Here is a 54475-nt window from a genome sequence, read left to right on the forward strand (position 1 = left end):
GGCATCTCGGGCGCCATCCAGCACTTGGCTGGTATGAAAGACTCGAAGATCATCGTTGCGATCAACAAAGACGAAGAGGCGCCGATCTTCCAGGTTGCCGACTTCGGTCTGGTTGCCGACCTGTTCGACGCCGTGCCGGCCCTGACCGACGCCGTCTGATCGGACATCGCAAAAGACACGAAAGGCCCGCCCACCCGGCGGGCCTTTTCCGTTTCAGACCCTGTGAGTCGACAAGCTGGCCAGAAGTTTGTTGGCAAGCCGTTCATGCGCCAGCGTTCCCAGCATCATCTGGGCTGCGGCGGCGTCCATCTCGGAATGTACAAGCCCTTGTTGTCCGGCTTCAATTTCGTCAGGCGTCGGCACGACCTTGACCAGATCACGCGCATAGGGGCGGACATCGTCGATCATGGCTTGATCCACGAACAGAGGATCCGACCCCATTGCATCGCCCGCAAGGCGCCCAATCTGGTGGTCTGCCATCCAGACCAGCGTCGCGCGCTTGTCCAGCCGTGACATCAACCCTTTCAGCCGCCCGACCCACGCCTGCTGCAGCTCTTTTCGCACCACTTCGAACCGTTGCGGACACGTGGATTGTAGTGCCCCAATCAAGTGCCCCGTGAAGTGGTAGTCGGTAAAGTCCAACTCGGGATACAGATATTTCAGCATGCTGGATGCCCGCAAGAACCGATCGTTCCGGCGCGGATGGACCGCGTAGAACCGATTGGACAAGTTCTGCGCCCCCGGTAGCTGGATCACGATGTCCGTAGCGTTGTTGCACAATTTCAGAAGAACCGGGTCATGCAGAAACACGTCCAAACCGGCATTCGGACAGCCGAAGTTCACCACAGCGCGTCCCAGCTGCGCCTCTAACAATTCCGGATAGGGATGGGCCATAAACCGGCCATAGGTTTCCGTTCCGCCCAGAACGGCCACATACGGCCCGCTGAGATCGCGTTTCGGCCCCCGGAACAGAATTTTCGACGTTTTGTACCGACACGGGAAATAGTCCAGCGCCCCTTTGCCAAGGATATCATAGGCCATGCCACCCACCCTTTCATTTTCACCCAAGACACAGTGTCGGCCGTAACCCTTTTCAAATTGCTAATCTTAAAATGCGCGATGTTTCTTTCAGGCCCGCTTAACCCTTGCGCCAGCAACCGCCCGCCGCATAGTCTGTGCATAACCAAACGTAACGCAGGTCCATGCCTGTGCGGCGTGACCAAAAGGAAATACATATGAGCATCGAGACAGTGGGCGTGATTGGCGCCGGGCAAATGGGCAACGGCATCGCACACGTTCTGGCCCTTGCCGGATACGAAGTTCGTCTGAACGACATTAGCCAAGACAGTCTGGATGCCGCCATTGCTCGCATCACCAAGAACATGGACCGTCAGGTCTCGCGCGATTTGATTTCAGCGCAGGACATGAGCGACGCAATGGGGCGGATTAGCACCACATTGAAGCTGCCCGATCTTGGCCCGACCGATCTGGTCATCGAAGCGGCCACCGAGAACGAAGCGCTTAAAAAGCAGATCTTCGATACGCTTTTGCCGCATCTGTCGCCTGACACCATCCTGACCTCGAACACCTCGTCGATCTCGATCACCCGTCTGGCCAGCGGCACCGACCGCCCCGAGCGTTTCATGGGCTTCCACTTTATGAACCCGGTGCCCCTGATGAAACTGGTTGAGCTGATCCGCGGTATTGCCACGGACGAGCCGACCTATCAGGCCTGTCTGGGCGTGGTGGAAAAGCTGGGCAAGACCGCCGCCAGTGCCGAGGATTATCCCGCCTTCATCGTGAACCGCATCCTGATCCCAATGATCAACGAGGCCTGCTATGCGCTGTATGAGGGCGTCGGATCCGTTGCCTCGATCGACGCATCCATGAAGCTCGGGGCCAACCACCCGATGGGTCCGCTGGAGCTGGGCGACTTCATCGGTCTGGACACCTGTCTGGCCATCATGAACGTGCTGCATGACGGGTTGGCGGACACCAAGTACCGCCCCTGCCCGCTGTTGGTGAAATATGTGGAAGCAGGCTGGGTCGGACGTAAAGCCGGGCGCGGTTTCTATGACTATCGCGGAGAGGTTCCGGTTCCCACGCGCTAAGCCGCAAGCCAGCCCCCAGAAACACAAAAGGCCCCGCTGGGGCCTTTTTCATGTCACTTGCCAGCCAGCGCCAGCGTGTGCGACCGAAGCCACGCCATGAACCCGCGCGGGTCCGAGTGCAGCTTCTCCATCTCTTCGTCGGTCAGAACCTCGCCAACAACGGGCGCGATCGGGCGGTTGCAGCTTTTGACGATCTCGTGCAGCAAAAGCCCCTGACGCATCGTGGCCGACAGGCGGTTAGCAATCTGATACCAGCGCGTATTGGCGCCAGGGAAGAAGATCGGCACAACGCGTGCCCCGGAACGGCGGATCATCTGCGCCGTGAACACGTTCCACTCGCGTTCGATAGCTGGGCCCATCAGCGTATCGGACGAGGCCACGACGCCCGACGGAAACAGCGTGATCAGCCCGCCTTGCTTCAGAAATGCCATCGCCTCGGCACGCATCTCGACCATTTTTTTCTGCGCTTCGGGGTCGTGCGGAAACGGCACCGGAATCATGTAGGACGAGGCAACCTCGTCCAGCCCATCCAGAACCGAGCGTGACAGGATGCGATAGTCATTGCGGCGGCGCCCGATCAGCTCGGCCAGCACCATCCCGTCGGTCAGCCCGTGCGGATGGTTGGCGACGACCACGACGGGCCCCTCGGCGGGAATATTGGCAAGCTGGTCGTCCGGGGTCTGCACTTGCACACCCATCACATCCAGACAGGCACCCCAGAACGCCTGCCCCTTGGGCGCGCCACGGCGCTCTAGTTTACGCACCATGCGCAGGATGGGCAGCTTGCCAGTCATCCACTCCATGGTACGGATAATCAACGCCTGCCCGGGATTGTTGAACGAGTTGGCATAGGTCAGGGTGCGCCGGTCGTACTGCTGCTGGACCGGAGCCGTCGAGTTGGCCTCTGCCATAGGAGTTTCCGCGTCATGCGTCACGTTCGTTCACCTTTGCCCTTTGTCAGAGCTTACATGCCTTCGCCGAACTTGTCGGCGACCAATGCTTCCAGCGCGTCCATCAGCTCGGACGCTTGGGGGCCCGAGGTTTCGACCTGAATGCTTGTTCCTTGCGAGGCCGCCAGCATCAACAGACCCATGATCGAATCGCCATCCGCATCCAGCCCATCCTTGGACACACGCGCACGGGCATCATGGTTTTCAACTGTGTCGACAAACTTCGCCGAGGCCCGTGCATGCAGACCTTTCACATTGATAATCTCAAGCTCTCGGTTCGTACTCATTAGGCGTCAATCCTCGCTTACATCAATGCAGTCAATATACTTTCGACCCGCCGCCAGCGCTTTCTGTGTTGAGGCCTCGACCGACAGATGGCGGGTTTTTGCCAGTTTCAGCAACATGGGAAGGTTCGCGCCGTACAGGATTTTGCGGTCGGATTTGCAGCAGGCGGGCAGCGACAGATTGGCCGGAGATCCGCCAAACATATCCACAACAATCACCACACCATCGCCCTGATCCACGGCGTCAGCAGCGGCCGCGATCTCGGCCCGTTTGTCGTCGCGATCACATTCGGCGGCTGTCGAAATAGCACGCATACCCGGCTGCTTGCCGACCACGTGTTCGACCGCTGCCAGATATTCGTTTGCAAGCCCGCCATGCGCGACGATCACGATACCGATCACGCTAAATCCTCGATGTTGATGCCGCTGCTGTCCCGGCGCGGCGTTCCATTTCCCGATGTCTAATTGACACCTGCCATCCCTTGGTTGCAAGCGACTTTGCCAAGTTTTCCGCCAAGGCAACCGAACGATGTTGGCCACCGGTGCAGCCAAACCCAATCGAAAGGTGCGCTTTGCCCTCTTCTCCGAAGGCCGGGATCAGAAATTCGACAAGGTTTTGCACCTGCTGAAAGAACTGCGCAAAGCGTGGATCCTGCGCGACATAGTCCGCGACATCACTGCTGCGCCCATCCAGCGCGCGCAAGGCGGGCTCCCAATGCGGATTGCGCAGGAACCGAGCGTCGAACACCATGTCCAACCCCTGCGGCACCCCGCGTTTATAGGAAAACGAGTGCACAGATACGGCCAGTTCTTCCGCGCCCGACACCGACAGCCAGCGCATGATTTCATCTTTCAGATCGTGGGGCGACAGGTCAGAGGTATCAATCAACACATCTGCACGGCCTCGGATCGGCACCAGAAGCTCGATCTCGCGGGTGATGCCCAGCTCGGGCGTTTCATCGGGGGCCAGCGGGTGGCGACGACGGGTTTCCGAGTAGCGGCGCAGCAGCACCTCCTGCGAGCAATCCATATACAGGACCTCGACCTCAAAGCCGTCATCCTCGCGCAGGTCTTCGATCACCTGCAGCAGCATCTCGGTCGAGAAATCACGGTTGCGGACATCCACGCCCAGCGCCAAGGGCTGGGTCAACGCGGGGCCAGACAAGACGCGGTCGATCAGGGACATCGGAAGGTTGTCGATCACCTCGTACCCGATGTCTTCCAGCACACGGATCGCGGTGGTGCGCCCAGCCCCGGACGGGCCGGTCACCAGCACGATCTTCTGCCCAGATTTCGTTTTACTATCCGTCATTGCCATTCCCTTAGAACCGGCGTCCCGCAGCGCGTGCGAGGCATATAACGCAATTCGAGCACGGACCAAAGTCCGGCCATCCTAATCTGCAACGGCGTGGCGTCCGTGACGCAGCACGTTGAAGACCGCTATTGCGAAATAAGGTGCGTCGACGCAAAATAGGCATTCAATCGCGCAACCGTTAACTTCTGTGAACGCGGGTGAAGCAGGCAGGCGCGCCATCTCGATCTGCCCCATATCGACCACCAACTTCAGCTGCGCTTTCGAACAATGCGGCACGTTGATCAGGCCAACGCCGCGCGCTTCAATGACGCCGGGCATTTCGGGTGGGGCGATCACGAAAGGGGTGTCGCCTTCCATCACAATCTGGCTAAGGTCATCAGCCACCAGTTGCGCGCCCAACCCGATCAGTTCCAACGCCAAGGAGGATTTTCCCGATCCGGACGGGCCGGTAATCATCACCGCCGCATCCCCAACGGCCACTGTCGTGGCGTGATAGCGGGCGGTGACGTCTGTGTCGCTCATACGGGCAGCCCGACCACGAACCGTGCGCCCAGCGGTTCCGAGGTCAGATCCGCGTCGGTGGGCCGGATGTTTTCGGCCCAGATCACCCCGCCATGTGCCTCGACGATCTGTTTCGAGATCGCCAGACCAAGACCCGAGTTGTTGCCGAATTGGTTCTGCGGTCGTTCGGAATAGAAACGTTCAAAAATCTTGCCCAGCGCCTGATCGGGAATGCCGGGGCCGGTGTCTTCGACCACCACCAGCACACGATTTTCGCGGCGACGAGTCCAAACGCGGATCGCATCCCCGCTTTCGCAGAAGCTGAGTGCGTTGGTGATGAGGTTTACGAACACCTGCGCCAGACGTGCTTCTAGCCCGCTGATCATGATCGGATTCTTGGGCAGATCAGTAATGAAATCGACGCCCTTGTTCTGGGCCTCGCCCCCCAGATAATCCGAGAGGCTGCGCAGCATGCGCAGCAGATCGAACTCTTCTTCGTCCTCGCGCACCAGTTCGCTATCCAGACGCGAGGCGTTCGAGATGTCACTGACCAGACGGTCCAAGCGGCGGGTGTCGTGTTCAATCACATCCAGCAACCGCTCGCGCTGCTCGTCCTTGTTGGCAAGGCGCAGCGTACCCACGGCAGACCGTAGACTGGCCAACGGGTTCTTGATTTCGTGCGCCACGTCGGCAGCGAATTGTTCGTTGGCATCAATGCGATCATAAAGCGCGGTGACCATGCCGCGCAGCGCCCCGGACAGGCGCCCGATTTCATCCGGTCGGCCGGTCATATCAGGAATGCGCACCCGGCGGGTTTTGACGTTGCGCGGATCGTTCTCGCCGCTCAGCTCGGCCGCCCGTGCCAGATCCGACAGGGGGTTCGCGATGGTTGACGCCAACACAAGGCTTAGGCCGATCGAGACCAGAATGGCGATGACGAACATTTGCAGCAGTTGTTCGCGCTCGGCACGGACCAACAGATCCAGCTCGCCCGCTGCACTGGTGATCGCCACCACCCCTTTGGGCGCACCATCCACCAAGATCGGCGTCGCCACCGAAAAGACCGTGCCGCTGTTCTTATCAACCCCGTTCGCCACCTGCGTGGCCCCCAGCATCGCGCGGAAATACAGGCTGCGCGCCATGCTTTCCGTGTCCAACGGCTGATCCAGCCCGCGCCCGGTGTCTGCGAAGCCCGAGGTCGCCTCCCACACCGAGTTGAGCAGATCCGTAATCACGGTCGAGCCGATATCGCGTTGCAGCCCGTTGACCGGGGTCTTCTCTCCGCGATCCCGCCCTACGGTGGTGGCGACAAGGTTTTCGGCATCGTCAAACACGAACACTTCCAGACCGACTGGCAGGTGCAGGTTGGACAGGGTCTTGGCGAAATCGGACGGCGCGGTCTCGGCCAGATCGGTTTCCAACGTGTCGATCGTTTCCTGCTCGACCTCGACGTCTCCGGTGACGCTGTCCGTGGCTTCCGACAGGGTTTCTTCGACAATGCGCGCGGCTTCCTCGCCCTGCGAAAGCTGCGCCTCGAACACATCGGCGATCAGCTCGGCTTCGACCACCAGACCACGTTCGCGTTGAAACAGAAGGCTGTCACGAAACGGGTTCAGGTACAGAACACCTGCCACAAGGATCACCAGACCCAGCAAGTTGAACGTGATGATCTTGCGTGCCAGTGGCGAGCGGTTGATCGAAATCAGCCGGCGCTCAGCCTTGGCATCTGGAAACAGGTCATCATAGTCGTCCTGAGACGACATCCAGTCTTCGCTCAGGTCTACGTCACCTTCAGGTGGGGTGCTTTGGGCCTTCTCGCGCTTTTGCTTCCGGCTTGATGCAAACAGCATGCGCGTCATTCTTCGTTGTAGCGGTATCCGATGCCGTAAAGCGTTTCGATAGCCGAGAAGTCCGAATCCGCAGTGCGCATTTTCTTCCGAAGCCGTTTGATATGACTGTCGATGGTCCGGTCATCCACATAGACCTGATCATCATAGGCCACGTCCATCAACTGATCGCGGCTTTTCACGAAGCCGGGGCGTTGGGCCAAGGCTTGCAGCAACAAAAACTCGGTGACGGTCAGCGAGACGTCCTGACCTTTCCACGTCACAGCATGGCGCAGCGGGTCCATGCGCAGCTCGCCGCGTTCCATCACGCGCCCGTCTTCGACTTCGCCCGCATCGTCGCTTGCGATCACCTCTTGCCGGCGCAGCAGCGCGCGGATGCGTTCGACCAGCAGACGCTGGCTGAAGGGCTTGGTGACATAGTCGTCGGCGCCCATACGCAGGCCAAGCACCTCGTCAATCTCATCGTCTTTCGAGGTCAGGAAAATCACCGGCAGGGTCGAGGTTTTCTGGCGCACACGTTGCAGCAGATCCATCCCGTCCATGCGCGGCATCTTGATGTCAAAGACCGCAAGGTCCGGCAGGCGTTTGGCAAATGCGTCCAGCGCGCTTTGACCGTCATTATAGGTTTCGACTTCGAACCCTTCAGCTTCAAGTGTAATAGACACTGACGTCAGAATGTTTCTGTCATCATCAACCAAGGCAATCCTAGACATTGGGTTTCCTCGCACTGCTCGAGCCACGTTCATTCATGAACTCTTCTTAACATATTCTCGCGTTCTCAGTGGCGAATCAACTGAGAATTGCGATTCGGGCCTGAGGCGCGCAGCTTTCTTACGTCGTCGCCCGGAAATCAACGCGAATGTATCTGCCGTTTATTTCGCATACGAAACTTATTGGTTGCGCAAACACAGTGTTGCTTGCGCTAACGCGACAATGCGTGCTGTTCCATCAGAAAGCAGTCGTGCTATAGGCCGGTCACCGGCCCTCGTTCACATGAGGGTTGGCGTGCGGGTGTTTTGCCTGCGCTCTCATGTGAAACAGATACGCCGGGGAGTTACAGACGGACCGGCGACAGGAGCAAATAAATGACCACTGGACGGGTAAACCCAGCACGCCGCTTGGAAGATCAAGGCATCACCGGGCTGGGCAATGTCTATTACAACCTGATGGAGCCAGCTCTGATCGAAGCCGCACTGGGCCGCGGCGAGGGCAAGCTTGGACAAGGCGGGACCTTCCTGGTCGAGACCGGCAAGCACACGGGCCGTTCTCCCAAGGATAAATTCGTCGTCAAAACCCCCAGCGTCGAGCCGCACATCTGGTGGGAAAACAACCCGCCGATGGATCCGGCCAAGTTCGATGTCCTGTACGAGGACATGCTGGAGCACATGAAGGGCAACGACTATTACGTTCAGGATCTGTATGGCGGCGCCGACCCGGCCCACCGCCTGGATGTGCGCGTGGTTTCGGAACTGGCCTGGCACAACCTGTTCATCCGTCACCTGCTGCGTCGCCCCGACCGCGACGAGCTGGACGAGTTCGAACCCGAGTTCACCATCATCAACTGCCCGACCTTCAACGCTGACGCCGAGCGTCACGGCTGTCGTTCGGAAACGGTGATCGCGCTGAACTTCGACCGCAAACTGATCCTGATCGGCGGCACTGAATACGCTGGTGAGAACAAGAAGTCGGTCTTCACCCTGCTGAACTACATGCTGCCCGAAAAAGGCATCATGCCGATGCACTGCTCGGCCAACCACGCCACCGGCAACCCGGTCGACACCGCCGTCTTCTTCGGCCTGTCGGGCACCGGCAAAACCACCCTGTCGGCAGATCCCGAGCGCACACTGATCGGTGATGACGAGCACGGCTGGTCGGACACCGGCACCTTCAACTTCGAAGGTGGCTGCTACGCCAAGACCATCAACCTGTCGGCCGAAGCCGAGCCGGAAATCTACGCCACGACCCAGAAGTTCGCGACCGTGATCGAGAACATGGTCTATGACGAAGAGACCAAGGAACTGGATTTCGAAGATGACAGCCTGACGGCCAACATGCGTTGCGCCTATCCGCTGCACTATATCTCGAACGCGTCGAAAACGGCGATTGGCGGTCACCCCAAGAACATCATCATGCTGACCTGTGATGCATTTGGTGTTCTGCCTCCGATCGCGCGCCTGACGCCGGCACAGGCCATGTATCACTTCCTGTCGGGCTTCACCTCGAAGGTTGCAGGTACCGAAAAAGGTGTGACCGAGCCCGAGCCGACCTTCTCGACCTGCTTTGGTGCGCCCTTCATGCCGCGCCGCCCGGCCGAGTACGGCGCGCTGCTGCGTGACAAGATCGCCAAGCACGGTGCAACCTGCTGGCTGGTGAACACCGGCTGGACCGGTGGTGCCTACGGCACCGGCTCGCGTATGCCGATCCGCGCCACCCGCGCGCTGCTGACCGCTGCTCTGGACGGGTCGCTGGCCGATGCCAAGTTCCGCAAAGACGACAACTTCGGCTTCGAGGTTCCGGTCAAGGTGGAAGGCGTTGCCGACCTGCTTCTGGATCCGCGCCGCACTTGGCAGGATGCTGCAGCCTATGACGCGCAGGCTGCCAAGCTGGTCAAAATGTTCGCGGACAACTTCGTTCAGTACGAAGGCGACATTGATGACGACGTGAAAGCCGTCGCCATCGGCTAAGCCGCAAAACAGACTAAGACAAACGCCCCGGTTCATCGCCGGGGCGTTTTCTTTTGGGGTGACGCGCCATGACATTAAGCATGCGACCTTACGCGCAGTCATGCTTTACGCGAACGTAAGCTTTGCGCTTGCATGCGCCTATGACCCAGACTGTCACCATAGATGGCCCCGCCCCGCTGACTGGCACATTCTTCGAGGCCGCCACCCCGCGAGCCGTCGCGGTTCTGAACGGCGCGACCGGGGTGCCCCACCGGTTCTATCGCCACTTCGCCGCGTGGCTGGCCGAGACGCAGGACGTTTCGTGCCTGATCTATGACTACCGCGACTTCGCGACCTCGGCCCGGGGGCACGTCAAGAATGTCACCGCCAACATGTTGGACTGGGGCCTGCACGACACCCAAGCCGCGCGTGATTGGGTCTCGGCACGCGCAGACGGCTTGCCGATCTGGGTGATGGGGCATTCACTGGGTGGGCTTCTTCTGGCCCGCCAATCTCGCACGGACGAGATTTCCCGCGTGATCACCGTCTGCTCGGGCCCCGTGCACACTTGCGATCACCCGTGGCCCTATCAGGCCATGGTGAGGGCACTCTGGTTTGGGGTCGGACCGAGCTCGGTCGCAACCTTCGGCTATGTCTCTGCGCAACTGTCGGGCCTAGGCACAGACATCCCCGGCCCGGTTTTTAAACAATGGAAACGCTGGTGCACGACGCCCGGCTTCTTTGCCTCGGATAGCTCGGTTCCAGCCGCGCCCGAGGCTGCGTTGACCTGTCCGGTGCGCATGGTGTCGCTGTCGGATGATCAATCCGTGCCGCCCAACGCTGTGGCGCGTCTGGCCGATCTCTACCCCGGAAGCCCGACCGACCACGTCACCCTTCACCCGAAAGACTTCGGTCTGCGGAAAGTGGGCCATACCGATGCGTTCCGTCGCCAGAATGCAGCCCTCTGGCCCGCGCTGATCGCTTAACCCATTAGCCCGCGCCGGATCAGGTTCAGCCCAGCCACCGTCAGCACGATCAGCGTTGCCCGCTTAAAGGTCTTCTGCGGCATCCGGTCGTGCAGACGATAGCCCAGCCCCATTCCCAGAAACGCCGGAATCAACATGGCCGCAGATAGAGGCGCCGTATGCGCATTAAAGACACCCGACTGCATATGCGCGCCCACCAGAACCATCGCACCGAATCCATAGACTACGCCCTGCGCCAACATCTGCTCGGTCTTCGAAGTATTCGTCGCGGTCAGATAGGCCACGAAGGGCGGCCCCCACACGCCCGAAATCCCTCCGACCAGTCCAGAAATCGCCGAGATGATGCTTTCATCCCGCACACGGTTTTCCGGGCGAAGCGCTGGCACCCAGCCACGCAACTGCATCAGACAGAACAGCACAATCGGAACACCGATCAGGATGAAGAACACACGTTGCGGCAGGAACAGCACCATCTGTGCGCTGATGATCAGGGTTACGAACAGTCCGAACAGGTAGACGCGAAACTTCTTTATAACCTCCCACGCAGCGCCGGCCCCTTGGCGCAGCGCCTGCCGGACATTGGTGGTGGCAGTGGGGATAATAAGCGCGGCCAAGGCGATTTCGGCAGGCATGACCGTGGCCAGCCCGGAAATCATGATCAGCGGCAACCCAAAGCCAACCGCACCCTTCACAAATCCCGCAAACAACGTGATGGCGACGGCAAAACCAAGCGTCGACAAACTTAATTCAGCCAGAATTCCCATGCGCGTTCTCCACTTCACATCCCTTCTAGCGGAATAAAATACCGGCAGCACGCAAAACCCTGCTGCGTTATATATGTTCGCAATTCAGGTTTCTGGCGTATTTTTATTGCGCTGCACCTGCAAAAGGATTATCTCTCTGCAGACGCAAAATGAGCAGCCGAATCCCGGCCGCATGTGACAGGAGTTTCTTATGACCAGCGCCCTGATCGACAACCTTCTTGACCTGACCGGTGCGGCCCTTGCCCCGGTTGAAGCAACGTTTGACGCCGCCAAGGAAAATGTCCGCGCGCGGGTCGTGGATGGCGACCGCGTATCGGGCGCGAAATTGGAAGAACACCAAGCCGCCGCCCACGCCCTGTCGTGGCTGGCCACCTATGCCGAAAGCCTGCGCCAGATGAACGCGTGGGCCGGTCGCCTTTCTGACAACGGCCAGTTGGGCGAGATGGAAAAGCTGATCCTGCAGATCGCATTTGGCGAATACCTCGCCCAGATGAAGGGCGGCATGATGATGAGCCAGAACGAAATGGCGCGTCTGGCTGACATGGGCGTCGATGGCGCCGCGTTGGACACGGATGCGATCAACACTCTGATCGCCAACGGCAACAGCCAAGCCGCCCGCACCCGTCTGGTCGAGCTGATGCAAGACAATGCAGGCCACGCCACTTTCGGCGCCACCGGTCTGGACGAAGAGCTGGAGATGATCCGCGAGCAGTTCCGCCGCTATGCGGACGAACGCGTCGTCCCGAACGCCCATGAATGGCACCTGAAGGATGACTATATCCCGCTGGAAATTCTGGAAGAGCTGGCGGAAATGGGCGTCTTCGGCCTGACCATCCCCGAGGAATACGGCGGGCTGGGCCTGTCGAAAGCCTCGATGGTTGTGGTCTCGGAAGAACTGTCGCGCGGCTATATCGGTGTTGGCTCGCTGGGTACCCGCTCGGAAATCGCAGCCGAACTGGTCGAAGCCGGCGGCACCGAGGAACAAAAGCAACACTGGCTGCCCAAGCTGGCCAGCGCAGAGATCCTGCCGACCGCTGTGTTCACCGAACCCAACACCGGCTCGGACCTTGGCTCGCTGCGCACCCGTGCGGTGAAGAACGCTGACGGCGACTATGAAGTGACCGGCAACAAAACCTGGATCACCCACGCTGCGCGGACCCACGTGATGACGCTGCTGGCACGCACCGACCCGAACAGCACAGACCACCGCGGCCTGTCGATGTTCCTGGCCGAGAAGACCCCCGGCGACGACGAGAACCCGTTCCCGACCGAAGGCATGACCGGCGGCGAGATCGAGGTGCTGGGCTATCGCGGTATGAAGGAATTCGAGCTGGGCTTTGACGGTTTCAAAGTGAAGGGCGAGAACCTGCTGGGTGGCGTTGAAGGTCAAGGCTTCAAGCAGCTGATGAAAACCTTCGAGGCAGCCCGCATTCAGACCGCAGCCCGCGCCATCGGTGTGGCCCAGAACGCGCTGGAAATCGGCATGCAATACGCCGAAGACCGCAAGCAGTTCGGCAAGTCGCTGATCAACTTCCCCCGCGTTGCCAACAAGCTGGCCATGATGGCGGTCGAGATCATGATCGCGCGTCAGTTGACCTATTTCTCGGCTTGGGAAAAGGACCACGGCCATCGCTGTGACCTTGAAGCTGGCATGGCTAAGCTGCTGGGTGCACGTATCGCATGGGCCTGTGCCGACAACGCTTTGCAGATCCACGGCGGCAACGGCTTCGCGCTGGAATACCAGATCAGCCGCGTGCTGTGCGACGCCCGCATCCTGAACATCTTCGAAGGTGCTGCCGAAATTCAGGCACAGGTCATCGCGCGCCGCCTGCTGGGCTAAAGCGCCGACCAAAACCCCGCTGCCAAGATCAGGCAGAGCGGGCCATAGAACATCAGGTTGAGCCGTGCGAACGGCTCTTCCATCCTCACGCTGAACAGCGGCAGAACATAGCTGGCAAGCCCGCGCAGACCAAACACTGCGACCAAGGCCCAGCCTGCCCAGACCAGCAAACGGTCGGGAATGACAGCCATGCCCTGCGTAAGTCCAAACAGCACGATCCCAGATACGCCCAAGGCAGCGGCCACCAGCGCCGAGGCCCAGCCGGGCGGCATCTTGGTGATCCCAGGCGCGCCGACCACTGTGCGCGCCAAGCGTTGCTCGTCCCAGATGGGCCACCAGACGCCCAAGGCCCACAACACGTGTGCCAAGCCAGCCCCCAACAAGATTAGATACGTAAGTCCCAAAATGAATACCTGCATAGCGCCCTCCGTCGCATCAATACGCTTGCGTATGGTGCACGCGGCGGGTAGCTTATCAATACGCTAGCGTATGGAGCGCTGAAACTATGGCTGAAACCAAAGAGAGACTAAGCACGGAAAGCTGGCTAATGGCAGGGTTTCGCGCCCTTGCACGGTCTGGCCCGCAAGCGCTGAAAGCTGAACCTTTGGCGCGCGAGCTTGGCACGACCAAGGGATCATTCTACTGGCATTTCAATGATGTAGCGAGCTTCCAGTCCCAGATGCTAGAGCTATGGGAAACCCGCGCCGTCGACGACATCTCCCGCTTTCTGGACGAAGAAGCGGATCCCGTGCGCAAGTTGTATATGCTGGGCGAGATCTCGACCTCGGCAGCCCCGGAACACGGGGGTGATGCCGTAGAACCTGCGATCCGGGCGTGGGCGCAAAGCAACCATACCGCTGCGTATGTTGTCGAGCGTGTAGATCAAAAACGCTTGGACTACCTTCAGGGCATTCTGGCCGACCTTGACCTCAGCAATCCCGATTTCGCCCGTCTGATCTACGGCGCGTATATCGGTATGGGAACGCTATCGGCCAAGGACGGAACCGATAACAAAGACGCCATGAGCACGCTTTTAGCCGCCCTTCTGGCCCTGCGCGACGCCTAATACTGGCAATCGCGGGCCAGCATCCCCATCTTTCTGCTATGAAAGCTTTGTTCCTGATCCCCGCCGCCGCCCTTCTTCTGTCCGCCTGCAAGGACGAAACGATCTCGGGCTATGCAGATGCAGGTGCAATCTGGTCGCTGGTCGAGCTTGATGGCACCGCCTTTCAGGCCAGTGCCACGCTCACTTTTCCCGAAAAAGGTCGAATCGCGGGCCAAGCGCCGTGCAACAGCTATTCCGGCACCCAAACCGCGCCCTATCCGTGGTTCGAAACCGGGCTCATCCTGTCAACCAAACGCGCCTGTGCAGATTTGAACGCCGAATCCGCTTTTTTTGCGGCCCTTTCTGACATGAGCATCGCCGAGGTATCCGGCGGAACCCTGATCCTGTCCAACCAAGCCGGGCGCGAGATGGTGTTTACAAGCGCGCCGCGTTGACCGCATCACGCCGCAGCCGATCCAAAAGCCGCGCCCGCGCTTCTGGCAGGGGCTTGTCGCCAAGCGCATGGGCAATGCCGTGGGTTAGGAAATGCCCGGTGGTCACCAGCCCGTCCAGCACGTTCGACAGTGCCCCATCGCCCACGCCCAATAGCTCGGGCGGCAAAGGCAGCAAACGGTCCGCCCAGTCCCCCGCCCCTTCGGCAGACACCGCCCGCCCCGTTTTGGGCGAGACATAGGCCAAATCATCGCGCGCCCCGGTGACAGCACATTCAGTCAGATCGAGGCCAAAGCCCAACTCCTCCAGCAGCGCCAGCTCCCACTTCAAATAGGCCGTGGGCCACGCTTCGTTGACCCCCAGTAGGTCTAGCATGGATTGGGTGCGGTCATAGAGCACAGGATGCGGCTCACGCTCGGGTAGCGCATAGGCCAACAGAGCCGTAATCGCATTCAAGCCGGCCAGCGCAGTGCGATCTGACAGAACCAGCGCGCGACTGCGTAGAGGCTCGACCGTATAGCTGCCAATATGCTCTTCCAGCCTTGCGCGCCACGTAACGTCCAGCTGCGCGCCGGGCTGCAGGGTTGGGGCAATCTTGCGGCTAACGCCTCCGCGCACCACGCCCGCGTGACGACCGTGTTCGGCGGTGAAAACATCAATGATGACAGAGGTTTCTCCATGCTTGCGCACGGACAGCAACGCCCCTTGATCTCGCCAATCCATCGCGACCCTCCTGCACGCAGCCTAGCGGGGTCTGTGTCAGTCGGAAAGCCCCGGTTCGTCCAGAAGATGGCGGCCTTGCTTGTCCTCGACTTCAATGATCCAGAGATCCGGGTCAAAGCCTTTTTGGCGCGTCAGGGCCGCGTCCACATCTGCTTCAATGCCCTCGGACAGAACCATCCAGCACCGCTCGCCCGTCATCAGATCGAAGCTGCGTTGATAGGCGACGGCTTGCCCGTCCAAAGTGTTCATCTTGACCAGAACAGCCCCTGCGGTCGCGTCACCCTTTTGGGTCACGAAGGCCGGAATGTCAGACAGGCGCAGCCGCGTCAGATAGGCCGAGACCCAGACATCCGCCGTCAGGCGCATCACTTATTCCCGTCGCGGAAATCGAGCCCCATTTCCGAATAGCGCTCTTTTTCCTCAAGCCAGTTCGGGCGCACTTTTACCTGCAGGAACAGGTGGATTTTGCGGCCCATGAACTCTTCCAGCTCGGCGCGGGCCGATTGGCTGACGGCTTTGATCGTTTCGCCGCGCTTACCAAGAATGATGCCTTTGTGGCCGTCACGCGCGACATAGATGATCTGGTCCACGCGGGCGGACCCATCTTTGCGCTCTTCCCAATTCTCGGTCTCGACCGTCAGCTGATAGGGCAGTTCCTGATGCAGGCGCAGGGTCAGCTTTTCACGGGTCATTTCGGCTGCGATCATTCGCATCGGAAGATCGGCGATCTGATCTTCCGGATACAGCCACGGACCTTCGGGCAGTCGCTCGGCCAGCCACTTGCGCAGGTCTTTCACACCATGGCCTTTCTCGGCCGAGATCATGAAGGTTTCTGCGAAGTTGTAGCGGTCGTTCAGGTCTTTGGTCAGAGCCAGCAGAACGGGCGCCTCTACCTTATCGATCTTGTTGATCGCCAGAGCGACGGTGCGGCCCTGTCCGATCTCTTCCAGACCTTCCAGAATGCGTTCGACGCCTTCAGTGACACCGCGATGTGCCTCGACCAACAGAACGATCACGTCTGCGTCCGAGGCGCCGCCCCAAGCCGCGGCAACCATCGCGCGGTCCAGTCGGCGGCGGGGTTGGAACAGGCCGGGCGTATCCACAAAGACGATCTGTGCGTCGCCCTCGATCGCCACGCCACGAATACGCGCGCGGGTGGTCTGAACCTTATGCGTCACGATCGAGACCTTGGCCCCGACCATATAGTTCGTCAGCGTCGACTTGCCCGCATTGGGTTCGCCAATAAGGGCGACAAAGCCCGCGCGTGTGTTCGCATCCGACATCTTTTATCCTTCAACCTGCGCCAGAAGCGCTTTGGCCGCAGCTTGTTCGGCGGCCCGTTTTGAGTTGGCTTTCGCCTGTGCCGTCCGGCCATCGGGCAACTGTGCCTCGATGGTGAAGACCGGTGCATGATCCGGGCCTTCGCGGCATGTCTCGACATATTTCGGCACGGCCATCTTACGCGCCTGCGCCCATTCTTGCAGGGCTGTTTTCGCGTCGCGGGCGTCGGCCTCGACCTTGTGGATACGGTCGCCCCACAGACGCAGAATCATGTCCCGCGCCGGGTCCAACCCGCCATCCAGATAGACGGCAGCAATGACGGCTTCCATCGCGTCGCCCAGCAGCGCCAGCTTGCGGCGCCCGCCGGTCTTCATCTCGGACCGCCCCAGTTTCAGGACGGCGCCCACATCAATCTGCTTGGCGACATCTGCGCAAGTTTCCTTGCGCACCAACGCGTTATAGCGCGGGGCCAGCGTGCCTTCGGGCGCGTTGGGATCGTCGGCCAGAAGCTTTTCGGACATGACCAACCCAAGCACCCGGTCGCCCAGAAACTCAAGCCGTTGGTTGTCAGGGCGTGTCGTCGACGAGATCGACCCATGCGTCAGGGCGCGGATCAGCAGATCGGGTTGCGAGAACTCGTACCCGATACGTGCCGTGAAGGCTTGGAGGTCAGAGGACAGCTTCACTCGATTTCCTTGAAGAAGCGATCGGACCGCCAGGTCCAGAAATAGAACAGGCGTTTGCCCGCCGCCGAGAACATGATGCGGTCGGCGCGACCCAGCAGGTATTCGGCGGGCACGAAGCCCACGCCGCCTGCGTTCGGGCTAACGCGGCTATCGATCGAGTTGTCGCGGTTGTCACCCATGAAGAAGTAATGACCTTCGGGTACGGTGAACACGTTGGTGTTGTCGACGCTGCGATTGGCGAAGTTCAGGATCGAGTGCGATACACCACCGGGCAGGGTCTCGATGAATTTCTCTTTCAGGCACTCGCCGCCTTCACCAACCGGACGGTTGATACATTGCGGAATGGTGCGGAAGCGGCCCTGCGGCAGCTTGGTTTCCGAGAACATGCCATCAGGCACCTGCTTGGCCTCTTCCCCATTGATCCACAGCACGCTGTTCTTCACCTGAATCTTGTCGCCCGGCAGGCCGACCAGACGTTTCACATAGTCGGTGCCAAGGGTCGGATGGCGGAAGACGACGACGTCACCGCGTTCAGGTTCCGAGCCAAGGATACGGCCCGAAATCGGGCAGCTTGAGAACGGGCAGGAGTGTTTGGAATAGCCATAGGCCATCTTGTTCACGAACAGAAAATCACCGATCAGGAGCGTGTCTTTCATCGAACCCGTGGGGATCCAGAAGGGCTGAAAGAACAGGGTGCGGAAGATCCCGGCGATGATCAGCGCCCAGAAGATCGTTTTGACGTTCTCCCACAGGCCATCTTTCTGCTTTTCGGTCATGTAACTGCCTTTTATTTGTCAGGCCGTGATGGCCGAAATCTGTAGTGGGCGATATGGGCGGATGGGGGGGCAGAGTCAAGTTTTGCGCCGGGTTTCGGCGGGTTTGACCGGGGATTTAGACGGGGCGCGCCTTATTCACCGCACTCACCTCCAGAAAAGAGCCGTGATCTCGCCCGTCGCCTGATTCAGCGTGATCGACAGCGGGTGCCAAATGCTGCCGCCCGTGTCCGGGTCGTACCGCCCGGCTGGCAGCGTGAACAGCAGCCCGCGCGCGGGATCATAGCTGGCCTCGATCTTCGACAGATAAATCCCCGAGAACCCAATCGTGTCGTTCTTCGAGATAATGCGACACTGGCGATCTCCGACTTCGGAATAGGGCGGCGATAGGATCAGAAGGTGAAAGGCACCGGCGGCGGGCTCGATGGTGTCGATGACGGCAAGACGCACCTTTCCATTGCTATAGGTACGCGTGTTTTCATCCCAAGGCTCGGCAAGATTAGCGGCCGAAACCCGCCAATCGCATTCCGAGATAGACTGTGCAAACGCGGGCGCGGCAATAAAAAGAGCGGTAAGAAAATACGTGATCAGACGTTTCATGTTTGGACTTTCTTCATCGGGCAATACATCTTAGCAATACCATCAGGCATAGCACGGAAAACCGGTTCATCGACCAGAAATGGCCAATTTGCAGCCCACCCTACCGGTGGCTAGACGGCGCGCGCCTCGATCACCACAAATGCCTGCGCCCAAGGGTGATCGTCGGTCAGCGTGACGTGGATCACGGCCTGATGTCCGGCGGGGGTCATTTCGTCCAAACGGTCCTTGGCCCAGCCCGTGACCTCCATCACTGGCTGGCCGGTGCGCAGGTTCGACACAGCCATGTCCCGCCAGCTGATGCCCATGGTCAGTCCGGTGCCCAGCGCCTTGGAACATGCCTCTTTCGCGGCCCAGCGTTTGGCCAGCGTACCCGCTTCATCCTTGCGCCGCGCGGCCTTGGCCAGCTCGCGTTCGGTGAAGACGCGGTTTCGGAAGCGGTCGCCAAACCGATCCAACGTACCCTGAATACGCTCGATATTCGCAAGGTCCGTGCCGATGCCTAGAATCATTTAGAGGCTTTCTTGTCCAAGGCTTTGCGCTGGTTCTTGTATCCCAGTGTCAGGAAGAACCGATTGACCAAAAGCGTAACGCCCATGATCGCGGCAAACACCAACACCAAGGTCATCATCGAGATCGACGAGAACATCTGCCGCATAGGAGGCATCAGGATCAGCAGTCCGGCCAGCACGGCCACGGTGATGACACCGACGACCATTGTGGCCGAAGACGCGGCGGACCACGCCTCGACGTTTTCATACTGTGCCAACCCGGCATCGGCGCGTTTCTGGCCTTCGATCATCGCGGCCATCATCGGGGGCAAAACGGTGGACAGTCCCGACGGCAGCGAAAAGCCAAGCAGCCGCTCAAGCAGCAGACCCAAGATCATCAGGCCGATCATGCTGAGAATATAAACGCCTGCATAGCGCTTCCAGTTCAGTGTTCCGTTCATCCTCGGGCCTCATCCATTAGGCGACGCATTTCGGCGATGGCGTCGGGCATGCCACGGAAGATCGATTCACCGATCAGGAAGTGGCCGATGTTCAACTCGACCACCTCGGGCATAGCGGCGATGGGGGCGACGGTGTCATAGGTCAGACCGTGACCCGCGTGCACCTCAAGCCCCAGCGAATGGGCAAACGCCGCACCCTCGCGCAGGCGCTCCAGTTCGGCGTCACGCTTGTCGAATTCGCCTTCCGCATGGAAATCGCAATAGGCGCCAGTGTGGAGTTCGACCACAGCCGCACCAATCCGGGCCGAGGCCTTGATCTGCTCGGCATCCGCATCAATGAACATCGACACGCGGCAGCCGGCATCGCGCAAGGGCAGGATGTAATCGCCCAAACGGTTGTCATTGCGGGCGACGTCCAAACCGCCTTCGGTCGTCAGCTCTTCGCGCTTTTCGGGCACCAGGCATACCGCGTGGGGTTTGTGGCGCAGGGCAATCGCCTGCATTTCCTCGGTCGCGGCACATTCGAAGTTCAACGGCGTCGTCAAAGCGGCCATCAGCCCGTCAATGTCTTCGTCCCGGATATGGCGGCGATCTTCCCGCAAATGCGCGGTGATGCCATCGGCCCCGGACTCTTCCGCCAGCTTCGCGGCGCGCACCGGATCAGGATAGGCCGAGCCACGTGCGTTGCGCACGGTCGCCACGTGGTCAATGTTCACGCCAAGCCGAAGCTTGCCTGCGGTCTGGGTCATGTTCGCGCTCCTACACCGGTTCCGTTTGGGGAAGTGTTACTTGTTTTTGTCGGGGCCGCCACCCTCGGAAAACCGTTCGGCCATCCGTTTTTCATAGCGTGACTTCAGCTTGTTGATCCGGCGGCGCTGATAGGCGTGGATTACCGGGTTCGCCAACACATAGGCAGCAATGCCCGCAATGATGCCGGGAATAAGACAGCCCACCAGATAGGGCCAAAATACGCGATCATAGAAGCGGTTTAACTTCGACCAATCCGCCACGTCATCGGTAAAGATCGCCTTCAGGTTCGACCAGATGTCATTGGTGGCCGAGGCAAAACTGGCAACGATTTCAGGCAGGTGGACCGTCACCTCGTGCCCCAGCATCGCATGCCCCAGATTGACCGACAGCTCGGCGATCAGGGGGAAGGTCAGCGGGTTCCCCACAAAGGTCGCCAGAAGCGAGGCCAGAACGTTCCCGCGTATCAGCCACGACAGAATGGCGGCGGTCAGGAAGTGCAGACCATAGAATGGCGTGAAGGACGCAAATACGCCCACCGCAATCCCGCGCGATATCCGATGCGCTGGATCCGGCAGGCGCCGCAAACGATGGCCCACGTACTGTGCCGCGCGGTACCAGCCGCCACGCGGATAAAAGAATTCCGCTACGATTCGCAGATACGATCGCGGATTTCGTTTAAACACGTGTGCTTCCTTCCGCCTGCCCGGCCGGGTGGGTTATGGTTTGCGGCTCAGATCCCGATGCCGATGCACGGCCGCCACGTCGCTGTCGGCTTCAAGCGCCAGCATAATGGTGTGCAGATGTTCGACATCGCGTAGCTGAACATCAACAATCAATCGGTAAAAATCCGGTTTCCGATCCACGAATTTCAGATCCGAGATATTGGCCTTCTGCTCCCCAATCAAGGTGCAGATGCGGCCCAATACGCCCGCGTCATTCGCGATCGTCAATTCAATGCTAACCACGTGGATGGCCGGGTGCTTGCCCGAATGCCAGTGCAGATCCACCCAGCGCGAGCTATCGTCGTCCAGCTCTGCCAAAGCGTCGCAGTCGATTGTGTGCACCATCACGCCCTTGCCGCGATAGGAAATACCCACAATCCGTTCGCCGGGCACCGGCTGGCAACACTGGGCCGGGGCGAAATCCTGCCCGGCTTCCAGACCGATCACCGAGGCATCAAGATCGACCTCATCGCCGGATTGCTCAGCCTCGGGATAGAGGATGCCCACCACGTCACGCGCCTGAAGCTCGGCCGATCCCAGACGCGCCAGCAGTTCGTCCGTGTCCTTCAGCCGCAATTGCTTGGCGGCGGTCGCCAGCGCCTTATCCGTGACCTTGCGCCCGACATGTTCAAAGGCAAGACGGGCCAGTTCACGGCCCAAACGGACATAGCGTTCGCGGTCATCGTTGCGCAGCTTCTTGCGAATGGCGGCCTTGGCGCGGCCCGTCACAACGATGTCGATCCAGGTGGCCTGCGGGCTTTGGCCCTCGGCGGTCATGATCTCGACCGACTGGCCGTTTTTCACGCGCGTCCACAGGGGCACACGGATGCCGTCGACCTTGGCGCCCACACAGCTGTCGCCAATCCTTGTGTGGATCGCATAGGCGAAATCCAAGGGCGTCGCGCCGCGTGGCAGTTTGACGACCTCGCCCTTGGGGGTGAAGCAGAACACTTGGTCCTGATACATCTCAAGCTTCACATGCTCGAGGAATTCGTCGTGGTCATCAGCCGTTTCGAACCGTTCCGTCAGCGAGGCAATCCACTTGGCAGGGTCCACCGCAAACGGGTTCTCCACCCGGATCCCATCGCGATACGACCAGTGCGCGGCCACGCCGGTTTCTGCCACCTCGTGCATCTCGCGCGAGCGGATCTGGACCTCGACCCGTTTGCCATCGCGTCCCGACACCGTGGTGTGGATCGAGCGATAGCCGTTTGATTTGGGTTGGCTGATGTAATCCTTGAAACGTCCGGGCACAGCACGCCAGCGCCGGTGAATTGCGCCCAACACGCGATAGCAATCCGTGTCGCTTTCGGTAATCACCCGGAAGCCATAGGTGTCGGACAGACGCGAGAAGCTTTGCCCTTTCTCTTCCATCTTACGCCAGATCGAGTACGGCTTCTTCGCGCGGCCCAGCACGATGGCCTCGATCCCTGCCTTATCCAGTTCCAGCCGGATATCGCCGGTGATCTTTTCGATCACATCGCCGCTTTCCTTCTGAAGCCGCAGGAACCGTCGCATGATCGAGCTGCGCCCCTCGGGGTTCAGCACGTGGAAGGCCAGATCCTCCAGCTCTTCCCGCATCCACTGCATGCCCATGCGGCCAGCAAGCGGCGCGTAGATGTCCATCGTCTCGCGCGATTTCTGGATCTGCTTGTCCGGGCGCATCGCCTTGATCGTGCGCATGTTGTGCAGACGGTCGGCGAGCTTCACCAGAATGACGCGCATGTCCTTGGACATAGCCATAAAGAGCTTGCGGAAGTTTTCCGCCTGCTTGGTCTCGGACGAGGAGAGCTGCAGGTTGGTCAGCTTGGTGACGCCGTCCACCAGTTCGGCGATTTCTTTGCCGAACAGCTCGGATACCTCGCCATAGGTCGACCCGGTGTCTTCAATCGTGTCGTGCAGAAACGCGGTAACGATGGTCGCATCGTCCAGCTGCATATCCGCCAGGATCTCGGCCACGGCGAAGGGATGCATGTAATAGGGGTCGCCCGAATGGCGATACTGCCCGAAATGCATTTGGCCGCCATATTCATAGGCGGCCATAAGCAGGTCCGAGTTGGACTTGGGATTGTACGTCGAAATGCGTTCGATCAGACCGTCGATATCGAGATCAACAAGCTCGTCTTTCCAGCTCGTCACTCGTGACGCCTCCGTTCGCTTCCGATCAGCCTTGGCCTTGCGCTTCCATCAGCGCGCGCAGCAGCTTTTCTTCCGACATATCGTCGTCAGCAGGCTTGTCTGCGGCTTCAGCACCCATCAACAGCGCCATGCTGTCTTCTTCGGGCTCGTCCACCTCGATCTGAGTCTGGTGGTCTTCGATCATGCGCTCGCGCAGTTCGTCCGCTGTCTGGGTTTCGTCCGCAATCTCGCGCAGAGCCACAACGGGGTTCTTGTCGTTGTCGCGATCCACAGTAATCTCGGCACCTGCCGAAATTTCACGCGCGCGATGCGATGCCAGCATTACCAGATCAAACCGGTTCGGCACTTTATCTACGCAATCTTCAACCGTCACACGGGCCATATCAGTCCATTCCTTGCAAGGGGATGTGAAACGCCTGTCTATGCCTCTGAACGGGTAATGACAAGCTAAAACGCCGTTTATCAGCCCATTTCAAAGGGCGAAACCTCGTTTTTTGCATCCTCAGACAGGGCGTCCGCCATCTCTTTGATGGTTTTACCTAAAATGGGATGGCACCAGTCCGGCGCGACATCCGCCAGAGGAATCAACGCAAACCCGCGATCCTGCACCCGCGGATGGGGTAAAATCAGTTGATCAGGCGCCTGCTTCATCTGTTCTTCCAGCGGCAGGTTCATCCAGTGTTCAAAGGTCTCGCGGTCGGGCAGGACGCAATCCCCATAGGCGATCAGGTCAATGTCCAGCGTGCGCTGCGCCCAGCGCGAGGGCCGCTCGCGGCCAAATTCGTCTTCCACATCATGCAATTTCTGCAACAGGACCTCGGCTGGCTCATCCACCTCCAACGCCGCGGCAACATTGATAAAATCCGGTCCAGCACCCGCCGGAAAGCAAGCTGTGCTATAATAGCGACTTAAGGAGGTGATTCTAACTCCACGCTCAGAAAGACAATTCAGCGCATCGCGCACCAGCTTCGCCGAATCTTCGAGCGCGAATGTAATGTTACTTCCTAACAGTACTAATGCTTTAGTATGGGCATTTTGATGATTTTTAGCTTGCGGCACCGCGTGTGTTCCCTAGATTACGACACATGTTTCTTCGTTAAGTGATTTTTATCCTACCACTCACGGAATTGCTCGGCGAAGTTAATTGGAAAGGAATAATTAATGTTCTACCGCGACGAGCGACTCGCACTCTTTATCGATGGCTCTAACCTTTATGCGGCGGCTAAGTCGCTGGGGTTTGACATCGATTACAAGCTGCTCAGACAAGAATTCATGCGCCGTGGCAAACTGCTGCGCGCGTTCTACTACACTGCCCTTCTGGAAAACGACGAATACTCGCCCATTCGTCCGCTGGTGGACTGGCTGCACTATAACGGCTTCTCGATGGTGACGAAGCCGGCCAAGGAATACACCGATTCCATGGGCCGCCGGAAAGTCAAAGGCAACATGGACATCGAACTGACCGTCGATGCGCTTGAGTTGTCCGACCATATCGACCACGCGGTTCTGTTCTCGGGCGACGGCGATTTCCGCCCGCTGGTGGCCGCGCTGCAACGCAAAGGCGTGCGCGTATCGGTGGTTTCGACCATCCGCAGCCAACCGCCGATGATTGCCGATGAACTGCGCCGCCAGGCCGACAACTTCATCGAGCTGGAAGAGCTCAAAGATGTGATTGGCCGCCCACCGCGCGAATTTGACGGTCCCGAAGACCGCGAGTGATTGAAACAGACAGGCCGGGGTACACGCTCCGGCCTGTTTCCTTTTGGGGTGCGGCTCTGGACGACCCGCGTGAAAACCCTTACCTCTGACCCAGATCGGAGGACGCCATGACCAAACCCGCCCTGACCTTATATCTTGCAGCCCCCAACGGCTTTTGCGCAGGCGTGGATCGCGCCATCAAGATCGTCGAAATGGCGATCGAGAAATGGGGGGCGCCGATCTATGTCCGCCATGAAATCGTGCATAACAAATTCGTTGTGGACGGGCTGCGGGCCAAGGGTGCCGTGTTTGTCGAAGAACTGGACGAATGCCCCGATGACCGCCCGGTGATCTTTTCGGCGCACGGTGTTGCGAAATCCGTCCCGGCCGAGGCCTCGCGCCGCGAGATGGTCTATGTCGACGCCACCTGCCCGCTGGTCTCGAAAGTCCATATCGAGGCCGAACGTCACCACGAGAACGGTCTTCAGATGGTGATGATTGGCCATGAAGGCCACCCGGAAACCGTCGGCACGATGGGCCAATTGCCCGAGGGCGAAGTGCTGCTGGTCGAAACCGCCGAGGATGTCGCCACGCTGACCCCCCGCGACCCCGAACAACTGGCGTATATCACCCAGACCACCCTGTCCGTGGACGACACCGCCGGGATCGTCGCCGCGCTACGCGACCGCTTCCCCGCCATCGTCGGCCCGCACAAGGAAGACATCTGCTATGCCACCACCAACCGCCAACACGCGGTCAAAGCGGTGGCGCCGCAATCCGACGCGCTTTTGGTGATCGGCGCGCCCAACAGCTCGAATTCCCGCCGTCTGGTCGAGGTCGCCCGCGCAAATGGCTGCGACTATTCCATGCTGGTCCAGCGCGCGTCCGAGATCGACTGGCGGTCGCTTGAAGGCATCCGCACCGTTGGCCTGACCGCGGGGGCCTCCGCCCCGCAGGTGCTGGTGGACGAGGTGATAGACGCCTTCCGCGACCGCTATGACGTGACCGTCGAATTGGTCGAAACCGCGCAAGAAAACATCGAGTTCAAAGTCCCGCGCGTGCTGCGCGTACCTGCCTGACACGGCATGTCCGAAGATCGCCAGACCCTTGACGTTTATGACGCCCAAGCCGCTGAATACGAGGCGCGGGTAGCGGTCAAGGACACGCCGGGGCTGGACGATTTCATCGCGGAACTACCCCAGAAAGCGCACGTTCTCGACCTTGGCTGCGGTCCCGGCCTGACCGCCAAGCAGATGATCAATCGCGGCCTAACGGTGGATGCGACGGATGGCTCCGACGCGATGGTGAAACGCGCGCGCGATCATGGCGTTCCTGCGCGACAGGCGCTGTTTCACCAGATCGACGGGCAAGCACTCTATGACGGGATCTTCGCCAATTTCAGCCTGCTCCACCTGCCCCGCGCCCAGATGCCCGGAATGCTGGGCAGACTACACAAGGCGTTGAAACCACAGGGCGTTCTGCATATCGGCGTCAAGCTCGGCTCAGGCGATGCGCGCGACGATCTGGGGCGGTACTACACCTATTACCAACAGGATGAGCTGGAAGAGCTGTTGACCTCGGCGGGCTTTACACTCATCACCCGCATTCTGGGCAGCGGCACCGGGTTGGATGGCCGTTCGTCCGATTGGATTGTCCTGCACGCGCGCAGCTAAGGCGAAAGGAACACACTCATGGCTGAATTCTTCGCCTATACCGATGGCGCCTGTTCCGGCAATCCCGGCCCTGGCGGCTGGGGCACGCTTTTGCAGGCCAAGGACGGCGATACCGTCGTCAAGGAACGCGAACTGAAGGGCGGCGAGGCGCTGACCACCAACAACCAGATGGAGCTTATGGCCGCCATCATGGCGCTTGAGACCTTGGGCAAGCCCTGCGCGATTACCGTCGTGACCGACAGCACCTATGTGAAGAACGGCGTGACCGGCTGGATCCACGGCTGGAAGCGCAACGGGTGGAAGACCTCGGCCAAGAAACCCGTGAAAAACGCCGAGCTGTGGCAGCGTTTGGACGAAGCGCAAGCGCGTCATCACGTAACGTGGGAATGGGTCAAGGGCCATGCGGGCCATCCGGAAAATGAGCGTGCGGATGAGTTGGCGCGGGCGGGAATGGCCCCATTTAAGGGCTAGCCCCCCCCGGAAACTGAAGCCACAGTCCCGATCAAATTTTGCTGTACTAGGGTGAACCGCGTATTAGCTGCGACCCGAATACCTCTGCCACAGCCAGATCAACAGAATGGCGCCCAGAACGGCCCCGATTGCTCCAAAGGCGATGCTGCCGATGGTCAAAAGAAACCGCATCAACAGACCGCTGATCAGCGCACCCCCAACACCAATGGCAATCGTGGTGGGCACATCAGTGCGCACATCCATGATGCGCGTGGCCAGAAAGCCCGCAGCAGCACCGATGATGATCAAAAGAATGAACGGCATAGGGTCAATATGGGGTCAGAACGCGTAAATTGAAAGGCTCAACCGATCTGATCGGGCATGTCAAAACCGCGCAGGAAGTCTTCGGCCTCCATCGCGCGTTTGCCGGGGCGTTGGGCGCGCAGCACCTCGACCGCACCGTCACCGCAGGCAATGGCCAGACCGCCCAGAACCTGACCCGGCGCCCCATTTCCATCGCCCAGACGCGAGGCCAGAAGCTTCACCTGCTCGCCCGCCATATCGCATTTCGCACCGGGGAACGGGGACAGGCCACGGATCAGGCGATCCACTTCGGCGGCAGGTTTGGTCCAATCGACACGCGCCTCGGCCTTATCGATCTTGGCGGCATAGGTCACGCCCTCGTCCGGCTGCACCGCAGGGGTCAGATCATCCAACCGCGCCAGAACGTCAACGATCATCCGCGACCCCATGGCCGCCAAACGGTCATGCAGAAGCGCGGTGGTTTCCTCGGCCCCGATCGGCGTGGCTTCGCGCAGCAATACGGGACCAGTGTCCAGACCGGCCTCCATCTGCATGATGCAAATGCCCGTCTCGGTGTCGCCCGCCATGATCGCGCGGTGAATAGGCGCGGCCCCGCGCCAGCGCGGCAGAAGCGAGGCGTGGATGTTCAGGCAACCCTGTTTGGGGGCATCCAGAATGGCTTGCGGCAGGATCAGACCATAGGCGACGACGACGGCGGCATCTACGTTCAGGTCCGCGAAGGCAGCTTGCTCGTCCGCGCCCTTCAGGGACACCGGGTGGCGCACCTCCAGCCCCAACTCCAAGGCCCGCGCATGGACCGGACCGGGGCGGTCTTTCTTGCCGCGACCCGCCGGACGGGGCGGCTGGCAGTAAACTGCGGCGATGTCATGCCCAGCCTCGACCAGAGCCTCGAGCACTGGAACCGAAAAGTCAGGCGAGCCCATGAAGACAAGTCTCATCGCGCCAGTTTCCTTGCCTTTTTCACCAACATGTCGCGCTTCACCTTCGACAGGTGATCCACGTACATCTTACCGTTCAGGTGGTCGATCTGGTGCTGCACGGATGTGGCCCAGATGTTCACGAAATCGCGCTCCTCGACCTCTCCCGCTTTGTTCAGGAAGCGTACGGTCACAGCGCGCGGGCGGCTGATCACGGCAGAGACGCCAGGCAGGTTCGGGCTGGCCTCTTCATGTTCACGCGACTGGGTCGAGGCATGCAGGATTTCCGGGTTCGCCATGCGCACGGCCTGTCCGCGTTCGTCGGATGCATCCACAACCGCCAAGCGCAGCATGATCCCCAGCTGAGGCGCGGCGAGCCCCACACCGGGCATCGCATCCATCGCAAAGATCATCTCGTCCCAGATGGCGCGGATTTCGTCGGTCACGGCCTCGACCGGATCGGCTGCCGTACGCAGGCATTTATGCGGGTATTTCACATAGGGGCGGTGGGTCACGACCGGGCCAGCTCGCGCTTCAATTTTTGCATCTTGCGGGTGATCATCTGGCGCTTCAGCGGCTTCAGGTAATCAATGAACAGCTTGCCATTCAAGTGGTCGATCTCGTGCTGCACACAGGTCGCCCAGAGGCCATCAAAATCGCGCTCCTGCAGGTTGCCATCGCGGTCCAGCCACTGCACCCGAACCTCTTTCGGGCGGGTGACCTCGGCGAACTGATCCGGGATCGACAGGCAGCCTTCCTCGTACACGTTCAGATCGTCCGAGGACTGTATGATCTCGGGGTTAAACATGATCAGGGGATCGTGGGGTTCGTCTTCGTCCCGCACGCAATCCAGCACAATCAGGCGCTTCAAAACGCCGATCTGCGGGGCGGCCAACCCGATGCCCGGCGCGTCATACATGGTTTCCAACATGTCATCGGCCAACGTCCGCAAGTCATCGGACAGGTCCGGCACGGCATCGGCCACCTTTTTCAGGCGCGGGTCGGGGTGAATAAGGATCGGTTTGATGGTCATATGCTGCATGTAGGACATGCGCCCGTTTGGTGCAATGGCTGGCTTGCACCCGCCGCCAAAGCCGCTAACGTGCCCTCAAACGCCATCCCGAAGGAGACACTATGAATTTCGACAAGATGACCGAGCGCCGCGGCACCCACTCCTCAAAATGGGACAAGATGGAGCAGCTGTTTGGCGTTTCGCCGGAAGACGGGCTGGCGATGTGGACGGCAGACAGCGATTACGAAACCGCGCCCTGCGTGATCGAGGCTGCGCGCAAAGCCATCGATCATGGCGTCTTCGGCTACTCTTGGGAATATGACGCGTATAAAGAGGCCGTCGCCTGGTGGATGCGCACCCGTCACAATTGGGACGTGAACCCGAATTGGGTTCTGTCCAGCCAAGGTCTGGGCAACGCGATTGCCCTCTGCCTGCAAACATGGACCGAGCCCGGCGATGGCATCGTGATCTTCACCCCCGTCTACCACGAGTTCGCTCTGAAGATCGGCAAGAACGGGCGCAAGGTGGTCGAATGCCCACTGAAGCGCGTTGGCGACCGCTATGAACTTGATCTGGAAGACGCGCAATCACGCCTGACCGGTAACGAGAAGATGATCTTGTGGTGTTCGCCGCAGAATCCCTCGGGCCGGGTATGGACCGAAGCCGAGCTGAAAGCCGTCGCTGCGTTCGCCGAGAAGAATGACCTGCTGCTGGTGTCGGACGAGATCCATCAGGATCTGGTCTATCCGGGCAATAAATTCGTACCGACCGCCGTCGCCGCACCCGAGGCAACCTCGCGCCTGATCACGCTGACGGCGGCTTCAAAGACCTTCAACATCGCGGGCCAGCGAACGGGCAACATGATCATCCCTGACGATGATCTGCGCAACGATATGCGCGGGATGCTCTATCAGATGGACTATGCCCCGGGCATGCTGGCTGTCTCGATGATCACCGCGGCCTATTCACCCGAGGGAGCGGAATGGGTGGACGCCCAGATCGCGCATCTGGATCGCAACCGGAAAATGTTCGACGAAGCGATCAACGCGATCCCCGGCCTGCACTCCATGCCACTTGAAGCGACCTATCTGGCGTGGGTCGATTTCTCGGGCACCGGCATGTCCCATGACGAGGTGATCGCCCGTATCCGTGATGATGCCAAAATCGCGGTCAGCCCCGGCCCGTCTTTCGGCACCGGCGGCGAAGGGTTCCAGCGCTTCAATCTGGCCACCCAAGGCGCGCGGGTAGAAGACGCCATCGAGCGCATGCAGCGCGCTTTCGCAGACTTGCAGTAAAAAACACAAAAGGCCCGCGCAGAACTGATCCGCGCGGGCCTTTTGTTTGCTTTCGTCCTTACTGCCCCTCGATCAGGGCAACCGGCGCATTGTCTTCACGGGCATAATCCCGCGGCACGGCGTCATGCGCTTCGGCCTTGCGTTTGAATTCGTATTTCATTTGGCCCTCTTCCTCTTCCGAGGCCACGATCAGGCACTGATACAGATGCCGCGACCCGTCATACAGGTCCACCAGCCCGCGCAGATGCGGGGCACGTTCGGCGTCCAAGGCAAACCCGGTCTCCCAAAACGTGAGCACCGGGAACACCTCTTCATTCACGCGAATGCGCAAACGGCTCTTTTTCTTGAGGTCTTTCTTGCGCGCGGCCTCCAGTCCCTCACGCACCTCTTTCGGCAGATATTCCACGTCTCAATCCCTCCCAACGCAGATGACTATCATGGCACAAGATATGTCTCGGTCAAGTAAACGGAGTGTTAACCTTGGGTGACATTCGCACCCCTGACTAGAGCCCGCCGAAAGCATCAAGCGCCGCCGCGCGGGCGCTGGCATGGTCCACGATCGGGTGGGGATAGGTCGTCCCCAAGCGTATGCCCGCCCCAAGCAGCACAGCCTCGGGTGCCTGCCACGGCGCGCCAAGATAGCGGTCCGGAAGGGCTGACAGCTCTGGCACCCATTGGCGGATATATGCGCCGGTCGGGTCAAATTTCGTGGCCTGTGTGATGGGATTGAAGATGCGGAAATAGGGCGCAGCATCCGCCCCGCAGCCCGCCACCCACTGCCAACTGGCCGCATTCGACGCCACATCCGCGTCCAGCAACGTGTCGCGGAACCACGCCAGCCCCGCGCGCCAATCGATGCGCAGGTGCTTGGTCAGGAACGACGCCACGATCATCCGCACCCGGTTGTGCATCGTACCTGTCTGCCAAAGCTCGCGCACGCCGGCATCCACGATGGGATATCCGGTCTGCCCACGTTGCCACGCGGCCAGATCATCCGGCGCATCCCGCCACGGGAAGGGCACGAATTTCGGTTGGAACTCGACCTCGGGCAGGCTGGGGGTGTGATAAAGCAAATAGGCTGCGAACTCGCGCCAGCCGACCTCGGCCAGAAACTTCGTTGCGTCGCGGTCGCTGACGTCTCCGGTCACCTCGGCACGGCGCAGACTAGCCAAGATCTGGCGCGGTGTGATTTCACCCATTTGCAGATGCGGGGACAGGTTCGAGACGCGCGCCTCGGCCGGGAAGTCCCGCCCCTCGGCATAGCCTTGCGCCCGCGCAGACAGGAATTGGTCCAACCGCGAAAACGCCCCGGCCTCGCCGGGTGTCCAATGGGGTCCAAAGCCCGCGGCCCAGTTGGGGCGCGCTGGCAGCAATCCCCAATCGGGCAGGTCTTCGCTTTGCAGGTGGCGATGGAATGTCAGGCCCGAGGGGATCGGCAAGGCAGGCGAGACCTGATCCAACTGGGCCAGACACGCCCGCCAAAACGGGGTGAAGACACGGAAGGGGGTGCCAGATTTGGTGGCAACCTGCCACGGCTCGAACAAATACCGCCCTGCGTGGCTTTCAGCCCGTATGCCCCGCGCCTTCAGTTGCGTCTTCAGGACGGTGTCGGCAGCAACCGCGTTGGGGGTATAGCGCCGCGACCAGTGCACCTCGTCCGCGCCTGTCGCTGCGATCACCTGCGACAGCACCGTCTGTGTCGGGCCCGAGCGCAACACCAACTGCCCGCCCAGCAACTCGATCTGCGCCGACAAGGCGGTTAAGGAATGGTGCAACCACCACTGCTGCGCCGCGCCCATGGGGTCGGCGGGGAGGGGATCATTCACATAGAGGCAGATAACGGGACGACCATCCGCACAGGCGGCGGTCAGGGCTGCATGATCTGACAGGCGCAGATCATTGCGAAACAGAAGGATGGCGGGGCGGGACGTGCTCATGAAAGCCTCATGTGTGGGACATAGAGTATACGTCCCGCCCCCGTATTTAGATCAGTACATTTAGATCAGGTGTTGTGATCCTCGACCAGATCAACCCCCACCACAGGGCGCAGCACGTGGGGCTTCTCGGGATCATAGAGCGCGGAATCCTTGAAGTCCCGGCCACGGTCCAGCGCAGGACCGACAAGGATCAACGCGGTGCGAGTGATCTTTTCGGCGCGAACTTTCTTGCGGATGTCGGCGATGGTGCCACGGATGAACATCTCGTCCGGCCAGCCGACGCGATAGGCGACGACCACCGGGCAATCCTCGCCATAGTACGGCGTCAGCACACGCTCGATTTCACGCATGTTGCGCACGGCAAGGTGGATGGCCAGCGTCGCGCCGGTCTTGGCGAAGTTCTCCAACGTTTCGCCTTCCGGCATCGAGGTCGACTGCATCGACATCCGCGTCAGAACGATGGATTGCGCGATTTCTGGGATGGTCAGCTCCTGCCCCAGAGCAGCCGCGGCGGCGGCATAGGCGGGCACGCCCGGAATGACCTGATAGTCGATGCCATCTGCGTTCAAGCGACGGATCTGTTCCGCGATTGCGCCGTACAGCGACGGGTCGCCGGAATGCACACGCGCCACGTCTTCGCCGCGTTCGTGGGCTGCCTTGATCTCGGCATGGGTGTCGTCCAGCGTCATGGGCGCGGTGTCCATGACCTTGGCCCCTTCAGGGGCACAGGCGACAACCTGCGGCGGGACCAGAGAGCCTGCGTACAGACACACCGGGCATTCGCCGATGATGCGCTGCGCTTTCAGGGTCAGAAGCTCGGGATCGCCGGGGCCGGCACCAATGAAATAGACGGTCATGACAGATCTCCATCAATGCGGCGGGCATAGCCGCGCGGGGTAAACATACGCGGGCCTTCGCCCAGTTGCGCCAGACGCGAGTTCGACGAGCCCACCAGCACCACGGTCAGCATATCGACCTCGTCCACCTGCAGCTCGTCCAGACGGCGATAGCGGATGTTTTCGGTCGGGCGACCCAGGTTCGAGGCCAGCATCACGGGCGTATCTGCCGGGCGGTGCTTCAGCAGAATGTCGCGTGCCTCGGCCAGCAGGGTGCGACGCTTCATCGACACCGGGTTGTAGAAGGCGATCACGAAATCACCCTCGGCCGCGGCATGCAGACGCTTCACGATATCCTCGCGATGGGTCAGCAGGTCCGATAGAGAAATTGCGCAGAAGTCGTGGCCCAACGGGGCGCCTGCACGGGCGGCTGCACCCTGCAGCGCGGACACGCCGGGGGTGGACACCACTTCGACCCGACGCGCTGCATCGCTGACGCCTTTTTCCTCGGCGGTACGGTCGAGGAGTTCGTACACCAGCGCACCCATCGCATAGATGCCCGCATCACCCGAGCAAACCAGCGCGACGTTCTTGCCCTTGCCGGCCTGTTCCAGCGCGTATCGGCAGCGATCTTCCTCGCCACCCAGCGGGAAGTCCGACCGGGTTTTGCCAGTGGCCAGCGGACCAATCAGGTCGATATACAGGCCATAGCCTACCAGTTCTTCGGCTTCTTGCAGCAGATGGCTGGCTTCCGGCGTGCGCCATGTGTGTTGGCCCGGCCCGATCGAGACGATCGAGAGCTTGCCGCGGGTACGGCCGCGCATCTCGGTGATCGGCTCGGGCGCGCGGGCGATGGCGCAGGTGGTGTTGGCGGTTTTAACCTTTTCGACGACCAGTTCGGCGTCGGGACCAGCGGCAGCCAGCGCCGCGCCTTCGGACACACCGTGACAGCCCACTTCTTCGAACACCACGTCCGAGGGGTTCGCCAGACGCGCGGTTTCGGCTTCCAATTCTTCGGCGGTAAACACGCGGAAGGGCACGCCCAGACGACGCGCCAGATCGTTCATCGCACGCTCGTCAGCTTTCAGGTCCAGCGAGGTCACGCAGGCAATGGCCTCGGGCGCGATATTGGCAGCAGCCAGTTGCTCGGACACGTTCTGCCACAGCTCTTCGGGGTCTGCGTTGCGCGCACAGCCGACACCCAGCGCGAAACGTTGCGGATGATAGGCCAGACGGGTCGGGCCGGTCTCGACAGGCGCTTCCGAGACGACCAGCTCGACCGCGCCGCCGGCGTCTTCGATATCAAAAATGTTCTCGCCCACGATGGACACGCCAGCGCCCGACAGCAGCTCCGCCATCGCCTCCTTGGCATCTTTCTGGTTTGCCAGACGATAGCCCACCGGCGGCTCGTCCAGCGCCACACCCATCGACACGTCACCAGCGGTGGTGACGGCAGCGGTAGCACCAATGTCGGCTGCGATTTGCGACGCCAGACGGTTGGCCCCACGGTGACCACCCAGCAACGGCAGCACGGCCGAGCCATCATCAGCCACGGCCACGACGGGCGGTTCAGCCAGTTTGTTGGCAAGGATCGGCGCCACGGCACGGATCAGGATGCCTGCCGCACACACGCCCACAATCGGCGTACCAGCAGCAAACAGCATCCGCACGTGATCCAGCGCGTTGGGGAAGAACGCATCGGCTTTTTCCACGCGGCCTTCGCGGCCATGCACCTGCGCGCCCAACAGGGCAGCGACCTTATGGGCCAGAGGTTCGCCTGAAGCATTCAAGCAAATTACAACAGGCGTTACAGCCATGGGTCGGTTCCTTTCGCAAGCAGGATCATCGAGAAATAGGGGGCCTTTTCAGGGGCTTCAGACAGGGGCAGCACGACCTCTTCCGGCAGGCTGGCGCGCTCCACATAGGTGGCTTTCGCAGTCAGGCCGAGGTCGTCAATTACGCCACGGATTTTGGGCAGGTGGCGGCCGACTTTCATGATCGCCACCGACTCTGCGCCTTCGATCCGCGACCGAAGCTCGGCCTCGTCCAGCGGGCCGGGCAGAACGGTCAGGCGTTCGTTGCGCGCGACCAGCGGGCGCTGCGCACGCGCGGCAACCGTCGTGATCGAGGTCACGCCCGGGATGATGTCGCAGTTGAACCGATCCGACAGGCGGGCAAACAGATACATGAACGAGCCATAGAAGAACGGATCGCCCTCGCACAGGACAACCACATCGTCGCCCGCTTCCAGACGTTCGGCGATCTGCGCCGCACCCGCGTCGTAGGCGGCTTGGGCAGGCGCGCGTTCGACGCTCATCGGGACGGGGATGCGGATCTCATCGGCGTCTTCCGCGATCAGGTCGGCGGCGATGGACCGCGCGAAGCTGTCGCCACGTTCGAGCGCCGGGTAGGCCACAACCTTGGCCGCAGCAATCAGGCGCGCAGCCTTCAGCGTCATCAGCTCGGGGTCTCCCGGGCCAAGGCCGATCCCGTAAAGGGTTCCGTTCATCGTTTAATCAGGCTCCATTGGGTGACGGGGCGCAGAGGTTTCCAGCCAGAGAGCGCCCCCAGCGCTTCTGCGCGTTCCACGGACAGTTTCACCAGCTGTCCACCATGTTTTTTGTGCAGCGCAGTCAGACACATTTCGCTTTCGATGGTGACGGCGTTGGCGACCAGACGGCCCAGAGGGCGCAAAGCGGCCCATGCGGCGTCGAAGGTTTCTTCGGTCAGACCACCGCCGATGAACACAGCATCGGGGGCTTCCAGACCGTCCAGTGCGGCGGGGACCATGCCGTCGATCAGTTCCAGGCGCGGCACGCCCAGCGCCAGCGCGTTCGCAGCCGCCATAGCGCGACGTTCAGGCTTCGGCTCAATCCCAATCGCGCGGGCATAGCGTGCGCCACGCATCCATTCGACCGCGACAGAACCACAGCCGGTGCCAATGTCCCACAAAAGCGCGCCGCGCATCGGCATCAGCTTGGCCAGAGTGACCGCGCGGACCTCTTGCTTGGTCATGGTGCCGTCGGATTGGAACAGCTCGTCCGCCAGCCCCGGCACGCGCGGCAGAAGGGCGGCATCGGGGGCCGCAACACACTCAACCGCCAGCGTGTTGAACTCGGGCACGTCGTGGTCCCAGCTTTCCGCCAGCCCATCAAACCGCGCTTCCTTGTCGCCGCCCATATGGGCCAGCACCGTCATGCGGGATTTGCCAAAACCGCGTTCGGTCAGGAAGGCGGCGATCTGGCCGGGGGTCTCGGACCCCGTGGTCAGCACCAACAACCGCGCGTCGGGTTGGATGAAGGCAATCATCTGCTCGACCGGGCGGCCATGTACGGTCAGGGTTTCCAGATCCGCCATAGACCAGCCCATGCGCGCGGCAGCGAGTTGGAACGCTCCGACCTGCGGGTGAAACACGATCTGGGACGGATCGAAATGACGGCCAATCTTGGCCCCGACCGAGAACCACAAAGGATCCCCCGTCGCCAGCACGGCCACACGCTTGCCGCGCCGCGCTTCCAGTTCGGAAATCAAGCTGTTGAAGGGCGAGGGCCACGCAAGGCGCTCGGCCTCGGTGTCCAGCATCTCGTGATGGCGCTTGCCGCCCACGATGACCTCGGCCGCATCCAGAACCGCGCGGGTCGCAGGCGCCAGCCCGTCTACACCGTCTTCGCCGATGCCGATGATATGCAGCCAAGGTTGGGTCATGTCATTCGCTCCAGACACCAAGTTTCTTCGAAGAAACTTGTCCGTTTTCTTGGGAAGAAAACGGGGTCACTTCTTTTCCTCCGGCAATCCAGCAGCCAAGGCGTTCACAGCAGCGGATGCAATCGCCGAGCCGCCACGCCGTCCGCGCAGGGCAACGAATTCGCAGCCACGCGAGTCATTGGCCAGTTCCGCCTTGCTTTCGGCAGCGCCCACAAAGCCCACAGGGAAGCCAAGGATCACGGCGGGTTTCGGCCCGCCTGCGTCAATCAACTCCAGCAGGTGGAACAATGCGGTGGGCGCATTGCCCACGGCGACGACTGCGCCTTCCAACTTGTCCGCCCACAGCTCGACCGCCGCAGCGGAGCGCGTGTTGCCGATCTCTTTCGCCAGCGGGGGCGTGCGCGGGTCGTTCAGGGTGACGATCACCTCGTTCTCGGCGGGCAGATAGCGGCGGATGATCCCTGCGCCCACCATCTCGCAGTCGCAAAAGATCGGCGCGCCGGATTTCAGTGCTTCGTGGCCGACCTGATACGCGCTTTCCGAGAACGCAAGACGGTCCGCGACCTCGACCATGCCACAAGCGTGAATCACGCGGGTCGCCAAAGCCGCCATGCCGCCCGGGAACCGCTCTAGCCGGGCTTCGCGGCGCAGGGTCGCGAAGCTTTCGGCATAGATCGCGATCGGGTCGCGTTCATAGCGCAGAGGGGGACGGCCCGTGCTCATTTCGAGCGTGCCGATTCTGGGCCATGCGGGTGTTTCGCATGGGGGTATTCGGCGTGCACGTGGTCATGATCATGGTGGTGATGATGGTCATGGCCGTGATCGTGGTGGTGATGGTGATGCCCGTGATCATGGTCGTGGCTGTGGTCATGATCGTGATCGTGGTGATGATGGTGATGCCCCATATACAGGCGGCATTCGCCGGTGCAGAACGTGTCGCACAGCTTGCAATCCGCAACGTTCGAGCCGGGCGCCGATGCCCCCTGGCCTTCCACATGGTGGTGGTGGCTTTCCTGAATGGCGCCGACTTCAGCCTCAAAGCCCAGAACTTCCACACGGTATTTGCACATCACGCAGGTGGGCGGCGGAACGTCTGCAAACGCGGGATGCTTTTCGCGCTCTTCCACCGGGATGGTCTTGGCCTCGCCGCCGTCCATCGCCAGAACCTGCGTGCGATAGCCACAGGTGCCGCAGTTCGGCGGGCGCACATCGCCCAGCTGCTCGGTCACGCGCTCGGCAAAGGTTTCCAGCACTTTTGGGTGATCGTTCAGGTATCCGGCTTTGACGAAATGGATGTCCGGGTTTTCGGCGGCCACCTTGTCGGTGAAGCCATAAATCCGGTCGATCAGAATGCCCGAGAACAGGAAATACGGGAAGACGATGACGCGCTTATAGCCCAGCTTGGTCACGTGGTTCAGGCAGGGTTCAACCAGCGGGAAGGTCACGCCGGAATAGCCCACTTCCAGCCACCCAAAGCCTATGCCTTCTTGCAGCAGACGCGCCACTTTGGCGACGTTGCCGTTGGCGTCGGGGTCCGAGGCGCCACGGCCGATGACCACAAGGCAGGTTTCTTCCAGCGGCACCTCGCCTTTTTCGGCATTGGCTGCGTCGACGGCTTCCTGAATACGCGCACCTGCGGCGGCGATCATCTTGGGATCCACGCCCAGTTCGCGGCCATAGGTCACGTCGATTCCGTGCTTTTCAGCATAGGAGTTCAGAACCGTCGGGATGTCGTTCTTGGTGTGCATCGCGGCAAACAGCATGCCCGGCACAGCCAGAATGCGGTCACAGCCTGCTTCCCGCAGGCGGTCCAGACCGTCGCGGATCACCGGGTTGGCGAACTCCAGATAGCCATAGTCGGTCACCCAGTCGTCCGGGAAATAAGCAGGAAGCTTTTCAGCTAGGACTGCGAACTGATCCACAGCGTCCTGGCTACGCGAGCCATGCCCGCAGATCATCACACCAATTTTCGACACGGGTTATGCCTCCTGCGGCTGTTCGTCAGTCTCGTCTGCTTCGGCGTCGTCAGCCTTGGCTTCATCGTTCTTCTGACCCTTCAGCGCCGCCCACAGGCCAATGGCTGCTGCCAGACCAATCAGGATAATCGCCCCGATGTGGTCATGTCCTGCGACGTCTCCGATATGGCTGGGGTGGGCAATGGCCGGGCCGGCCAGAAGGCCAAGAACAACAAGAGCAAAACGGGTCATGCGGCATCCTTTCACGCATATAGCGGACGCAAAGAGGCTGCCTCTTTCCTTCAACGACGCTGCGTCTGATCCCCTATCTGGGTCGATCGTCGACAGCCAACCTCTCTGGCCCTATGGGCTTCGTTGGGTTTTCTATAGAAAGCGTGCGGGATGGGCGCAATGGGAAAGACGGCACAGAAGGGCCGTTTGGCGACATCCGCGGACGGTTTCAGGCGCTAACAGGTGTTAGCCGCCCGTACAGCCGCGAATATCAACCCCACGCCCGGCTGCCAGCACCGTCAGGCGCACGTCCGAGCGATTCAGCAAAAACGGCTTGCCCGAGGTTGGCACAAGATCGGCCACCGTGGTCAGAACGCGACCGTCGCGCTGCGTCGACAGGGTATTCACCCAAAGTGACGGGTCTGCGGTTTCCACCACGACGACCTCGCCCCGGCCAACGCGCGGCATGTCGATCTGCGCGGTCAGGCGTAGCCCGTCCTTGATCGGCTCGACCTGACAGATGGCTTTGCGCAACCCGGCCTCGGCAGCCGTGTCAGGCCGCTCGGCCAGCGCTCGCTTGATCGGGCGCGCAGCCTTGGTGGCTTCCGCAGGCAGTGTGACCGAGATCTCGGCGTCCATCGGCATGCACACATCCTTACACACGCCAAGGTTCACCTTACCGGTCAGAATGATGGGTTCGCCGGTCTGTCTTGGCGTCAAGCTCATCGGTAGAATCAACTCATGCGAATACCCAATGGTCTGCATCCCCGAGGTTTCGAACACCTGAGGCACCGGCCAGTGGAATGTTACGCCCGCCAGATTGCCCGACCCGCGCCAATCAAGGCTTGGGGGGATCCCGGCCTCGCCGGGGCTGCGCCAATAGGTTTTCCAGCCATCCGCCAACCGCACCCGCAGCGCGGCCATGTGGTTGCCCGACTCGTCACGCCAGCCGGGCAGAACGTCGATCTGTGCCACGTCTTCAAGCCTAGGCGGCATGTCCGCTTGGGCCGCCGCCGGGGTTATCAGTGACAGGGCCCCAAGGCAGGCAGAAAGAAGGGCGTGTTTTATCTTCATGCCTAAATACATAGGTGCCAAATCCCACATGTAAAATCACAAATGCTGGATAAGTTGTGACCAGCCCTTGCAAAGCGTGGGCCGGATCGCTTTTCTATTGGTATGAGCGACACCGATAACACCGAAATGAACCTCAGCGGAAAGCTATTGATTGCGATGCCTGGCATGGGGGATCCACGGTTCGAGAAATCAGTGGTCTTCATGTGCGCCCATTCGCCGGAAGGCGCCATGGGTTTGATCGTGAACAAGCCATCTGCCGAGCTGTCTTTGGGCGATGTACTGGCGCAACTGGACATCGACGCAAGCTCGATCACTAAGGCGGGCAAAGTGTTTTTCGGCGGCCCCGTGGAAGGCGGGCGCGGGTTTGTCCTGCACTCGGGCGAATACAACAACGACGATTCGACCCTGAAAGTGGATGACGTGTTTTCGATGACCGCGACGCGCGACATTCTTGAGGCGATGGCGCATGGTGAAGGCCCGGAAGAGGCCTTGGCCGCACTGGGCTATGCCGGATGGTCGCCCGGGCAGATCGAGGATGAGATCCAGCAAAACGCGTGGCTGACCTGTGATGCAGAGAAAGCGATTGTCTTTGCGGCAGATGATGACAGCAAGTGGTCTGCGGCCTTAGCCCAACTCGGCATTGATCCACTTCTATTGTCAGCCGAGGGCGGTCACGCTTAGCCGCGCTTAATCTCTGGGCGCAGCCGCCCGGCGCAAACGGTCGTTGATCGCACGTCCCAACCCGTTATCAGGAATTGGGGAGACTGCGATGGGGGCGTCGCCCTCTGCATCCAGTTTGTGCAGATAGCCAAACAGGTTCGCCGCAGCCTCGACCAGATCACCCGAGGGCGACAGGTTCAGTTCTGCATCTACATGGCCAAATCCCAACAGACGTTCACCCGGCGCAACAGTGTCCGCGTTCAGCCGCATCCGCGCATTCGGCGCATAGTGCGATTGCAGCTGACCCGGCGCGTTGATGGCCTCATCCTGACCGCGGGTCGCAAGCTGCCCACCCAGCGCAGCCTCCAGCGCTTCGACCGGCAGGCCGCCGGGGCGTAGCAATGTGGGTTCCGGGTCCAGCCCGACAATCGTGCTTTCCAACCCGACGCCACAGGGGCCTCCGTCCAACACGGCCTCGATCCGGCCCGACAGCCCGTCCAGCACATGCTGCGCGGTCGAGGGGCTGATGCGCCCGGATGGATTGGCCGAGGGCGCGGCGACGGGCACGCCCGCAGCCGCGAGAAGCTGTTGTGCCAGTGGATGTGCGGGCACGCGGATTGCAACGGTCGGCAGCCCGGCAGACACCAACGCGGATAGCGGCCCGTTCGGTTTCAACGGCAGAACCAGCGTCAATGGCCCCGGCCAGAAGGCCATCGCCAGATCATGGGCGATGCCGGTTAGCTCGGCATACTCGGAAACCGCGTCGACGGAGGGCAGATGTACGATCAGCGGATTGAAATGTGGACGGCCTTTGGCTTCGAAAATCCGCGCCACCGCCCGGTCGTCCGCCGCATTCGCCCCAAGGCCGTAAACCGTCTCGGTCGGGAAGGACACCAAACCGCCTGCGCGCAACAGTTCAGCCGCGCGGGCAATCCCACCCGCGTCGTCCTGCAAATGCTCGGTTTTCAACTCGCGCTCGGCCATGACGCTGCGTTTTCCTTTGCCCTTCAAATGACCTTCGGTAAGGGATCATCAAAGCCCTGTTAAGGGCCAATGTCCACGAAGCCAAGGATCGAACATGACTTATCGCGCCACAACTGATGACTTTCAATTCCTGTTCGACCACATCATTGGCTATGACGACATCGCCGCGACCGAGCTTTTCGCCGAAGCCCCCGGTGACATGGCAAGCGCCGTTCTGACTGAAGCGGGCAAGATGTGCGAAGACAAGCTGGCACCGTCGCATCGGGACGGTGACCTGACCCCGGCGGTGTTGGAAAACGGCATTGTACGCACCTCGCCCGGTTTCGCAGATGCCTATGCCGCGATTGCCGAAGGCGGCTGGGTCGGTATGGCTGCGGATCCCGAATATGGCGGCATGGGATTGCCCCTGACCCTGCAGACCGCTGTGAATGACATGATGTCGGCGGCAAACTTGTCGCTGCAACTCTGCCCCCTGATGACCCAAGGCCAGATCGAGGCGCTTGAACACCATGCCTCGGACGAGCTGAAGGCGCTCTATCTGCCCAAACTCATTTCCGGCGAATGGGCCGGCACCATGAACCTGACCGAGGCACAGGCCGGGTCGGACGTGGGCGCGCTGACCTCGAAGGCTGTGGACAATGGCGACGGCACCTATGCTGTGTCGGGTCAGAAGATCTTCATCAGCTGGGGTGACAACGACATCACCGAAAACGTCTGCCACCTTGTTCTGGCGCGCCTGCCAGATGGCGCGGCTGGCACCAAAGGCATTTCGCTGTTCCTTGTTCCGAAATTCATCCCTGATGCCGATGGCAACCCCGGCGAAAAGAACGACCTGCGCGTCGTCAGCCTTGAGCACAAGATGGGTCTGCACGGCAGCCCGACGGCTGTGATGTCGTTTGAAGGCGCGCGCGGTTGGATGATCGGCGAGCCGCACAAAGGCATGGCCGCGATGTTCACCATGATGAACAACGCCCGTCTGGGGGTTGGCGTTCAGGGTCTGGGTGCTGGCGAAGGTGCCTATCAGAAAGCTCTGGCCTATGCGCAGGAGCGTAAGCAGGGCCGCACGCCCCTTGGCGAAAACGGCACCGGCATGATCGTTGATTTCGCCGATGTGCGCCGGATGCTGACGCAGATGCGTTGCGAGCTCTTCGCCGCCCGTGCCATGGCGCTGTCGCTGTCCAAAGCCATCGACATGGCCACCGCAACGGGTGACGAAAGCTGGAAGGCGCGCGCCGCCCTGCTGACCCCGATTGTCAAAGCCTACGGGACCGAGACCGGCATTCTGGTCAGCCATTTGGGCGTACAGGTCCATGGCGGCATGGGCTTCATCGAAGAAACCGGCGCCGCGCAATATTGCCGCGACGTCCGCGTGACCGCGATCTACGAAGGCACCAACGGCATTCAGGCGATGGACCTTGTGGGCCGCAAGATGATGGACGGGGGCGAAGCCGCCTTCCGCCTGCTGGATGAAATCGAGGCTCAGGCCGAAGGCGCCCGCGCCCAGTTCCCCAACATGTCCGAAGCCGTCTGGTCCGCCGCCGAGGACCTTCGCGAATCCGTTGAGTGGATGGTTGAACAGGGCGATATGCAGGACCGCTTCGCCGGTGCTGTGCCCTTCCTGATGGGCTTTGCCCGTGTCTTGGGCGCGCATATGCACCTGAAGGCCGCGATTGCGGAAGGCGGCAAAGGCGCGCGCACGGAACTCGCCCGTTTTCACATCAACCGCCTGCTGCCGGAACATGTGGCCCAGTTCGCCCAAGCCCGTGCAGGTGCTGCTGGTCTTTATGCACTCAGCCCGGAAGATCTGGCCTCGTGAGCGACCTGACGACCGGAAAGCTGGACTTTCCTTTCCCCGATGCGCCCGGTGAGGGCGAGGCCATCGAGGTGGCAAAAGGCGTGCTTTGGGCCCGCCTGCCGCTGCCGATGGCCTTGGACCACGTGAACGTCTTCGCCTTTGAAGACCCCGAGGGCTGGACCATCGTCGACACCGGTTTTGACACCGGCAAGACCCGCCGCATCTGGGAGAAACTGCTGGCAGGTCCGCTGGGCGGCAAACCCGTGGTGCGCGTGATCGTCACCCACCACCACCCCGACCACGTAGGCCTCGCCGGTTGGTTCCAGCGCGATCATGGCGCGGAACTGGTCACCACGCGCACCGCGTGGCTGTTTGCCCGCATGTTGCTGCTGGACGAACAAATGGAACCGGTGGACGAAACGCTGGCCTATTGGCGCGCCGCCGGGATGGACCGCGAGGTCTATGAAAAACGTCTGACCGAGCGTCCCTTCAACTATGCCGACATCGTCGCCGACATGCCGCTGGGCTTCAAACGCATCAAGGAAGGTAGCCGCATTCATTTTGGCGGGCGTGATTGGGATGTGCGCATCGGTAATGGTCACGCGCCGGAGCACGCGACGCTTTGGTCGACGGATGGGGAATTGGTGATCGGCGGTGATCAACTGCTGGCCACGATCAGCCCGAACCTAGGCGTCTATGCGACAGAACCAGATGCGGACCCGGTCGGCGACTGGCTGGAAGCCAACGAACGCCTGAAGCAATACGCCACGCCCAACCAACTGGTTCTGCCCGGTCACAAGCTGCCCTTCACAGGCTTGCCCACGCGGATGCGTCAGCTGATCGACAACCACCACAGCGCCCTGCGCCGGTTGGAAGAGTTCCTGTCAGAACCCCACACCGCTGGCGAGTGCTTCCCACCCCTGTTTAAACGAGACATCAAGGGCGGCGAATACGGGCTGGCACTGGTCGAGGCCGTGGGCCACCTGAACCACCTTCTACACGAAGGCCGCGCCACCCGCACCAAGCGGGAAGATGGCGCGTGGCTGTGGAAAGCTTCCTGACCTCCACGCGCTTTTTCTTGTCGAAAATATCCTGGGGGAGCGTGAAACCCACACGGGTTTCACGCGGGGGCAAAGCCCCCTAGCCCCGACAGCGCGGCACCACCTCGTATCCCGGCTCTTCCGGCTCATCATCCACCATCTCGGCCGGAAAACCGGGCGCGGTGATGTCCAGCCCGGTGGCCTCTTCCAGACGGCGAATGATGTCATCTGACTGCGCCCGCTCGCCGTAACGCGCAATCCCGTCCTTGAAGATTTCGATCATCAGGGGCGAGATTTCCAAGGGCACGCCGGTCCGATCGGCAATCTCCTGAAATAGCCCAATGTCCTTTTTCACAAGGTCCATCGTGAAGGAAATGTCACGCGAGCCGTTCAGAATCACCTGACTTTCGGTCTCGTGCACGAAGGACGTGCCCGACGAAATCTTGATCGCCTCATAGGTGGTCGCCAAATCCAACCCGGCCGCTTTCATCGTCACCAGAGCCTCGCAACAGGTCAGCAGGTTCGCCGTCGCCAGATAGTTGGTCATCACCTTCAGGACCGAAGCCGAGCCAAGCTCTCCGGTATGCAGCACACGCCGCCCCAGAACGGTCAGGATGGGCAACACGCGTTCAAATGTCGCCCGATCGCAGCCTGCGAAGATCGAGATATTGCCCGTATCCGCCCGATGGCACCCGCCCGAGACCGGGCAGTCCACAGCCGCGCCACCACGCGCGATGACCTCGGCGCCCAGCCGTTTCACTTCGGCCTCGTCGGTGGTGGACATTTCCAGCCAGATCTTGCCGTCGCAGACCTCGTCCAGCATCTCGCTCACCACCGCGTTGCAGGCCGCGGGCGACGGAAGGCAGGTGATCACCACGTCGCAATCGCGCATCAGGGCCGCCGGGCTATCCGCCACCTTGGCCCCGCGCGACACGAAGCCGTCGACAAGCTCGGGGTTCAAATCCAGAACCGTCAGATCCTTACCATTGCGTAACAAACTGCCCGCCAGTTTGCCGCCGACATTCCCTAGCCCTACAAATCCGATTTTCATGCAAAACCTCCCTGCGTTCCGGTCAGGTTTTCAGCGATACCCATATGTTTCTGTTCTGTTTCCGACATGAGGCCGGTTTTGAGCCGCTCATCATTTCGTGACGTGACGCCGGGCGTTCGCTGTGCAATCTTCGCACTGTGTTACTTTTGAAGAATGGTGCCTGAATGTCCGACGAGACCCCCAAAGCCAAACCTCGCCAACCGCGTGCGCATACTGCTGATTGCAGCGAATCCGGGCCGGTTGTGGTCGAGGATCAACCGCTGCCCGCCAAGGTCGCGGAAACCCCGGTCGAGCAGAAAAGCCCAGCCCAATGGGCCTATGAGCGCCTGATTCTCTATATCAAGAACTTCGAAGAGCAGTTGGACAACGAGCACGAGATCGCGATGGGCTTTGCTGGTGGCGACGCGGGCGTTCTGCGGATCGAGGGGATCGGCTATTTCGATCCGGACATCATCACCTATTACGGATCCGACGGCGAAGGCACAAAAACCCAACTGGTACAGCATGTCAGCCAGTTGTCGGTCATGCTGCGCGCCCTGCCCAAACAGGTCGACCACGCCGAACCAAACCGCATCGGGTTCCGCTTGGCGGCCCAGTTGGAAGAAGAATAGACGCAAACTGTAGACCGATGGGAAACCGGGCCGTGACAGAGGCCCGGAAATCCGTTATTCGGTGCAAAACGCAAACTGAGAACAGGATTTGAACAATGGCTGAACACGTGCACGGCACCATGGATACCAGCGCCCAGGAAAAAACCTATGCGGGCTTCATCAACGTAACCAAATGGTCGGTCGTCGTTATTCTGGCCGTTCTGGTGTTCATGGCACTGGTTGGCGCCTAAGACCCCATCATAGTTCAGGTTCGAGGGTTTCATGGTAAGATTGCTTGCAGCGCTTTCGTTGATCGTTGCACTTGCCGGTTGCGGCGGCGCAGACAACATCTGGGCCAGCGATCAGACTGTGGCGGACGCCGTATACCGGCATGACGGTCCGCCGACCCTCACCCTGTTTACTGTGGTCTCAACGGGCAGCGGCTCGGGCGCGCATTCGGCGCTGATGGTCAATGGATCGCAGCGCGTGATCTTTGATCCGGCCGGCACCTTCCACCACCCCAATCTGCCCGAACGTCATGACGTGATTTATGGCATGACTGATCCGGCAGTGGACTTCTATATCGATTACCATGCGCGCGTGACCTATGACGTGGTGCGGCAGGACATTGTGGTCTCGCCGCAGGTAGCTGAAATGGCCAAACGCGCGGTCGAGCAATATGGCGCGGTCCCCAAGGCGCATTGTGGCCAGTCGGTCAGCGCCATCCTGCGCAGCCTTCCGGGGTTTGAGACGATCCCGCAAAGCTATTATCCCAAAAAGATCATGAACGCCTTTGGTGCGCTTCCCGGCACCCGGTCGCAAACCTTCAGCGACACCGACCCGCATAAGGGCGGCAAGATCGTCACGCAGGGCATCTAAGCCGCGTTATCCCAGTAGAAACAGAAGCCCGTACAGCGTCGCGGCCCCGGACAGGATTGCGGCCAGAACGTTTTTGCTGAAATACCCAACAGCCAAGGTCACCAAAGCAGCTCCCATTCGCGCCGGATCAGGGCTTCCCCCTGTCGCAGCGGGCCAAAAAACCAGTGGGGCCACCAGCCCCGGAAGCACGGCAACAGGCGTATAGCGCAGGTGACGCAGTACCCATTCGGGCATCTTCCGATCACCGATAATACCCAAAAAACTGAAACGGATCAGGAAGCTACCGATCGCCATCGCGAAGATGACCAGCCAGACTGTGGTGTGGTTCAGCTCTTCCATCACGCGGCCCTCCGTTCCATGTAGAGCTCGACCTGAGCCCCAACGACCATCGCGCCGATCGCCGCCACCAACAGGCCCGAGCCATAAGGCATCCACGCCATCAACAGCGCCAGCACAACTGACGTCATGGCGGACGCCACATGCGCCATCGTGCGCAGGGCGGGCGCGATCATCGCAAGGAAGGTAATCGGCAGGGCGAAATCTAAAGCAAACTCAGGCGGAACTTGCGCACCGGCGACGGCACCAAGGTACGATGCCCCGTACCAGAACGGCGCCAGCGGTGCGACGGTGCCAAGATAGTAGGCAAAGCGCTCGGGCACGGTCAGCTCGCGCTCCATCTCGAACTTGATCTGCGACAGGGCATAGGCCTGATCCACCATCAGATAGGCCACCAGTCCGCGCTGCCAGATCGGCGCGCTGCCCAAATACGGCGTCAGTGACGCGCTGTACATCGCCATGCGCATATTCACGGCCAACGAGGTCAGGATTACGATCACGGTCGGCGCGTTTTCCGTCATCAACTGCACAGCGGTGAACTGCGCGGCCCCAGCGATAACCAGAACGGAAAAGCCCATAACCTCGGCCACATTCAACCCGGCCTCGGTCGCCACCACGCCAAAAAGCGCGGCGAAGGGGATGATTACCAACAGAAACGGAAGCGCATCGCGCGTTCCGCGCAGGAAATGTCGTTTCGGGTTGGACGCGGTCATGGGGAATTCCTAAATTACCCATAACGCTTACGGCGTCCGTGCAGGAGTTGCAATTGTCCACCGAACCCGATCTTTCCGAATATCTGATCGCGCCCGACCCCGGCGCGGCGCGCCTGACCCGCGCGGTGGCCGGCCATGATGAAACCGGCGCGCCGGTGACCATCAACGTGGTCGAAGAACGCCCCCTGACCATCTTCCTGAACCGGCGCGAGATCGTGACCGCCATGACCATCGGCGACTACCCCGAGTATCTGGCGCTTGGGTTCCTACGCAATCAGGGGATGCTGTCGACCGAGGATCAGATCACCGGCGTCGACTATGACGACGATATCGACACGGTTGTCGTACGGACCGCCACGGAAACCGATTATGAAGACAAGCTAGCCCGCAAGACCCGCACTTCGGGCTGCGCGGTGGGCACGGTGTTTGGCGACATGATGGAAGGGCTTGAGGGGCTGACCCTGCCCGCGACGCCGGTGAAAACCTCGTGGCTGTATGCGTTGTCGCAAAAGATCAACCGCACGCCCTCGCTGTATTTGGAAGCGGGTGCGATCCACGGAACGGTCCTATGCGAAGGCGATCGCCCGCTAGTCTATATGGAGGACGTGGGCCGTCACAACGCCGTCGACAAAGTAGCGGGTTGGATGCTGGATCAGAATGTCTCGGGTGCGGACAAGATCCTGTATACAACCGGGCGCCTGACGTCCGAGATGGTGATCAAAACCGCGCAGATGGGCATTCCCGCGCTGGTCTCGCGCTCGGGCTTCACTGCCTGGGGCGTCGAGATCGCGAACGAGATCGGCCTGACCCTGATCGGTCGAATGCGCGGGCAACGCTTTACCTGTTTGGCAGGGGAGGAGCGTCTGGTCCGCGATGTGGATCCGGCCCATGTGACCCACGAAGACCGCAAGCACCGCCGCAAAGGAGCAGGCGCATGACCCGCCCTCTTGGCATCATTCTGGCAGGCGGTCTGGCCACCCGTATGGGCGGCGGAGACAAGGGACGTCTGCCACTTGGAGACGGCACGCTGCTGTCCCACGTGATCGACAGGCTGGCGCCTCAGGTCGACGGCATGGCCCTGAACGCAAACGGAAACCCCGCGCGTTTTGCCGACACCGGCCTGCCCGTTCTGCCCGATAGTATTGATGGCTACGCGGGGCCACTAGCAGGTGTACTTGCCGGGCTTGATTGGGCGGCAGAACAAGGTGCAACCCATGTGGTGTCCGCAGCAGCCGACACGCCCTTCTTCCCGCGCGATCTTGTGGATCGCTTGCTGATCGCTGCCCAGCGCGACGGCACCGACATCGCGCTGGCTGCCACGCTGGACCCACAGCGCGGAGCAATGCGTCAGCCAACCTTCGGCCTCTGGCCTGTGGCGCTTCGTGACGACCTGCGTGCGGCGCTGGAAGACGGCTTGCGCAAAGTCGTCCTGTGGACGGACAAACACGGCGCGGCGACTGCCAGCTTTCTGCCCGCCCCGTTTGACCCCTTCTTCAACGTGAACACCCCAGACGACCTTGCCCAGGCCGAACAGATTTTGGAGACCGCTTCATGAAAATCTTCGGTGTCACCGGTTGGAAAAACTCGGGCAAAACCGGATTGATGGAGCGCCTGATCGCCCATTTCACCGCGCAGGGCCTGCGGGTTTCGACCCTGAAACACACGCATCACGGCGTCGATCTGGAAAAGCCCGGCACGGACACACACCGCCACCGCGTGGCGGGCGCGCAAGAGGTCGTTCTGGCCTCCTCCGCCCGCATCACCACCTTGCATGAACTCCGCGACGCCCCCGAACCGCGTCTGGCCGAGCTGATCGCGGGCCTGACCCCCTGCGACCTTGTGCTGGTGGAAGGGTTCAAAGGTGCGCCGCATCCCAAGATCGAAGCGCACCGCGTGGAAACGGGCGAAGACTTGTTGGCCACGGAAAACGACACGATCCGCGCCGTAGCCAGCAACGAAGCCCTCCCTGACCTCGACCTGCCAGTCTTCGATCTGGATAACACCGCCGCGATTGCCGCGTTCATCGCAGATGTCACCGGCCTCGCACCACGCAAGCCAAAGGGGTTGAAAAACGATTGCTTCGCCCTGCCCCCCGGCGTGAATTGGACCCCGGTCGACGAAGCGCTGGACACGCTCCGCGACCGTCTGTCGCCGGTGGTCGGAACGGAAACCGTACCCACTGCAACATCCCGCGGCCGCGTCCTCGCCGCCGACCACATGGCGGTCCGTTCCAACCCTCCCGGCGCAAACTCTGCCGTCGACGGATACGCCTTCGCCTATGCGGGCCTGCCCGAAGGCGACGTGATCGAGCTGCCTCTGATGGCAGAACGCGCAGCTGCCGGAGGCCCCTTCACCGGCACCGTCCCGATGGGCCACGCCATTCGCATCCTGACCGGCGCTCTGCTGCCCGACGGCGTGGACACCGTGGTCTTGCAAGAAGATGTTCAAATCGACGGACACACCCTGCGCTTCCCCGCTGGCGTCAAACCCGGCGCCAACGCCCGCGCTGCGGGCGAAGACGTCGAGGCCGGCAAGCTGGCGCTTCCAATGGGCCACAAGATGCGTGTGCCCGATGTGGCGCTACTCTCGGCACTCGGTCTGCCAAACGTCCAAACCTACAAACCTCTGCGCGTCGGTGTCCTGTCCACCGGCGATGAACTGGCTGAACCCGGCACCACATCCGACACCGCCCGCACCTATGACGCCAACCGCCCGATGCTTCTGTCACTGGCCGAGGGCTGGGGCTATACCCCGGTTGATCTGGGCCATGTGGCCGACAACCGCGACGCTCTGCGCGCAGCCTTCGACACAGCCGCAACGCAGGCCGACGTCATCCTGACCTCAGGCGGCGCATCTGCTGGAGACGAGGATCACGTCTCGGCCCTTCTGAAAGAAACCGGATCACTGCACCACTGGCGTATCGCGATCAAACCGGGCCGCCCTCTGGCGCTCGCCCAATGGAACGGCACGCCCGTTTTCGGACTGCCCGGCAACCCGGTCGCCGCCCTTGTCACCACACTGATCTTCGCACGCCCGGCGTTCTCTGTTTTGGCAGGCGGCCCATGGCTGGCCGCACCCGGCACCCTGATCCCTGCCGCCTTTACCAAATCAAAAAAAGCAGGCCGCCGCGAATACCTGCGCGCACGCCTGAACGAAAACGGCGAGGTGGAAGCGTTCAAATCCGAAGGGTCAGGCCGCATCTCGGGCCTCAGCTGGGCCACTGGACTGGTCGAACTCCCGGACGAGGCGATGGACATCACCCCCGGCACCCCCGTCCGCTTTATCAGCTATAACAGCCTCGGGATCACCTGACCCCCATCCTCTTGCCTTAAATACCTTGGGGTGAATGCGCGCAGCGCAGAGGGGCAACGCCCCTCAGGCTCACAACGTGAGCCGCCGAACCTCAGTCCCCGTGCCGCAGCAGCCGTTGCTTCTGGCGACCCCAATCCCGCTTGGCTTCGGTCGCGCGCTTGTCATGGGCCTTCTTACCCTTGGCAATGCCCACCTTCACCTTCACCAAACCTTTGTGGTTGAAATACATGACCAGCGGCACAAGCGTCATGCCCTTGCGGCTGGTCGCATTCCACATCTTGGAAATCTCACGCTTCGACGCCAGCAACTTACGCTTGCGCCGCTCCAGATGGCCCCACGTGATGGCCTGCTTATACGGCGCGATATAGGCGTTGGTCAGGTAAAGCTCGCCATCCTCAACAGCCACATAGCTTTCAGCAATATTCGATCCACCCTGACGCAGCGATTTCACCTCGGAGCCCATCAACACGATGCCGCATTCGATGTCTTCCTCGATCGCATAGTCATAGCGTGCGCGCCGATTGTCGGCGATCACCTTATAGTTTGCGTCTTCTTTGGTTTTTGCTTTAGCCATGTGCCGGATGTAGGGCTTGCACCGCGAACTGTCCAGACCATCCACTTAGATAGACAAAGGGCCGCGACAACGCGCGGCCCTCGTAACACAAATCAACAGGTCAGATCAGTTGATCAGCCCGGCGTGACGCATGGCAGCGTCAATGGCGGCCTTGGTCTCGTCCGTCAGACCAACCAGTGGCGAGCGGACTTCTTCGGTGCAGCGGCCCAGCTTGGACAGCGCGTATTTCGCGCCACAGGTGCCCGGCTCCATAAAGATGGCCTTGTGCAGCGGCATCAGCTTGTCAGCGATCTCCAACGCTTTGGCGAAGTCGCCCTCCAACGTCGCAGCCTGCATATCCGCGCACAGACGCGGGGCCACGTTCGCGGTGACCGAGATACAGCCCACGCCACCCTGTGCGTTGAACCCATGCGCCGTGGCATCTTCGCCCGACAGCTGGATGAAATCCGCCCCACAAGTCATGCGCTGAAAGCTGACACGCGCCAGATCGCCGGTGGCGTCTTTCACGCCGACGATGTTCTTGTGCTTGGCCAGTTCGCCCATGGTCTCGGGCGTCATGTCGACGACCGAACGACCGGGGATGTTGTAGATCACGATCGGCAGGTCGACGGCATCCGCAATCGTCTCGAAATGCGCAACCAGTCCGCGCTGGGTCGGCTTGTTGTAGTAAGGCGTCACCACCAGACCGGCAGCGGCACCAACACGCTTGGCGAACTCCATGAAGCGCAGGGCTTCGGCGGTGTTGTTCGAGCCAGCACCCGCAATGACCGGCACACGGCCTGCGGCGGCTTCCACCACGGCTTCGATCACCGCTTCATGCTCGTCATGGGTCAGGGTCGGGCTTTCACCGGTTGTGCCCACCGGCACCAGACCGGTCGAGCCTTCTTCGATCTGCCATTCGACCAAGCGTTTGAGCGCGTCGAAATCCACTGCACCGTCCTTGAACGGCGTAACCAGGGCAGGAAGAGATCCTTTGAACATGACACGCTCCATTTTTGTCTGTGTTTCCAATCACGTCTGCGAAGATCTGCTGAATCGCTCCGCAAACGCGGCGGAAACTAGCCGGGTTCGACAGAAATGCCAAGTTTGTGTGTTGCGTGTTAGCGCCACAAAGCTAGGTTTTGCACATGAACAGGATCAAATCACGTCTTCTTGCGGCCCTGACACTGGCCGCCAGCCTTGGTTTTGCCGCCAGCACCCCCGGTTTTGCACAGAATGCCGGGGCCGTTTCGGCACTTGAAAAGGCCATCGAAAGCGCCCGAGCCGAAGAATGGGACACCGCCCGGGCCCAAGCAGCACAGGGCGGTGCGCTTGCGGCAGACATCTTGGAATGGCACCGCTTGCGCCAAAGCGAAGGCAGCTTTGCCGACACGCGCGCCTTTCTGGCCCGCAACCCCGACTGGCCCGGCCTGAAGCTTCTGCGCAAACGATCCGAAGAATCAATTCCGCGCAATCATACCCCGGCCGAGGTTCTGGACTTCTTCCGCGACCAGCCCCCGCAAACCGGACGCGGCGCGTTGCGACTGGCCGAGGCGTTGAAGGCCACTGGCAGCAGGGAAGAGGCGAAGGCGCAGATCATTCTTGGCTGGATTTCGCTGTCTCTAGATGAAGACGAGCACGATGCGTTCGTATCGCGTTATGGCGATACGCTGAAATCCCATCACTGGGACCGGACAGATATGCTGCTGTGGCGCGGGGCGACGACCGAAGCGGGGCGTATGTTGCCGTTGTTGTCATCCGGACGGCAGGCGCTGGCCAAAGCCCGCATCGCGCTGCGCAAAAAGCAAAACGGCGTGGATGCATTGATCAAAGCCGTGCCTGCCAGCCTGTCAGATGATCCGGGGCTGGCCTATGAACGCTTCCTCTGGCGCGCCTCGAAAGGACGCAATCAGGATGCGGTGGATTTGTTGCTGGAACGCTCGACCTCGGCCCAGTCGCTGGGCGCGCCCGAGCGTTGGGGCAGCTGGCGCCGCGTCTTGGCCCGCTGGTCGATGCGCGATGGGAAGCCCAAGCAGGCTTATCGCCTCGCCGCATCGCATCACATCTCCGGCG

Annotated in this window: 64 protein-coding genes and 1 pseudogene (1 of these 65 cut by a window edge); 22 read left to right on the forward strand and 43 right to left on the reverse strand. The window is 60.9% G+C overall.

Annotated elements, in window-relative coordinates:
* Window positions 1-159 (forward strand): annotated as a pseudogene (locus Q0677_RS00005) (electron transfer flavoprotein subunit alpha/FixB family protein); the annotation flags it as partial.
* Between the two features lie 54 nt (window positions 160-213).
* On the opposite strand, the gene Q0677_RS00010 reads toward Q0677_RS00005, so the two are convergent.
* Entirely contained in the window at window positions 214-1041 is an 828-nt protein-coding gene (locus Q0677_RS00010) for a DUF6473 family protein (RefSeq protein WP_298904543.1), read from the reverse strand.
* A gap of 194 nt (window positions 1042-1235) precedes the next feature.
* Here Q0677_RS00010 and Q0677_RS00015 point away from each other — a divergent pair, with 194 nt between their 5' ends.
* Entirely contained in the window at window positions 1236-2111 is an 876-nt protein-coding gene (locus Q0677_RS00015; RefSeq protein WP_298904545.1) for a 3-hydroxybutyryl-CoA dehydrogenase, read from the forward strand.
* A 53-nt stretch (window positions 2112-2164) separates the two neighbouring features.
* On the opposite strand, the gene Q0677_RS00020 is transcribed toward Q0677_RS00015, so the two are convergent.
* The 7 genes from Q0677_RS00020 to Q0677_RS00050 all read right to left on the reverse strand — a co-directional run bounded on the left by Q0677_RS00020 (window position 2165) and on the right by Q0677_RS00050 (window position 7721).
* Window positions 2165-3022: a lysophospholipid acyltransferase family protein gene (locus Q0677_RS00020; RefSeq protein ID WP_298904548.1), complete on the reverse strand. Its 858-nt coding sequence runs from the start codon at window positions 3020-3022 to the stop codon at window positions 2165-2167.
* A gap of 53 nt (window positions 3023-3075) precedes the next feature.
* The gene (locus Q0677_RS00025) at window positions 3076-3348 is read right to left on the reverse strand and encodes an HPr family phosphocarrier protein (RefSeq protein WP_298904551.1); all 273 of its coding nucleotides are present in this window, start codon (window positions 3346-3348) and stop codon (window positions 3076-3078) included.
* 6 nt (window positions 3349-3354) lie between these two features.
* Window positions 3355-3747: a PTS fructose transporter subunit IIA gene (locus Q0677_RS00030; RefSeq protein WP_282182360.1), complete on the reverse strand. Its 393-nt coding sequence runs from the start codon at window positions 3745-3747 to the stop codon at window positions 3355-3357.
* A 1-nt stretch (window position 3748) separates the two neighbouring features.
* Entirely contained in the window at window positions 3749-4657 is a 909-nt protein-coding gene (gene rapZ, locus Q0677_RS00035) for an RNase adapter RapZ (protein WP_298904564.1), read from the reverse strand.
* An 81-nt stretch (window positions 4658-4738) separates the two neighbouring features.
* A complete protein-coding gene (locus tag Q0677_RS00040; protein WP_298904567.1) occupies window positions 4739-5182 on the reverse strand; it encodes a serine kinase in 444 nt (147 codons plus the stop codon).
* Entirely contained in the window at window positions 5179-7020 is a 1842-nt protein-coding gene (locus tag Q0677_RS00045; protein WP_298904570.1) for a sensor histidine kinase, read from the reverse strand. The genes Q0677_RS00040 and Q0677_RS00045 overlap by 4 nt, the downstream gene beginning before the upstream one ends.
* A complete protein-coding gene (locus Q0677_RS00050) occupies window positions 7017-7721 on the reverse strand; it encodes a response regulator transcription factor (RefSeq protein WP_298904573.1) in 705 nt (234 codons plus the stop codon). The genes Q0677_RS00045 and Q0677_RS00050 overlap by 4 nt, the downstream gene beginning before the upstream one ends.
* Window positions 7722-8093: 372 nt before the next feature.
* Here Q0677_RS00050 and Q0677_RS00055 point away from each other — a divergent pair, with 372 nt between their 5' ends.
* Window positions 8094-9692 (forward strand): phosphoenolpyruvate carboxykinase, encoded by a 1599-nt coding sequence (locus Q0677_RS00055; RefSeq protein ID WP_298904576.1) that lies wholly within the window; start codon window positions 8094-8096, stop codon window positions 9690-9692.
* A 140-nt stretch (window positions 9693-9832) separates the two neighbouring features.
* Window positions 9833-10657, forward strand: coding sequence for an alpha/beta fold hydrolase (locus tag Q0677_RS00060; RefSeq protein WP_298904579.1), 825 nt, complete (start codon window positions 9833-9835; stop codon window positions 10655-10657).
* On the opposite strand, the gene Q0677_RS00065 is transcribed toward Q0677_RS00060, so the two are convergent.
* Window positions 10654-11421 carry a sulfite exporter TauE/SafE family protein gene (locus tag Q0677_RS00065; protein WP_298904582.1) on the reverse strand — a complete coding sequence of 256 codons (768 nt, stop codon included), beginning with the start codon at window positions 11419-11421 and terminating at the stop codon, window positions 10654-10656. The two genes, Q0677_RS00060 and Q0677_RS00065, sit on opposite strands and share 4 nt — an antisense overlap.
* Before the next feature lie 190 nt (window positions 11422-11611).
* Between Q0677_RS00065 and Q0677_RS00070 the strand changes: the two genes are divergently transcribed.
* Window positions 11612-13261: an acyl-CoA dehydrogenase family protein gene (locus Q0677_RS00070; RefSeq protein ID WP_298904585.1), complete on the forward strand. Its 1650-nt coding sequence runs from the start codon at window positions 11612-11614 to the stop codon at window positions 13259-13261.
* On the opposite strand, the gene Q0677_RS00075 is transcribed toward Q0677_RS00070, so the two are convergent.
* Entirely contained in the window at window positions 13258-13680 is a 423-nt protein-coding gene (locus Q0677_RS00075; protein WP_298904588.1) for a DUF3995 domain-containing protein, read from the reverse strand. The two genes, Q0677_RS00070 and Q0677_RS00075, sit on opposite strands and share 4 nt — an antisense overlap.
* Before the next feature lie 86 nt (window positions 13681-13766).
* Here Q0677_RS00075 and Q0677_RS00080 point away from each other — a divergent pair, with 86 nt between their 5' ends.
* Both Q0677_RS00080 and Q0677_RS00085 read left to right on the forward strand, forming a co-directional pair.
* On the forward strand, window positions 13767-14327 hold the full coding sequence (locus tag Q0677_RS00080) for a TetR/AcrR family transcriptional regulator (protein ID WP_298904591.1): 561 nt from the start codon (window positions 13767-13769) through the stop codon (window positions 14325-14327).
* Between the two features lie 38 nt (window positions 14328-14365).
* Complete coding sequence (locus tag Q0677_RS00085; protein WP_298904594.1) at window positions 14366-14761, forward strand: META domain-containing protein; 396 nt, start codon at window positions 14366-14368, stop codon at window positions 14759-14761.
* Here Q0677_RS00085 and recO read toward each other — a convergent pair.
* The 13 genes from recO to folK form a co-directional block, all read right to left on the reverse strand.
* Entirely contained in the window at window positions 14742-15482 is a 741-nt protein-coding gene (recO, locus tag Q0677_RS00090; RefSeq protein WP_298904597.1) for a DNA repair protein RecO, read from the reverse strand. The two genes, Q0677_RS00085 and recO, sit on opposite strands and share 20 nt — an antisense overlap.
* 36 nt (window positions 15483-15518) lie before the next feature.
* Entirely contained in the window at window positions 15519-15848 is a 330-nt protein-coding gene (locus tag Q0677_RS00095; protein WP_298904600.1) for a DUF1491 family protein, read from the reverse strand.
* Complete coding sequence (era, locus tag Q0677_RS00100; RefSeq protein WP_298904603.1) at window positions 15848-16765, reverse strand: GTPase Era; 918 nt, start codon at window positions 16763-16765, stop codon at window positions 15848-15850. The genes Q0677_RS00095 and era overlap by 1 nt, the downstream gene beginning before the upstream one ends.
* A gap of 3 nt (window positions 16766-16768) precedes the next feature.
* A complete protein-coding gene (gene rnc / locus Q0677_RS00105; protein WP_298904607.1) occupies window positions 16769-17449 on the reverse strand; it encodes a ribonuclease III in 681 nt (226 codons plus the stop codon).
* Entirely contained in the window at window positions 17446-18225 is a 780-nt protein-coding gene (gene lepB / locus Q0677_RS00110) for a signal peptidase I (RefSeq protein ID WP_298904610.1), read from the reverse strand. The genes rnc and lepB overlap by 4 nt, the downstream gene beginning before the upstream one ends.
* Window positions 18226-18369: 144 nt before the next feature.
* A complete protein-coding gene (locus Q0677_RS00115) occupies window positions 18370-18822 on the reverse strand; it encodes a hypothetical protein (RefSeq protein WP_298904612.1) in 453 nt (150 codons plus the stop codon).
* Between the two features lie 110 nt (window positions 18823-18932).
* Entirely contained in the window at window positions 18933-19331 is a 399-nt protein-coding gene (gene acpS / locus Q0677_RS00120) for a holo-ACP synthase (RefSeq protein WP_133486622.1), read from the reverse strand.
* Window positions 19328-19771 (reverse strand): ABZJ_00895 family protein, encoded by a 444-nt coding sequence (locus Q0677_RS00125; protein WP_298904618.1) that lies wholly within the window; start codon window positions 19769-19771, stop codon window positions 19328-19330. Before Q0677_RS00125 ends, acpS begins: the two co-directional genes overlap by 4 nt.
* The gene (locus tag Q0677_RS00130) at window positions 19768-20520 is read right to left on the reverse strand and encodes a pyridoxine 5'-phosphate synthase (protein ID WP_298904619.1); all 753 of its coding nucleotides are present in this window, start codon (window positions 20518-20520) and stop codon (window positions 19768-19770) included. The genes Q0677_RS00125 and Q0677_RS00130 overlap by 4 nt, the downstream gene beginning before the upstream one ends.
* A gap of 36 nt (window positions 20521-20556) precedes the next feature.
* Entirely contained in the window at window positions 20557-21204 is a 648-nt protein-coding gene (locus Q0677_RS00135) for a DUF2062 domain-containing protein (protein ID WP_298904621.1), read from the reverse strand.
* A gap of 33 nt (window positions 21205-21237) precedes the next feature.
* Window positions 21238-23346, reverse strand: a complete 2109-nt coding sequence (locus Q0677_RS00140; protein WP_298905749.1) for a bifunctional (p)ppGpp synthetase/guanosine-3',5'-bis(diphosphate) 3'-pyrophosphohydrolase — start codon at window positions 23344-23346, stop codon at window positions 21238-21240.
* Between the two features lie 61 nt (window positions 23347-23407).
* Entirely contained in the window at window positions 23408-23764 is a 357-nt protein-coding gene (gene rpoZ, locus Q0677_RS00145; protein WP_163040754.1) for a DNA-directed RNA polymerase subunit omega, read from the reverse strand.
* 80 nt (window positions 23765-23844) lie between these two features.
* Window positions 23845-24441 (reverse strand): 2-amino-4-hydroxy-6-hydroxymethyldihydropteridine diphosphokinase, encoded by a 597-nt coding sequence (gene folK / locus Q0677_RS00150; protein ID WP_298904626.1) that lies wholly within the window; start codon window positions 24439-24441, stop codon window positions 23845-23847.
* Between the two features lie 102 nt (window positions 24442-24543).
* Here folK and Q0677_RS00155 point away from each other — a divergent pair, with 102 nt between their 5' ends.
* The 4 genes from Q0677_RS00155 (at window position 24544) to rnhA (ending at window position 27224) form a co-directional block, all read left to right on the forward strand.
* Window positions 24544-25101, forward strand: a complete 558-nt coding sequence (locus tag Q0677_RS00155) for an NYN domain-containing protein (RefSeq protein WP_298904629.1) — start codon at window positions 24544-24546, stop codon at window positions 25099-25101.
* Window positions 25102-25208: 107 nt separating this feature from the next.
* Window positions 25209-26159, forward strand: a complete 951-nt coding sequence (gene ispH, locus Q0677_RS00160; RefSeq protein WP_298904632.1) for a 4-hydroxy-3-methylbut-2-enyl diphosphate reductase — start codon at window positions 25209-25211, stop codon at window positions 26157-26159.
* Window positions 26160-26165: 6 nt separating this feature from the next.
* Window positions 26166-26753: a class I SAM-dependent methyltransferase gene (locus tag Q0677_RS00165; protein ID WP_298904635.1), complete on the forward strand. Its 588-nt coding sequence runs from the start codon at window positions 26166-26168 to the stop codon at window positions 26751-26753.
* A gap of 18 nt (window positions 26754-26771) precedes the next feature.
* The gene (gene rnhA / locus Q0677_RS00170; protein WP_133486640.1) at window positions 26772-27224 is read left to right on the forward strand and encodes a ribonuclease HI; all 453 of its coding nucleotides are present in this window, start codon (window positions 26772-26774) and stop codon (window positions 27222-27224) included.
* Window positions 27225-27287: 63 nt separating this feature from the next.
* Here the strand turns inward: rnhA and Q0677_RS00175 are convergent, their stop codons facing one another.
* The 4 genes from Q0677_RS00175 to def (Q0677_RS00190) are packed head-to-tail and all read right to left on the reverse strand — an operon-like array spanning window position 27288 to window position 29477.
* Window positions 27288-27527 (reverse strand): GlsB/YeaQ/YmgE family stress response membrane protein, encoded by a 240-nt coding sequence (locus Q0677_RS00175; protein ID WP_298904641.1) that lies wholly within the window; start codon window positions 27525-27527, stop codon window positions 27288-27290.
* Between the two features lie 38 nt (window positions 27528-27565).
* Window positions 27566-28465 carry a methionyl-tRNA formyltransferase gene (fmt, locus tag Q0677_RS00180; RefSeq protein ID WP_298904644.1) on the reverse strand — a complete coding sequence of 300 codons (900 nt, stop codon included), beginning with the start codon at window positions 28463-28465 and terminating at the stop codon, window positions 27566-27568.
* Window positions 28462-28959, reverse strand: coding sequence for a peptide deformylase (def, locus tag Q0677_RS00185; RefSeq protein WP_298904647.1), 498 nt, complete (start codon window positions 28957-28959; stop codon window positions 28462-28464). Before def (Q0677_RS00185) ends, fmt begins: the two co-directional genes overlap by 4 nt.
* Window positions 28956-29477, reverse strand: a complete 522-nt coding sequence (gene def / locus Q0677_RS00190; RefSeq protein WP_298904650.1) for a peptide deformylase — start codon at window positions 29475-29477, stop codon at window positions 28956-28958. Before def (Q0677_RS00190) ends, def (Q0677_RS00185) begins: the two co-directional genes overlap by 4 nt.
* A gap of 101 nt (window positions 29478-29578) precedes the next feature.
* Here def (Q0677_RS00190) and Q0677_RS00195 point away from each other — a divergent pair, with 101 nt between their 5' ends.
* On the forward strand, window positions 29579-30751 hold the full coding sequence (locus Q0677_RS00195) for a MalY/PatB family protein (RefSeq protein ID WP_298904653.1): 1173 nt from the start codon (window positions 29579-29581) through the stop codon (window positions 30749-30751).
* A gap of 58 nt (window positions 30752-30809) precedes the next feature.
* Here the strand turns inward: Q0677_RS00195 and Q0677_RS00200 are convergent, their stop codons facing one another.
* The 10 genes from Q0677_RS00200 to Q0677_RS00245 form a co-directional block, all read right to left on the reverse strand.
* Window positions 30810-31157, reverse strand: a complete 348-nt coding sequence (locus Q0677_RS00200) for a hypothetical protein (RefSeq protein WP_298904656.1) — start codon at window positions 31155-31157, stop codon at window positions 30810-30812.
* Window positions 31158-31254: 97 nt separating this feature from the next.
* On the reverse strand, window positions 31255-32688 hold the full coding sequence (locus tag Q0677_RS00205; RefSeq protein WP_298904658.1) for a deoxyribodipyrimidine photo-lyase: 1434 nt from the start codon (window positions 32686-32688) through the stop codon (window positions 31255-31257).
* Window positions 32689-32753: 65 nt separating this feature from the next.
* Window positions 32754-33545, reverse strand: a complete 792-nt coding sequence (gene cobM / locus Q0677_RS00210) for a precorrin-4 C(11)-methyltransferase (RefSeq protein WP_282182332.1) — start codon at window positions 33543-33545, stop codon at window positions 32754-32756.
* On the reverse strand, window positions 33542-35341 hold the full coding sequence (gene cobJ, locus Q0677_RS00215; protein WP_298904663.1) for a precorrin-3B C(17)-methyltransferase: 1800 nt from the start codon (window positions 35339-35341) through the stop codon (window positions 33542-33544). The genes cobM and cobJ overlap by 4 nt, the downstream gene beginning before the upstream one ends.
* A complete protein-coding gene (gene cobI / locus Q0677_RS00220; protein WP_298904666.1) occupies window positions 35332-36033 on the reverse strand; it encodes a precorrin-2 C(20)-methyltransferase in 702 nt (233 codons plus the stop codon). Before cobI ends, cobJ begins: the two co-directional genes overlap by 10 nt.
* Window positions 36030-37229, reverse strand: coding sequence for a precorrin-6y C5,15-methyltransferase (decarboxylating) subunit CbiE (gene cbiE / locus Q0677_RS00225; RefSeq protein ID WP_298904669.1), 1200 nt, complete (start codon window positions 37227-37229; stop codon window positions 36030-36032). Before cbiE ends, cobI begins: the two co-directional genes overlap by 4 nt.
* Window positions 37230-37295: 66 nt before the next feature.
* Window positions 37296-37952: a precorrin-8X methylmutase gene (locus Q0677_RS00230; protein ID WP_298904672.1), complete on the reverse strand. Its 657-nt coding sequence runs from the start codon at window positions 37950-37952 to the stop codon at window positions 37296-37298.
* Window positions 37949-39187 carry a sirohydrochlorin chelatase gene (locus Q0677_RS00235; protein WP_298905752.1) on the reverse strand — a complete coding sequence of 413 codons (1239 nt, stop codon included), beginning with the start codon at window positions 39185-39187 and terminating at the stop codon, window positions 37949-37951. The genes Q0677_RS00230 and Q0677_RS00235 overlap by 4 nt, the downstream gene beginning before the upstream one ends.
* Window positions 39188-39208: 21 nt before the next feature.
* Window positions 39209-39436 (reverse strand): DUF6732 family protein, encoded by a 228-nt coding sequence (locus tag Q0677_RS00240; protein WP_298904675.1) that lies wholly within the window; start codon window positions 39434-39436, stop codon window positions 39209-39211.
* 225 nt (window positions 39437-39661) lie between these two features.
* On the reverse strand, window positions 39662-40489 hold the full coding sequence (locus Q0677_RS00245; protein ID WP_298904677.1) for a protein-disulfide reductase DsbD domain-containing protein: 828 nt from the start codon (window positions 40487-40489) through the stop codon (window positions 39662-39664).
* Window positions 40490-40591: 102 nt separating this feature from the next.
* Here Q0677_RS00245 and Q0677_RS00250 point away from each other — a divergent pair, with 102 nt between their 5' ends.
* Window positions 40592-41170: a YqgE/AlgH family protein gene (locus Q0677_RS00250; RefSeq protein WP_298904679.1), complete on the forward strand. Its 579-nt coding sequence runs from the start codon at window positions 40592-40594 to the stop codon at window positions 41168-41170.
* 6 nt (window positions 41171-41176) lie between these two features.
* On the opposite strand, the gene Q0677_RS00255 is transcribed toward Q0677_RS00250, so the two are convergent.
* Complete coding sequence (locus Q0677_RS00255; protein ID WP_298904681.1) at window positions 41177-42133, reverse strand: L-threonylcarbamoyladenylate synthase; 957 nt, start codon at window positions 42131-42133, stop codon at window positions 41177-41179.
* Window positions 42134-42227: 94 nt separating this feature from the next.
* On the opposite strand from Q0677_RS00255, the gene Q0677_RS00260 reads away from it, so the two are divergent.
* Both Q0677_RS00260 and Q0677_RS00265 read left to right on the forward strand, forming a co-directional pair.
* Window positions 42228-43949 carry an acyl-CoA dehydrogenase gene (locus tag Q0677_RS00260; protein ID WP_298904683.1) on the forward strand — a complete coding sequence of 574 codons (1722 nt, stop codon included), beginning with the start codon at window positions 42228-42230 and terminating at the stop codon, window positions 43947-43949.
* A 5-nt stretch (window positions 43950-43954) separates the two neighbouring features.
* Window positions 43955-44989 carry an MBL fold metallo-hydrolase gene (locus Q0677_RS00265; RefSeq protein WP_298905754.1) on the forward strand — a complete coding sequence of 345 codons (1035 nt, stop codon included), beginning with the start codon at window positions 43955-43957 and terminating at the stop codon, window positions 44987-44989.
* Between the two features lie 79 nt (window positions 44990-45068).
* On the opposite strand, the gene Q0677_RS00270 is transcribed toward Q0677_RS00265, so the two are convergent.
* Complete coding sequence (locus Q0677_RS00270) at window positions 45069-46019, reverse strand: NAD(P)-dependent oxidoreductase (protein ID WP_298904685.1); 951 nt, start codon at window positions 46017-46019, stop codon at window positions 45069-45071.
* A gap of 164 nt (window positions 46020-46183) precedes the next feature.
* Here Q0677_RS00270 and Q0677_RS00275 point away from each other — a divergent pair, with 164 nt between their 5' ends.
* From Q0677_RS00275 to Q0677_RS00285, 3 genes are all read left to right on the forward strand, one after another.
* Complete coding sequence (locus Q0677_RS00275) at window positions 46184-46630, forward strand: DUF6173 family protein (protein WP_298904687.1); 447 nt, start codon at window positions 46184-46186, stop codon at window positions 46628-46630.
* 95 nt (window positions 46631-46725) lie between these two features.
* Window positions 46726-46860 carry an aa3-type cytochrome c oxidase subunit IV gene (locus tag Q0677_RS00280; protein ID WP_298904690.1) on the forward strand — a complete coding sequence of 45 codons (135 nt, stop codon included), beginning with the start codon at window positions 46726-46728 and terminating at the stop codon, window positions 46858-46860.
* A gap of 31 nt (window positions 46861-46891) precedes the next feature.
* Window positions 46892-47488, forward strand: a complete 597-nt coding sequence (locus tag Q0677_RS00285; RefSeq protein ID WP_298904693.1) for a hypothetical protein — start codon at window positions 46892-46894, stop codon at window positions 47486-47488.
* Window positions 47489-47494: 6 nt separating this feature from the next.
* On the opposite strand, the gene Q0677_RS00290 is transcribed toward Q0677_RS00285, so the two are convergent.
* A complete protein-coding gene (locus Q0677_RS00290) occupies window positions 47495-47827 on the reverse strand; it encodes an AzlD domain-containing protein (RefSeq protein ID WP_298904696.1) in 333 nt (110 codons plus the stop codon).
* Complete coding sequence (locus Q0677_RS00295) at window positions 47827-48537, reverse strand: AzlC family ABC transporter permease (RefSeq protein ID WP_298904699.1); 711 nt, start codon at window positions 48535-48537, stop codon at window positions 47827-47829. The genes Q0677_RS00290 and Q0677_RS00295 overlap by 1 nt, the downstream gene beginning before the upstream one ends.
* Before the next feature lie 47 nt (window positions 48538-48584).
* On the opposite strand from Q0677_RS00295, the gene Q0677_RS00300 reads away from it, so the two are divergent.
* The 3 genes from Q0677_RS00300 to Q0677_RS00310 are packed head-to-tail and all read left to right on the forward strand — an operon-like array spanning window position 48585 to window position 51849.
* Window positions 48585-49475 carry a formate dehydrogenase accessory sulfurtransferase FdhD gene (locus tag Q0677_RS00300; protein WP_298904702.1) on the forward strand — a complete coding sequence of 297 codons (891 nt, stop codon included), beginning with the start codon at window positions 48585-48587 and terminating at the stop codon, window positions 49473-49475.
* Window positions 49472-50092, forward strand: a complete 621-nt coding sequence (mobA, locus tag Q0677_RS00305; RefSeq protein ID WP_298904705.1) for a molybdenum cofactor guanylyltransferase MobA — start codon at window positions 49472-49474, stop codon at window positions 50090-50092. Before Q0677_RS00300 ends, mobA begins: the two co-directional genes overlap by 4 nt.
* A complete protein-coding gene (locus tag Q0677_RS00310; protein ID WP_298904708.1) occupies window positions 50089-51849 on the forward strand; it encodes a bifunctional molybdopterin-guanine dinucleotide biosynthesis adaptor protein MobB/molybdopterin molybdotransferase MoeA in 1761 nt (586 codons plus the stop codon). The genes mobA and Q0677_RS00310 overlap by 4 nt, the downstream gene beginning before the upstream one ends.
* 91 nt (window positions 51850-51940) lie before the next feature.
* Here Q0677_RS00310 and smpB read toward each other — a convergent pair whose 3' ends face one another.
* Together smpB and dapA are read right to left on the reverse strand one after the other, a co-directional pair.
* Window positions 51941-52423, reverse strand: coding sequence for an SsrA-binding protein SmpB (smpB, locus tag Q0677_RS00315; RefSeq protein ID WP_133486691.1), 483 nt, complete (start codon window positions 52421-52423; stop codon window positions 51941-51943).
* 105 nt (window positions 52424-52528) lie between these two features.
* Window positions 52529-53404 (reverse strand): 4-hydroxy-tetrahydrodipicolinate synthase, encoded by an 876-nt coding sequence (gene dapA, locus Q0677_RS00320; RefSeq protein WP_298904714.1) that lies wholly within the window; start codon window positions 53402-53404, stop codon window positions 52529-52531.
* A gap of 146 nt (window positions 53405-53550) precedes the next feature.
* Here dapA and Q0677_RS00325 point away from each other — a divergent pair, with 146 nt between their 5' ends.
* Window positions 53551-54475, forward strand: the 5' portion of a protein-coding gene (locus tag Q0677_RS00325) for a lytic transglycosylase domain-containing protein (protein ID WP_298904717.1). The gene runs 1037 nt beyond the window's last position; the window shows 925 of its 1962 coding nt (coding positions 1-925); the start codon lies at window positions 53551-53553; the stop codon falls past the right edge of the window.

It is taken from the genome of uncultured Aliiroseovarius sp. (assembly GCF_947492455.1).
Classification (GTDB): domain Bacteria; phylum Pseudomonadota; class Alphaproteobacteria; order Rhodobacterales; family Rhodobacteraceae; genus Aliiroseovarius.

Excerpts from the sequence above, each read along its gene's own strand:
- Q0677_RS00010 (WP_298904543.1), bottom strand. The coding sequence starts at position 1,041 with ATGGCCTATGATATCCTTGGCAAAGGGGCGCTGGACTATTTCCCGTGT.
- Q0677_RS00015 (WP_298904545.1), top strand. The coding sequence starts at position 1,236 with ATGAGCATCGAGACAGTGGGCGTGATTGGCGCCGGGCAAATGGGCAAC.
- Q0677_RS00020 (WP_298904548.1), bottom strand. The coding sequence starts at position 3,022 with ATGGCAGAGGCCAACTCGACGGCTCCGGTCCAGCAGCAGTACGACCGG.
- Q0677_RS00025 (WP_298904551.1), bottom strand. The coding sequence starts at position 3,348 with ATGAGTACGAACCGAGAGCTTGAGATTATCAATGTGAAAGGTCTGCAT.
- rapZ (WP_298904564.1), bottom strand. The coding sequence starts at position 4,657 with ATGACGGATAGTAAAACGAAATCTGGGCAGAAGATCGTGCTGGTGACC.
- Q0677_RS00040 (WP_298904567.1), bottom strand. The coding sequence starts at position 5,182 with ATGAGCGACACAGACGTCACCGCCCGCTATCACGCCACGACAGTGGCC.
- Q0677_RS00045 (WP_298904570.1), bottom strand. The coding sequence starts at position 7,020 with ATGACGCGCATGCTGTTTGCATCAAGCCGGAAGCAAAAGCGCGAGAAG.
- Q0677_RS00050 (WP_298904573.1), bottom strand. The coding sequence starts at position 7,721 with ATGTCTAGGATTGCCTTGGTTGATGATGACAGAAACATTCTGACGTCA.
- Q0677_RS00055 (WP_298904576.1), top strand. The coding sequence starts at position 8,094 with ATGACCACTGGACGGGTAAACCCAGCACGCCGCTTGGAAGATCAAGGC.
- Q0677_RS00060 (WP_298904579.1), top strand. The coding sequence starts at position 9,833 with ATGACCCAGACTGTCACCATAGATGGCCCCGCCCCGCTGACTGGCACA.
- Q0677_RS00065 (WP_298904582.1), bottom strand. The coding sequence starts at position 11,421 with ATGGGAATTCTGGCTGAATTAAGTTTGTCGACGCTTGGTTTTGCCGTC.
- Q0677_RS00070 (WP_298904585.1), top strand. The coding sequence starts at position 11,612 with ATGACCAGCGCCCTGATCGACAACCTTCTTGACCTGACCGGTGCGGCC.
- Q0677_RS00075 (WP_298904588.1), bottom strand. The coding sequence starts at position 13,680 with ATGCAGGTATTCATTTTGGGACTTACGTATCTAATCTTGTTGGGGGCT.
- Q0677_RS00080 (WP_298904591.1), top strand. The coding sequence starts at position 13,767 with ATGGCTGAAACCAAAGAGAGACTAAGCACGGAAAGCTGGCTAATGGCA.
- Q0677_RS00085 (WP_298904594.1), top strand. The coding sequence starts at position 14,366 with ATGAAAGCTTTGTTCCTGATCCCCGCCGCCGCCCTTCTTCTGTCCGCC.
- recO (WP_298904597.1), bottom strand. The coding sequence starts at position 15,482 with ATGGATTGGCGAGATCAAGGGGCGTTGCTGTCCGTGCGCAAGCATGGA.
- Q0677_RS00095 (WP_298904600.1), bottom strand. The coding sequence starts at position 15,848 with ATGCGCCTGACGGCGGATGTCTGGGTCTCGGCCTATCTGACGCGGCTG.
- era (WP_298904603.1), bottom strand. The coding sequence starts at position 16,765 with ATGTCGGATGCGAACACACGCGCGGGCTTTGTCGCCCTTATTGGCGAA.
- lepB (WP_298904610.1), bottom strand. The coding sequence starts at position 18,225 with ATGACCGAAAAGCAGAAAGATGGCCTGTGGGAGAACGTCAAAACGATC.
- Q0677_RS00115 (WP_298904612.1), bottom strand. The coding sequence starts at position 18,822 with ATGAAACGTCTGATCACGTATTTTCTTACCGCTCTTTTTATTGCCGCG.
- acpS (WP_133486622.1), bottom strand. The coding sequence starts at position 19,331 with ATGATTCTAGGCATCGGCACGGACCTTGCGAATATCGAGCGTATTCAG.
- Q0677_RS00125 (WP_298904618.1), bottom strand. The coding sequence starts at position 19,771 with ATGAACGGAACACTGAACTGGAAGCGCTATGCAGGCGTTTATATTCTC.
- Q0677_RS00130 (WP_298904619.1), bottom strand. The coding sequence starts at position 20,520 with ATGACCCAGACCGCAGGCAAGCTTCGGCTTGGCGTGAACATTGACCAC.
- rpoZ (WP_163040754.1), bottom strand. The coding sequence starts at position 23,764 with ATGGCCCGTGTGACGGTTGAAGATTGCGTAGATAAAGTGCCGAACCGG.
- Q0677_RS00155 (WP_298904629.1), top strand. The coding sequence starts at position 24,544 with ATGTTCTACCGCGACGAGCGACTCGCACTCTTTATCGATGGCTCTAAC.
- ispH (WP_298904632.1), top strand. The coding sequence starts at position 25,209 with ATGACCAAACCCGCCCTGACCTTATATCTTGCAGCCCCCAACGGCTTT.
- Q0677_RS00165 (WP_298904635.1), top strand. The coding sequence starts at position 26,166 with ATGTCCGAAGATCGCCAGACCCTTGACGTTTATGACGCCCAAGCCGCT.
- rnhA (WP_133486640.1), top strand. The coding sequence starts at position 26,772 with ATGGCTGAATTCTTCGCCTATACCGATGGCGCCTGTTCCGGCAATCCC.
- Q0677_RS00175 (WP_298904641.1), bottom strand. The coding sequence starts at position 27,527 with ATGCCGTTCATTCTTTTGATCATCATCGGTGCTGCTGCGGGCTTTCTG.
- fmt (WP_298904644.1), bottom strand. The coding sequence starts at position 28,465 with ATGAGACTTGTCTTCATGGGCTCGCCTGACTTTTCGGTTCCAGTGCTC.
- def (WP_298904650.1), bottom strand. The coding sequence starts at position 29,477 with ATGACCATCAAACCGATCCTTATTCACCCCGACCCGCGCCTGAAAAAG.
- Q0677_RS00195 (WP_298904653.1), top strand. The coding sequence starts at position 29,579 with ATGAATTTCGACAAGATGACCGAGCGCCGCGGCACCCACTCCTCAAAA.
- Q0677_RS00205 (WP_298904658.1), bottom strand. The coding sequence starts at position 32,688 with ATGAGCACGTCCCGCCCCGCCATCCTTCTGTTTCGCAATGATCTGCGC.
- cobM (WP_282182332.1), bottom strand. The coding sequence starts at position 33,545 with ATGACCGTCTATTTCATTGGTGCCGGCCCCGGCGATCCCGAGCTTCTG.
- cobJ (WP_298904663.1), bottom strand. The coding sequence starts at position 35,341 with ATGGCTGTAACGCCTGTTGTAATTTGCTTGAATGCTTCAGGCGAACCT.
- cobI (WP_298904666.1), bottom strand. The coding sequence starts at position 36,033 with ATGAACGGAACCCTTTACGGGATCGGCCTTGGCCCGGGAGACCCCGAG.
- cbiE (WP_298904669.1), bottom strand. The coding sequence starts at position 37,229 with ATGACCCAACCTTGGCTGCATATCATCGGCATCGGCGAAGACGGTGTA.
- Q0677_RS00230 (WP_298904672.1), bottom strand. The coding sequence starts at position 37,952 with ATGAGCACGGGCCGTCCCCCTCTGCGCTATGAACGCGACCCGATCGCG.
- Q0677_RS00235 (WP_298905752.1), bottom strand. The coding sequence starts at position 39,187 with ATGATCTGCGGGCATGGCTCGCGTAGCCAGGACGCTGTGGATCAGTTC.
- Q0677_RS00240 (WP_298904675.1), bottom strand. The coding sequence starts at position 39,436 with ATGACCCGTTTTGCTCTTGTTGTTCTTGGCCTTCTGGCCGGCCCGGCC.
- Q0677_RS00245 (WP_298904677.1), bottom strand. The coding sequence starts at position 40,489 with ATGAAGATAAAACACGCCCTTCTTTCTGCCTGCCTTGGGGCCCTGTCA.
- Q0677_RS00250 (WP_298904679.1), top strand. The coding sequence starts at position 40,592 with ATGAGCGACACCGATAACACCGAAATGAACCTCAGCGGAAAGCTATTG.
- Q0677_RS00255 (WP_298904681.1), bottom strand. The coding sequence starts at position 42,133 with ATGGCCGAGCGCGAGTTGAAAACCGAGCATTTGCAGGACGACGCGGGT.
- Q0677_RS00260 (WP_298904683.1), top strand. The coding sequence starts at position 42,228 with ATGACTTATCGCGCCACAACTGATGACTTTCAATTCCTGTTCGACCAC.
- Q0677_RS00270 (WP_298904685.1), bottom strand. The coding sequence starts at position 46,019 with ATGAAAATCGGATTTGTAGGGCTAGGGAATGTCGGCGGCAAACTGGCG.
- Q0677_RS00275 (WP_298904687.1), top strand. The coding sequence starts at position 46,184 with ATGTCCGACGAGACCCCCAAAGCCAAACCTCGCCAACCGCGTGCGCAT.
- Q0677_RS00280 (WP_298904690.1), top strand. The coding sequence starts at position 46,726 with ATGGCTGAACACGTGCACGGCACCATGGATACCAGCGCCCAGGAAAAA.
- Q0677_RS00285 (WP_298904693.1), top strand. The coding sequence starts at position 46,892 with ATGGTAAGATTGCTTGCAGCGCTTTCGTTGATCGTTGCACTTGCCGGT.
- Q0677_RS00290 (WP_298904696.1), bottom strand. The coding sequence starts at position 47,827 with ATGGAAGAGCTGAACCACACCACAGTCTGGCTGGTCATCTTCGCGATG.
- Q0677_RS00295 (WP_298904699.1), bottom strand. The coding sequence starts at position 48,537 with ATGACCGCGTCCAACCCGAAACGACATTTCCTGCGCGGAACGCGCGAT.
- mobA (WP_298904705.1), top strand. The coding sequence starts at position 49,472 with ATGACCCGCCCTCTTGGCATCATTCTGGCAGGCGGTCTGGCCACCCGT.
- Q0677_RS00310 (WP_298904708.1), top strand. The coding sequence starts at position 50,089 with ATGAAAATCTTCGGTGTCACCGGTTGGAAAAACTCGGGCAAAACCGGA.
- smpB (WP_133486691.1), bottom strand. The coding sequence starts at position 52,423 with ATGGCTAAAGCAAAAACCAAAGAAGACGCAAACTATAAGGTGATCGCC.
- dapA (WP_298904714.1), bottom strand. The coding sequence starts at position 53,404 with ATGTTCAAAGGATCTCTTCCTGCCCTGGTTACGCCGTTCAAGGACGGT.